Genomic DNA, 55,837 nt, shown 5'->3' with positions numbered 1-55,837 from the left:
ATCGCCGTCCAGATGCGGTTGGTGATCAGCGCGTCCACCGCCACGCCCTCGTCCACCTCGTTGAAGTGCGGCAGCGCGACGCCCGCGTACAGCTCACGGGAACCGTCCCGGTCGAGCACCGGCGGGCGCTCGACGTTGTTCAGGAGGCCCTCGGCCAGGTCGGACGCCGGCACGGTGTCCTTGAGCCCCTGCTGGTACTGGATGCCGACAGCGTCGAGGCCGAAGTCGTCGCTGATCCGCACCGCGGCGATGTACATCCTGAACTGGCTGAGCACCTGCGCCTCGGTCAACTCGGTCGCCTCGTCCTCGCCGAAGTGGAACGTGAAGCCGCGGGCGTCGAGCCAGCTGCGGACCTCCTGCGCCTCCTCGTCGGTGACGCGGTTCATCTCGGCGACCAGGGCGCTCTGCGACAGGCGCTCCTTGTAGATGCCGAGCGGATTCAGCAGCTCGTCGTCGATGATCGCGTTGTACATTCCCATGCAGCCCTCGTCGAAGACACCGATGATGGCCTTCTCGTCCTGGAGCTGGCGGGCGAGCGCAGAGCCCAGGACGACCTCGGGGTCGGCGGCGTCGAGCGCGGGCAGGTCGCGGACGTGCGAGAGGTCGTGCTCGACCGTCCCGGTCTCCAGCCAGGTGCGCAGGCCGTCGCGGGCCCAGTCGTCGGCGAAGTCCGGGCTCCACAACGCGGAGTAGGCGACGCCGGCCTTGGTCATACTGCCGGTCAGGTTGAGGAGGCCGACCAGGCCGGGGAACTGGCCGGACCAGTTCGCCACGACGAGGATCGGGCCCTTGTGCGTGCGAAGGCCGGCGAGGACGTGGTGGCTGTACTGCCAGACCGCGTCAACGACCACGAGCGGGGCGTCGGCCGGGATGTTCTTGAAGACCTCGATGCCGACCCGCTGGCTGTCGATGAAGCCGTGGCCCTTCTCGGCGTCGAACCCGTGACCGCGCTGCACCGACCAGCCGAGCGCCTCGACCGCCGTCGCGAAGTCCTTCTCGAGCTGCTCCTGCGTGGCCCAGCAGCTGAGGTTCGCGCTCGGACGCAGGTCGCCGCTGGCGACGGTGTAGACGGTGCGCGGCCGCGCCTCGGGCCGCGTCAGCGGCTGAGGCAGCGTGTAGTCGGTCATGAATGTTCCTCCATTGGATGTGAAATCGATTGCAAGTATCTCGTCAAACCGATTCGATCGCAAGCCGGAATCCCGCGATTCGACAAGGAAACTTGCTGTGAAATCGATATGGATGCCGGACGCTCAGGCCTCGACAGGGACGCGGGCGCCGCTGCGCTGCCGCTCGGCGAGCGCGTGCGCGATCGGCGCCGTGGCCGGGTACAGCTCGCGGTAGAGCGCGTAGAGCGCGTCGTACTCCCGCGTCGCGTCGGCATCCGGCTCCCGCACATCGACCATCGGGTTCCAGGCGTCGATGTCGGCCGGCCCGACCGAGGACGCGGCCAGGAACGCCGCACCCAGGCTCGCCCCGACCACCAGGCTCGGGATGGCCTGCGGCCGTCCGGTGACGTCCGACACGATCTGCGTCCACAGCGCGGCCTGCGCTCCGCCGCCGACGGCCACGATCCGGTCGATCCTGCCGCCTGCGGCCTCCATCACCTCGATGTTGTGCCGCACGCCGAAGGCCGTCGCTTCCAGAGCCGCCCGGTACAGGTCGCCCTGCGTGTGCGTCACGGTCAAGCCGGCGATCACGCCCCGTGCGTCGGCGTCGGGGATGGGCGTGCGCTCGCCCGCGAAGTACGGCAGCATGAGCAGCCCGTTCGCGCCGAGCGGCGACGCCTCGGCGAGCGCGATCAGCTCGGGATAGCCCGGGCCGCCGAACAGGTCGCGCAGCCAGGCCGTGATCGCGCCGGAGGTCGCCATCCCGCCCGCGAGGTTGTGGGTGCCGGGAAGCGCGCCGACCGTTCCCCACAGGGTCGGGGACGTGACCGGCGACGGCACGGTGTTCACCAGGAACATCGTGGTCCCGTACATGAGCATGAGGTCGCCGTCGTTCTGCGCGCCGACGCTCAGCGCCTCGGACCAGGCGTCGATCGTGCCGGCGATCACCGGGATTCCGGCCGGGAGGCCGGTCTCGGCCGCGGCGGCCGCCGTCACCCCGCCGACGATGTCGCCCGGCCAGACCAGTGGCGGGAGCTCGAGGTCGGGTGCGATGATCCGCGCCCACGGCTCGTACCAGTCCCGCGTCGCCGCATCATGCATCGGCGTGCACTGGCTCGCGGAGTGGTGGTCCAGGTAGTAGGCGCCGGTGAGTCGGTAGCCGAGCCAGGAGCTGGGCATGAACAGGCGCCGGGCCGCGGCGGCGGTCACGGGCTCCTCGTCGGCCAGCCAGGCGAGTTTCGGGCCGACGGCCTGGGTGGACAGCGCGGACCCGCAGCGCTCGCGGATGGCGTCGGCGCCGCCGAGCTGCTCGGTCAGGCGCTCGATCTGCGCGGTGGCGCGCGTGTCGACGCCGTACAGGATCGCGGGGCGCAGCGGCTGGCCGGCGGCGTCGGTCACGAGCACGCACGGCCCCATGCCGCTGACGCCGACCGCGACGACCTCCATTTGTGCGGCAGCCTCAGCCGCGAGGAGCTCGCGCACGATGGCGGCGAACTCGTCCCACCAGATCCGCGCGTCCATCTCCACGAAGCCGGGGGCGGGCCGCTCGACGCGGTGCTCCCTGGTCGCCGAGGCGATCACGCGCCCGTCGGTCGCGACGAGCACTCCCTTGCTGCTGGAGGTTCCGATGTCGACGCCGACGACCGCTGCTGTGCTCATGCGCCCAGGGTTGCAGAAATCGATTTCATCCGCAACGCGACACCCTCCCGGATTCGTGCCGAATGTCGGGAATCCGCGCCCGAAACGCGACATTCGGCACGAATGTCGCGTCAGGATTCGTCGCCGGTGCCGACCTCGTTGCGGAGGACGATGGTGCGCGACGGCTGCGCGTCGCCGTTGATGCGCTCGAGCAGCAGGGTCGCCGCGGTCACGCCGAGGTGCCGGGCCGGCAGGTGGACCACCGTGATCCCCTTCGGCGCGAAGCCCGCGTACGGGAGGTCGCCGAAGACCGCCATCCCGAAGTCCGGCGGCAGCGTTCCGTTGCCCGCGAGCTCCTGCAGGGCGCCGACGCTCATCAGGTTGTTGGTCACGAACACGGCGTCCGGCGGCTCGGGGAGCGCCAGCAGTTCCTGCATGGCGTCGTGGCCTCCGCCGACGCGGTAGTTGGAGTACTTGAGGTACTGGTCGATGTCCGCCATGCCCGCGGCGGCGACCACCTCCCGCCAGCCGTCGGCGCGCTCCTGCGCGGTCTCGACCTCGCGCGGGCCGGTGATACAGGCGATCCGGCGGAAGCCGTGCTCGACGAGCCGGGCCGTGGCGGCGTGGCCTCCGGCACGGTTGTCCACCATGACTGCGTCGATGTCGACGTTGTGCGGTCCGCGGTCGACCGCCACCACCGGGCGGTTGCGCTCGAGGAGCTTGGCGATGTCGCTGTGGTCCCCCGCCGCGGCGATGATGACGCCCGCCATGTTGTCGCTGAGCGCGATGTCCAGGTACTTGGCCTCCTTGGCCGGGTCCTCGTCGGTGTTGCAGAGGACGACCGAGTAGCCGGCCTGCTGCGCCACGTCCTCCACGCCGCGGGCGAGGGAGGTGAAGAACGGGTTCTCGATGTCGGGGATCACCAGCGCGATCACCTCGGAGTGCTGACGGCGGAGCGTCCTGGCCACGCGGCTCGGCGTGAAGGCGAGCTCGGCGGCGGCCTCGCGGACGGCGCGCGACTTCTCGGCGGACACGTTGAGTCCGTTGAAAACGCGTGAAACCGTCGCGGGCGACACGCCCGCCAACGCGGCCACTTCGTAAATGGTCGACATCGGCTCTCCGAATCCCTCAGGCGGCGAATCGCCGGTGTCCGTACTGTAGCGCGTGTGCCGAGCGGGTTGTTGACACTCGCTCTCGCACCAGCCTACAGTTGTGAAATCGATTGCACTATCCAGCGGCGATCCTCCCCAAGAACCAGCACGACGACGTACAGGAGTACCTCTGTGACCAACGCCGATCTCAGCACCGTCTCGCGTCTGCGGGCCGCGGTGCAGACCCGGTCCATCAGCCCCGAGAACTTCGACGGCTCCGTCGGCGGCGGCGGCCGTGCGACCGAGGGCACCGGGGCCGCGTGCGCCCGCGACCTCGGCCCAGGCTGGAAGATCTCGCCGAGCGTCGACATCAAGCCGGGCGAGACCTTCGACCTCGCGAGCATCGAGGGCGCAGGGAAGATCACGCACATCTGGATCACCACGCACAAGGACAACTGGCGCACGCTGCTGTTCCGCGCGTACTGGGACGGCGCGGCCGAGCCGGCCATCGAGGTCCCCTACGGCGACTTCTTCTGCAACGGCTGGGGCGAGTTCGCGCAGGTCAACTCGCAGGTCATCGCGGCGAACCCGCACGGCGGCTTCAACTCGTACTGGCCCATGCCGTTCCAGGACGGCGCCCGCCTGACCATCGAGAACCTGTCGGTCGTGGACGTCCGCATCTACTACCAGGTCACCTACGAGATCGGCGGCGACTACAGCGGCGACGGCTACCTCCACGCGCAGTGGCGCCGCAGCAACCCGACCGAGCACCTCACCCCGCACACCCTGATCGAAGGCGTGGAGGGCACCGGCCAGTACGTCGGCACCTACCTCGCCTGGGGTGTCAACAGCAACGGCTGGTGGGGCGAGGGCGAGATCAAGTTCTACCTCGACGGCGACGACGAGTACCCGACGATCTGCGGCACCGGCACCGAGGACTACTTCGGCGGCGCCTGGAACTTCGACATCCCCGGCCGCGGCTACACCGAGTTCTCGACGCCGTACCTCGGGATGCCGCAGGTGATCAAGCCGGACGGCCTCTATGTGAGCCAGCAGCGGTTCGGGATGTACCGCTGGCACCTGCTCGACCCGATCCACTTCACCGAGAAGCTGCGCGTCGACATCCAGGCCCTCGGCTGGCGCTCGGGCTGGCGCTATCTACCGCTGCGCGACGACGTGGCCTCGACCGCCCTGTTCTACCTGGACCGCCCGACCGCGAAGCGCCCGCAGGCGCCGACCGCCGACGAGCTGGAGGTGCACCTCGGTTCCGAGCCGGTGCCGGACCTGGGCAGCACGCCGCCGCGGGAGCCGATCGCGTAACGCGGATCAACGCCGGAAGGGGCCTCGTCACGGGTGACGGGGCCCCTTCCGCGTCTCCCGCGGCGATTCGCTGCCGCTCGCCGCGCATGTGGTGGGTATGACCCACAGACTCCTGGCGGCCGCCCTGCACACGACGGCCTTGGTACTCGGCCTGATCGGGATGATCCGTGACGTCGGGGTGCTCAACGCCGACCTCCCGGTCCAGGTCGCCGTTCTGGCGGCCGACCAGGCGCGCGGGACGATCGACCTCGCCGGCGGTTGCGATCGGGGGGCTCAGCTCGCGACGAGGCCCTTGCGCAGGATCGCGTTGCCGAACGGCCGCAGCTCTCCGGTGCGGACGATCAGGAAGGCGCGCTCCGCCTCGGCGTAGAAGTCGGCGCGTGGAAGCACGCGCACCTCGTCACCTGAAGCACTCGCCGCGGCGGTCAGCTCGGCATGCACGGCGCCGGCCGAGCCGTCCTCCGCCTCCATGACGTCGACCGCCGGCGCGGTGTCGAGCGGGAGCACCGTGCGCAGCGCGCGGATGACATCCGTCGCGCTCAGCGCCGGCAACGTCACCAGGCGGCGGGCGATGCGCTCCGCCGGGAAGTGCGCGTCCGCCACGACAACGCCGTCGGCGTGGCCCATCGCGTCGAGGTGGGCGAGCAGCTCACCGGTCAGAATCGGGTCGATCCCCTGCAGCATGTGTCTCCTTCGGGATGTGGGCCGGGACGGGGGCGAGGAGCGGCTCCAGCGACGGCGGCGGCCCGAATGCCTCCAGCCGAGCGGCGACCTCCTCCTCCGTCTCCACCCGCACAGGCGGCTCGAGCAGCGCGTCGCGGATGATCCGCCGCGGGTCGTACTGGCGCGGGTCGAGCGTGCGCCACTCCACCTCGGCGAACTCCGGGCCGAGCTCCTCGGCCGCGCGTTCGCGGGCGACTCCGCCGAGCTCTCGCAGCCGGCTCGCGAACCGCGCGAGCTGCGCGGCGAGCACCGGCAGGCGCTTCGGTCCGATGAGGAACGCGGCGATCAGGAGGAGCACCAGGATCTTGTCGAACGAGAGATCGAGCACGGGAGGGACCTCAGATCAAGAACTGCGCCGCGAGCCGGCGCGCGGCACGACGGTCGTGGATCCACGCGACGCCCGCCGCGAGGAAGAACAGCGCGACCAGTGGGATCGCCAGCAGCAGCATCGACATCACATCCGCCGCCGGGGTCGCGATCGCGGTGAACAGCACGATGAGCATCGCGGCGATCCGCCAGGATCGGATGATCCCGGCGGCCGTGATGACCCCCACGAAATCGAGGAGGACCAGGAACACCGGGAGGACGAACGCGACGCCGACCACGAGCACCAGCTTGAGGACGAACGAGAAGTAGGCCGGCGCGTCCAGCAGCGACGACGAGCCGGCCGGCGCGAAGCCGGTCATCAGCACGACGATGCGGGGCACCACGAACGCGCCGGCCGCGCAGCCGACGAGGAAGAGCGGCACCGCGCTCGCGAAGAAGCCGAAGGTGTATCTGAACTCACGCCTGGTCATCGCCGGGACGAAGAAGGCCCAGACCTGGTAGAGCCAGATCGGGCTGGAAAGCACGGCGCCGAGCATGAGGGCGATCTGCAGGCGCAGGTCGAAGGCGGCCGTGATGCCCGAGAAGTTGAGTTGGGCCATCCGGTGCTGCGTCTGCGCCACCGCGAGGATCGGCTCCCGGATCGCGTCCAGCACCGCCGCGCTGAGGAACCACCCGGCCACGCTGCCGAGGAGGAACCCGCCGGCGGCACGCGCAAGCCGCCGGCGGAGTTCGCCGAGATGTGCGCCGAGGCTCATCACCCCGCGTCGAGCTGCCGGCGCCGTTGCCGTCGACATGGCTAGTGGGCCGCGGTGGTGTGCGCTGCGTCGCCCTCGACGCCCTCCGCCGCGGAGTCCGCCTTGTCGCCCGGGCGCAGCTCCGTCTTGAGGATGCGCGCCGACTGGCCCAGGGCCTTGGCGAGGGCGGGGAGCTTCGCGGCGCCGAACAGCAGCACGACGACGGCCAGGATGATGACGAGGTGCCACCCCGTGAGGTTTCCGAGCATGATCAGTCCTTACTTGATTCCACTTGTCTTGAAGGAGTCGACGAGCCAGCGCTGGCCGACGACGAAGGCGACGACGGTGGGGATCGCGGCGAGCAGCGAGCCGGCCAGGATGTAGTTCCACGACGACGAGTACTGGCCCTGGAGGGCCGAGATCCCGAGCTGGATGACGTCCAGGCTCGGCGAGCTCGTGATGGTGAGCGGCCAGAGGAACGAGTTCCAGTTGGCCAGGAAGAACAGCACGGCCAGCGACGCCAGGATCGGCTTGCTGAGCGGCAGGATGACGTTCCAGTAGATGCGCCAGTAGCCGCAGCCGTCGAGCTCGGCGGCCTCCTCCAGCTCCGCGGGGATGTTCAGGTAGTACTGCCGCAGCAGGAAGATGCCGAACGCGTTGAAGATCGCCGGGACGATCAGGCCACCGAACGTGTCGGCGAGCCCCATCGTCTTGATGATGAGGAACAGCGGCACCAGGATGACCGGCATCGAGACGAGCATCGTGGACAGCATCAGCGTGAAGACCACGTCGCGGCCGCGGAAGCGCAGCCGGGCGAGCGCGTACGCCGCCATCGAGTGGAACAGCAGCGCGGCGACGGTGACGCCGATCGACACGATCGCGCTGTTGAGCAGGTAGCGCGGGAACGGCACCTGCGTGAGCACGTACGTGAGGTTGTCGAGCGTCAGGCTCGTCGGCCAGCCGGATGCGAAGGTCTCCCCCGCGGGACGGAAGGCGGACAGGATCAGCCAGAGCACCGGGAACAGCGTGATGAGGCCGAGCACCCAGCCCACGATCGTGCGGGTGACGACGGAGCGGCGCTTCTCGGAGAGCGCACGCCGGCGCCGCGGGCGCGGCGTCCGCTGGGCGTGGGAGTCGCGCGACGCGGTGGCCTCCGGGGCATCGACGGACTCAGCGAGCGTCGGCATTGAACCGGCCTCCTCGGGTGACAAGCAGGAGCACGACGCTCACGACGACCAGGAACACGACGGTGAGCGACGTGATCGCCGCGGCGTAGCCGTAGTTCCCGAACTGGAACGCCTGCTGGTAGATGTAGAAGACGACCGTGGAGGTCGAGTTCGCGGGACCGCCCTTCGTGAGGACGTAGATCAGGTCGAACGCCTGCACGCCCGTGACGGACGCGACGATCGAGGTGATCAGCACGAAGAAGCTGGTCGGCGCGAGCAGCGGCCAGATGACGTTGCGGAACCGGCCCCAGGCGTTCGCCCCGTCGACCTTCGCCGCGTCCAGGTACTCCTGCGGGATGTCGGAGAGACCGCCGAGGAACAGGAACATCTGGTAGCCGATGGTGTACCAGACGCTCGCCGCGATGACGGTGCCGAGCGCGAGGGAAGGCGTGCCGAGCCACGAGACGTTGCCGAGCCCGAACGTGCCGAGGAACTGGGTGAGCACGCCGCGCTTCTCCACGAGCATGAACTGCCAGAGCACGCCGATGACGACGAGGCTCAGCACGTTCGGCACGAAGAACATCGAGCGCACGGCGCCGACGCCGGGGAACTTGTCCTTCACGAGGATCGCGACGGCGAGCGAGAGCACGAACGTGATCGGCACGAACGTCACCATGATGGTCAGGGTGACGCCGACGCTCTTCCAGAGCAGCGGGTCGGAGCCCATCTGGATGAAGTTCTGCAGGCCGACGAACGTGTAGTTGCCGAAGCCGTCCACGTTGAAGAGCGACACGAGCAGGGCGAGCGCCATCGGCAGCCCGACGAAGAGCAGCAGGCCGACGCCGTCAGGAAGCAGGAAGAGCCACGCGGCCCTCGCCTCCCGACGGCGGCGGAGCCGGCCCATCGTGGGCTTGCCACCGCTACGCGGCAGCAAGCCCGACGACGGGACCAGGGTGGTGCGGTCGGTCATAGAATCGGCGCACCGTTATACGTGGAGATGAACTGCGAGATCGTCGCCTGGGCCGTCGCCGCAGCGGCGCTGGCCGGCTGGCCGCCGAGCTGGACGGCCTGGATGGCGTCCTCGATGGCCTTGATGATCTGCGGTGGGTAGCGGGGCTCACCGCGGCCGGTCGGCGCGACGACGTCGGCGAAGAACTTCATGTTGGGGTCGTCGAACGCGCCCTTGGCCTTGGCCGCGTCGAGGACGCTCTGCCGGACGGGGATGTCGGACTTCGCGACGGTGTCCCAGACCCGGCCGCGCTCGATGCTGTCCTTCGACGACGAGGCGAGGGCCCAGGCGATGAACTCGGCCGCGGCCTCCGGGTTGGCGCCCTTGGCGTTCGCGGTGAACGCCCAGCCGCCCATGATGGACGTCGGCTTTCCGCCGGGAGGGGTCGGCAGCGGCATGATGCCGTACTGGAAGTTCGGAGCCTGCTGACGCAGGTCCGCGACCGACCAGATGCCCGTCTGCTGCATGGCGACGTAGCCGCTGGCGAGGTTCGAGGGGGCGTCGCCGCCGCCGTTGCCCAGCGGCTTGCGCGGGGAGACGCCGGAGGAGATGCTGTCGCCCCAGAACTTGAGCGCGGCGTGCACCGGGTCGGAGTCGAAGGTGGCCTTCTTGCCGTTGACCGGGGCGCCGTGGCCCTGCCACATGAAGGGGTACCAGGTGAAGTTCTGGTAGAAGCCCGGGGTGGTCTCGAAGAGCAGGCCGAAACGCTTGCCGTTCGTGAGCTGCTTCGCGACCGTGAGGACCTCGTCCCACGTCTTCGGGAGGTTGGCGTCGGTGATGCCGACCTCGGCGAACGCGGACTTCGAGTAGTAGAGGGCCAGCGGCTCGGACTCCATCGGGACGGCGTAGATCTTGTCGCCGACCTTGCGGGTGTCGAGGGTGCCGGGGAGGAAGTCGGCGACGACATCCTTCTTGATGTGCGGGGTGAGGTCCTGGAGCACGCCGCCGTTGTAGTAGCGGAGGAAGTCGCCGGGGCTCAGCAGGAAGATGTCAGGGCCTTTGCCGCTGGCGAACGCGGACTGCAGGACGTTGCCCGAGATGTAGTCGGCGTTCGCGATGTAGCGGAGCTTGACCTTCACGTCGTGGCTGGAGTTCCACTCGTCGACGATCTTGACGAACCACTCGCTCTGCGGGTTGGCCTTGGGGGACGGGCCGTAGAAGTTCCAGAACTCGATCTCCTTGGCGCCGCCGGCGCCGGTGATCGGCTTGCTCTGCGCACCGCAGGCGGTGAGCAGGGCGGACGACGCGCCGAGCGCGAGACCGGCGGCCCCGAGCTTCAGGACGCTGCGCCGGCTGACGCTGGACGTGGCGGACGACGGGCTGTTCAGGACGCCGTCGCCCGTGGGCGTTGCATTCACTCATACCTCCATTGGTACGTGGATCTCGTGGTGTGGGGGTCACTGCTGGTGCGGCGCAAACGACCGGCGATTTCATCTCGAAGTCGGGTCGGTGACGCTTGCGATAGAGCAAGTCAACCCGATGAAATCGATTTCGTCAAGCTTTCGCGCCAGAACTGTTAGAAACCAGCATTTTGCAGGCAGAGCGCGGGAGAAACCGATTGCAGGATGCGCCCTCAATGAGAGGGTCTTCAGGAGAATTGGGGGCACGCGCCCGGCGCGCCAGGGAAACCTTACCCCGGCGTGCCGGACGCACGCGACACCGGCTCAGACGGGCGAGCCGTTGTTGTAGTAGGCGGTGGCGACACCCGTGGACGCGTTGAAGATGATGTAGCCGTATTGGAAGTTGCTTCGCTTGCCCACGGGGTCGTTGAGCTCGTCCGAGATGGGGTAGCCGAGCACGCTCCGCTCATAGCCGAGGGAGGCCCACTTCGCTTTGATCACTCCGAGCACATCGTGCGCACCGGTGGACGGCGTCCAATAGATGGAACCCGCCTGGAACACGTTGTATCGCCCGATCCCATCCGGTGTCGTGGTCTCATCCGTGGTGGGGAAACCCATCGTCTGCTCCCAGCCGATCCGCGCGAACTCGTCGTGGATCGCGCCGTGCACCTCATGAGCTCCCGTTGTGGACGTCCAGTAGATCGACCCGTCCTTCTGGAAGTGGTTGTATCGTCCGACACCCCACGGCGAGTTCGGCGTCGAGGTCTCGTCCGTGACAGCAGCTCCGAGGAGGCCGCCCGATCCGCCGACGTTGTTGTACTCGGTGAGGATGGCCCCGCCGACGGAGTAGTTGCCGGCGTAGTGCACCGTCAGCTCTCCGATCGAGGTGAACGTCGATGCACCGCCGGGAGTGCCGACGATCCGAATGCCGTCGCCCGCGACCGGGTCGAAGGTGAAGATGTAGCTCGCGTTGTTTCCGACGGCGCCGCTGAACGGGTACCCGGGCGTCGTCCACGTACCCGTGACGTCGCTCCACGAGTTCCCGTGCCTGATCTGAACCCGCAGCCCGGAGGCGAACCAGCCGCCGTCGGAGAACATCGTCCCCGTCGTGTACATCAGCTGGTTCATCGTGTACTGCGTCGGCCAGGTGTAGCCCCACCAGCTCGCGTCGGTCCCCTTGACCTCGTTGTTCCAGTCGTCCTCGGAGTTCCCGTAGTTCCCGTCGTTGTAGAAGGTGTTGTTCCCGAAGTGCGCGACCCGCTCGATCGGCACGGTGCCCGCCGCTTGCGCCAGGTTCGTCGTGTTGCTGATCCCGTTCGTCGGACCCGCCGTCGGCCCCAGCGCCAGGGTCAGCTTCCGCAGCGCGAAGTCGTACACGCTCGTCCCACCGCCTCCGCACGGACAGACGTTCGACTGCAGATACATCGACAGACCGTCAGCGCTCAGGAACTTGGACGGAATCGTGGTCGCGTATCCGCCGTTCTTGGATTGCGTCCACGGATAGCCGCCGAAGTCCTTGGTCTTGAAGTGCGACCACGGACCATACGGCGTCGGAGACTCGTAGAACTCGTGCGTGTATTCGGTCCAGGACGAGTAGATGTACCTGTTGATCGGCTTGTCGTAGAGGACGCCACCCTGCGCGAGCTTGGTGAGGTTGTTCACTCCGCTGCCGAGCATCGTCTGGTAGATCCTGGCGTCGTCGTGGAGGACCGCCTGCTTCGCGTTGATGTCCGACGACCACGTCGCGGCGCCGCCGCTCAGCCCCGAGTAGAACTGCCACGTCGACCTGTTCTGGACGCTCGTATTCGGCACGCGAGCGAGGTAGAGGTCCACCGGGTCGGGGACGGTGTGGTCGAAGGAGGTCCGCCAATTGCCGTCGAGACCGTAGACGTACACGTAGCCGTCGGGCGCGTTGGCGTTGTTCTGCCCGAAGTCGGCGAAGAACATCGTGGTGAAGACGTGGTTGTTGAACATCGGGCCGCTGTGGTCCCAGGTCCACGTCGCGCCGTGATCCGTCGACTTGACGATCGTCGCGGCCGGGGCGTCATTGAAGGAGAAGTTGAGGTCCTGCACCGCCAGGTAGAGCGTGCCGTTCACGCACACCATGCCGGTCGGCTTGCGGTTGTAGTTTCCGGCGGTCCACACCTGCGAGACCGCGTTGCCCTGCGAGACAGTGGTTCCGGTCAGAGTGGTCGGGCCACCCGCGATGCGCGAGACCGACACGTCGGAGGACACGCCGTTCAGGCTGAAGCCTTTGCCGTCGCCGTTGGCGGCGTACAGGTTGCCGTCGTCCGCCCAGCAGGACGCCCAGAGGTCGCCGTCGCTCTGGGTCTGGATCGTGGAACTCTCCTCTTCGGCCTTCGTGGAGAAGAAGCTGCTCTCCGGCGGACTCGAGCTCGCCCGCGCCGGCTGCGTCATCATCACCGGGGACACGATCCCGCCGAACAGTGCCGTGGCGGCCAGAACAGCCAACCAGGCTTTTCGTTTCTGCATGCCTACTCACCCAATCCTCGATCACACCGATGTAATCGATTTCGTCGCATTGTAGCTATGCAAATCCTGGAGAGTCAACGATAGGATGCGACGGGATCGCCAGCACTGAAGATATCGGTTTCGAGCGCTTCGACACCGAGAACACGGTGATCCGCGAGCTCGCGACCGCCTATCGAGCCGTCCCCGGGGATGCGATCTGAAGACCTTCGCCCTCCGGAGGCGTCGCGACGGCCGGCGCGATCGACGCCGCCCGCAGGCTCGCCGCGAGGTCGCTCAGCGCAGCGACAAGATCCGTTACCTGCGTGTGGGCGAGCCCACTGACTGTCGCCTCCGCCAGTCGCACCCACGCGGAATCCAGCTCCGCCAACAGCGCCGTTCCCTCGTCGGTCAGGTCGACGATCGTCGCGCGCTTATCCGCCGACGACGGAGCTCGGCTGACGAGTCCCAACGCCTCCAGACGCTGCACGGCCGACGTGATCGTCGGCGGCTCGCATCCGGCCGCCGCGGCAAGCTGTGCCTGGGTGCGGGGACCGTGCTCGGCCAGCTCCATGATCAGCGCCTCCTGCCCGACCGACAGGCCCACCTGGGAGAGCGCGACCCCGGCGAGGGTGCGATGGCGCATTCCGATCGTCCTGATCGCTCGGTTCAGTGCGTGGGCCTGCTCGAATTCCATGACGTCCTTGCGCTCCATTAGTTAGACGGCTAACGTTCTCTCATTGGTTAGACGACTAACTATATCCTCGACAACGCCGTAGGAGGCCCCCGAAATGAACGCCCGAATGCTCCGCTCCACGAGGGCCCGGTCCGTGGTGTGGGTGCTCGCCGCCGTTGTCGCCAGCCTGGCCGTCTGGCTGGTCGCCGCGATGCTCGACATCGCACTCACCGTCTCATTCGGGCCAGGACTGGATCAGACCGTGACCCCCGTCGCGATCGCGATCGTCGCCCTCGTCGCCGGACTCGCCGCCTGGGGAACGCTCACGCTCGTCACGCGCTTCGGTGTGGCCGGGCGGCGGTGGTGGATCGCCGTCGCCCTCGCCGTCCTCGCACTCTCACTGTCGGGACCCCTCGCTTTCGGAGTGGGAGGGGACGTCAAAGCCGCGCTTCTGGCGATGCATCTGGTCGCCGGAGGTACGCTCATCGCCGGCCTCACTGCCGCACGCTCCAACCGGGCACGGTGAGCGCCATGTATGCAGTTCTCAGACTCAACACCTTCGACCCGGCCGGCCTGGACGCACATCAGGACGCCCTGGCCGAATTCGACCGCATCCACTCGGCGCAGCCCGGTTACGTCGGCACCATGAGCGTCGACATCGACGGGGGCAAGCGCTTCGTGCTGAACCTCTGGAACAGCCCAGAGGACGCGGCGGCGGCACTCGAAGTCGTCGGGCCGGCGGTCGGGCGCCTCCTCGTCCCGCTCATGGCAGAACCGTCCGAGTTCATCGGAGCAGGCGAGGTGACATCAACCGATCTTGCGCTCGACCCGTCTCCGGGGTCCCCGCACCCGCACGCACTAAAGTGAGCCTTCCCACGACCGAAGGGGCGGACATGACGGACGAAATCGACCCGAGCGTGCCGCCGAGCGGCACCGGCTGCGTCGAATGCGAGGCGGACGGCGGCTGGTGGGTGCACCTGCGCCGCTGCGCCGCGTGCGGGCACATCGGCTGCTGCGACGACTCGCTCTCGCGGCACGCCCGCGCCCACGCCGCGGCGACCGGGCACCCCTACATCCAGAGCTTCGAGCCGGGCGAGGACTGGTACTGGGACTTCCGCACCGACCAGTACGCGGAAGGCCCGGCCCTCGCTCCCGCGACGAGCCACCCGGAGGATCAGGGCGTTCCCGGACCGGCGAGCAGGCTCCCCGCCGACTGGCGCGCCCGCCTCCAGCAGCGGGCGGACACCGAATGACCGCCTACCTGGACAAGGCGGCGCCCGAGGCCTGGCAGGCCGCACGAGCGTGGTCCGTCATCGTGGCGGAGACCGCGCTCGCCAAGGGGCTGACCGCGCAGGAGGTCGAGCTCCTCAAGGTGCGGGCCTCCCAGCTCAACGCGTGCGCCTACTGCCTCGACCTGCACTCCCGGGAGGCCAGGACGGCGGGCGTCCCCCAGCAGAAACTGGACATGCTGCCGGCCTGGCGGGACGCGGAACTCTACGACGAGCGCGACCGGGCGGTGCTGGCTGTCGCGGAGGCGGCGACGGTGTTGCCGCTCACCGAGGATGCGCGCGCGGACCTCGCCGGCGCGCGTGCGGTGCTCGGGGAGGACGCGTACGTCGCCGCCGAGTGGATCGCTGTGGCGATCAACGCGTTCAACCGGATCTCGATCCTCAGCGGGCACCGGGTGAACCCGCGCGACGGGGAGGGGCGGCTGGTCCGCTGACGGCTCGGCGAACGCCGACCCTTCCGAAGGAGTCTTGCCGCGACACGCGTGGGAGTCTCCTTCGGAGCGGCGTTCGGCAGGAGTTTTCAGGGGAAACTCCTGCCCAACCGACGCCGACGACAGCCGGTCCCCCTCGTCAATGCACCGAAAACCCTCCGTCGACGGCGATCGACTGCCCCGTCACATACGCGGACGCGGGACTCGCGAGGAAGACCGCGGGGCCGGCGAAATCCTCCGGCACGCCGTTCCGCCCGACGAGCGTGCGGGCCGCGAGCGCCTCGACCATCGCGGGGTCGGAGCTGAGGCGCGCGTTCAGCGGGGTCTGCACGAAACCGGGCACGAGCACATTCGAGGTGACCCCGCTCATCGACCACGCCTCCGCCTGGGATCGGGCGAGCGCCTCCAGGGCGGCCTTGGACACCCCGTAGGCGCCGCTCGACGCGAACGGCCGGTGGGCCTGCTGCGAGCTGATGTGGATGAACCTGCCGTAGCCGCGGGCGACCATGCCGGGAGCCAATCGTTGCCCGAGCACGAACGGGGCGTCCAGGTTCACCCGCATCGTCGCGTCCCAGGTGGCCTCGTCGAGCTCCGCCATTGGGGGACGCAGGTTGATGCCCGCGGAGTTCACGAGGATGTCGACATCGCCGACAGCGTCGGCCAGTGCGTGAGCCCCGGCCCGCGTCGACAGGTCCGCCGGCCGGCCCTCCGCCAAGCCGCCGCGCGTCCTGATCTCGGCAACGGTCTCGGCGATCGTGGACGGTGTGCGCGCCGCGATCAGCACGCGGGCACCCGCATCGGCGAGAGCCACTGCGATCGCCCTGCCGATGCCGGAACTCCCTCCGGTCACCAGCGCCGTCCGTCCATCGAGCCCGAAAAGCTGCCTCAGCTGCATCGGGCCAGATTATCGGCCTGTGGACGAACTCCCGCAGGCGGGCTCTGCGGTGACCCACGCGGGGTCGTCGAGGAGTGCCTGGAGTTCGTTCACGAGCCGTGCGGTGTGGAACCCGTCGGCGGCCGCGTGATGGAGCTGCAGCGCGAGCGGGAGCAGCAGGCGCCCCTCGCGTTCGACGTACCGGCCGAGGGTGACGATCGGCGCCAGATGCCGCCACGCGTCGCGGATGTTCAGCGCGAAGCCGGTGAACGACGCCCACGGAACGCTCGACACGTCGAAGGTGTTCGCCGGCGGCTGCCCCTGAGGGAGCATCCCGGTGGCCGGCGTGTTCTCGGCGACCACGGCCGCGGCGGCCTCATGGAACGTCGCGAAGTCGGCGTCGTACGGCGCCCAGACGGACAAGAAGGTCTCCCGCTCCGCGTCGAAGACGGAGAAAGCGGGATGAACGACCGGCCAGACGCCGGGCGCTCCCGCCCCGGTCAGCCCCATCCGGAACTCCGGGTGCGCGTTGACGACGGTCGCGATCGCCCAGATCTGGGCCAGGTAGGTCTTGCGCTCGGACGCCCGCAGCGCGGCGGCGAACGCGGTCGCGTCGAGCTCCACCGTGAGCGAGTACGTGCACGGCGACGCGTCCAGATAGTGCTCGAAGTGCTGCCGGCGCGGCCAGGTCTCGAGGTCGATCGGGGCGAGGGTCACGGGATGAGCGGCGTCGGCTCGTCGCGGCCCCACAGGATGGCTTGAGCGACGATGACACTCGTTCCATTGAAGGTGGCTGCGGGCGGGCCGTACAGCTCATAACCGAGCTCGAGGGCGTCACTGACTCGGTGACAGAAGGCGGAGTCGTCCGGCCCCGTCAGCAACCGGTATCGCGGGTAACGTTCGGTATCCACATTCGGAGCCTACCGGGAGTCTGCCGACCGGCCGGCTGCGGCCCGTCAACTGGCCGACCTGCAGAAGGAGTGTTGCCGCGACACGCGCGCAAGACGCCTTCTGAACGGCGTTGGGCAGGAGATTCCAGGGGAATCTCCTGCCCAACGACTCACCGCACCTCGAACGCCACCCCCAGCAGGTCGGCGTCCCGCGACGACGACCCGACCAGCAGCTCGAACTCGCCCGCCTCGACCTTCCGGTCCCCCGCCGCGTCCACGATCGTGCACTCGGCGACGGGGAGGCTGAGCCGCACCCGCGCCGACTCCCCCGGCGCCAGCTCCACCTGCCGGTACCCCTTCAGCTCCTTGTCGGCCCAACTCACGCTGGTGACCTGGTCGCGCACGTACACCTGCACGGTCTCGCGCACCGGGCGGGAGCCCGTGTTGGTGACCGTCACGGAGGCCTCGATGGAGTCGGTCGCAGCGAGCGAGGTGGCGGCGAGCGTCAGGTCCGCGTAGCTCACCGTCGTGTACGACAGGCCCTGGCCGAACGCCCACGCCGGCGCCTGGGTCAGGTCGGCGTAGCGGTCGCCGTGCTGGCCGCGGAGCTGGTTGTAGTAGGTCGGCTGCTGGCCGACGTGGCGGGCGAACGAGATCGGGAGGCGCCCCGACGGCTCGACCTGGCCGGCGATGAGCTCCGCGAGGGCCTGGCCGCCCGTCATGCCCGGGTTCGCCGCCCACAGCACCGCGGCGGCCCGCGAGACCGACGGCGGCAGCACCAGCGGCTTCGAGGCCAGCAACACCACGACGACGGGCTTACCGGTCGCGATCACGGCGTCGAGCAGCGCGATCTGGCCGCCGATCAGCTCGAGCGTCGCGGTGGAGCGGCCCTCCCCGACCAGCTCGATGCGGTCGCCCACGACGGCCACGACGACATCCGACGACGCAGCGGCGGCCACCGCCTCGGCGATCAGGTCGGCGTCCGGCGCGCACGGCACGACCACGGGAGGCCGCGGCTGCCCGTCCTGGAACGTCGCGCCGCGCGGGTCGTCCTCCAGCGTGAGGATGTCGGCGCCGCGCGCGTGCGTCACGGTCCACCCGTCGATCGCGGTCAGGCCGTCGAGCACGGTCGTGATCATCTCGCGCGGCTGCCCGTCGAGCCAGCCGGCCTGCCCCGAGCCCCCGGCCCAGTCGCCGAGCTGGGTCTGCGCGTCGTCGGCCAGCGGGCCGACGAGGGCGACGCGCAGCGGCGAGGACGACGCGAGCGGCAGCGTCCCGTCGTTCTCCAGCAGCACGATCGAGCGGCGCGCGATCTCCAGGTTCAGCTCCGCGTGCGCCGCGCTGCCGACCACCTCGTCCAGCGTGGGCGACGGAAGGCGCGGGTCCTCGAACAGGCCGAGGTCGAACTTCAGCGTCAGGATGCGGGCGACGGCGGCGTCGAAGGCGTCCTCCGCGAGCAGCCCCTGCGCCACGGCCTCCAGCGCGCCCTCGTAGAAGTGCGGGGTGGTCATGACCATGTCGTTGCCGGCCTTCACCGCGGCGGCCGCTGCGTGGGCGTAGTCGGGCTGGACCTTCTGCTCCCAGACCATCCGGCCGACGTTGTCCCAGTCCGTGATGAGCGTGCCCGTGTAGCCCCACTCGCCGCGCAGCACCTCGCTGAGCAGCCAGTCGTTCACCGTGATCGGCACGCCGTCGGTGCTCTGGTAGCCGAGCATGAACGTGCGGCAGCCCTCGCGGGCGACGCGCTCGAACGGCGGCAGGAACCAGCTCCGCAGCTTGCGCCGCGAGATGTCGGCCTCGCTCGCGTCCCGGCCGCCCTGCGTCTCCGAGTAGCCGGCGAAGTGCTTCGCGGTCGCGAGGATGGCGGTCGGGTCGTCGAGACCGTCGCCCTGGTAGCCGCGGACCATCGCGCTGGCGAGCTCGCCGATGAGGAACGGGTCCTCACCGAACGTCTCGCTGATGCGTCCCCAGCGGAGGTCGCGGGCGATGCACAGCACCGGGGAGAAGGTCCAGTGCACACCGGTGACGGCGACCTCCTCCGCGCTGGCGCGGGCGACGCGCTCGATCAGCTCCGCATCCCACGACGCGGCCATCCCGAGCTGCGTCGGGTAGATCGTGGCGCCCGGCCAGAACGAGTGGCCGTGGATGCAGTCCTCGCCGACGAGCAGCGGGATCCGCAGCCGGGTCTGCGCGGTGAGCCGGTTGGCCTCCAGGATGCGCTCCGGGGAGGTGTGCAGGATCGAGCCGACGTGACGGCGCAGGACGTGGTCCTGGAGGTCGTCGCGCGCGTCGAGCTGCAGCATCTGGCCGACCTTCTCCTCCACCGTCATGCGGTCGAGGAGGTCGCGCACACGCGCAGCGGTCGTCCGTGACGGGTCCTGGTACGGGAGGTTCGCCTCTGCGAGCTCGATAGTGGTGGACGGGAGGGTCGAAGTCATGCGGTGGTGCTTTCCGGGGTCGCTGCGGCCGGGGCCGTCGTGGAGTCGGACGTCGTGGAGGTCGTGCGCACCTGGGTGACGGCGGCGTTGAGGTTCATGCCCTTGCGCTTCATGGCGCGGGCACGCTCGCCTGCCGAACGCAGGCGCGGGTTGACGTACTCGTCGATGCCGAAGTTGATGAGGGCGAGGGAGACGCCGAGCAGCGCGATGCACAGGCCGGCGGGGACGTACCACCACCAGTAGTCCGGGAACGCGTTGTTCTGCTGCGCCCAGAACAGGATGGTGCCCCAGTTCAGGTTCGACACCGGGATGACGCCGATGAACGCGAGGGTGGTCAGGCCCAGCACCGCGGCCGTCATGGTGCCGACGAAGCTGGACGCGATGATCGCCAGGAGGTTCGGCAGCATCTCCACCAGGATCACCCGGTGCAGCGGCTCGCCGTTCGCCCGTGCGGCCTGGATGAAGTCCCGGTTGCGCAGCGACATCGTCTGCGCGCGCAGCACGCGGGCGCCCCACGCCCAGCCGGTCAGGCCGAGCACGGCCGCGATGAGCGGCAGCGGCGGGTCCTGGAACTGGGAGGCGACGATGATCATCAGCGGCAGGCCCGGGATGACGAGGAACACGTTCGACAGCGCGGACAGCGACTCGCTCTTCCAGCCGCGCAGGTAGCCGGCGGTCACGCCGACGACGATCGCCACGACCGTGGCCATGATCGTCGCCAGGAAGCCGACGACGAGCACGCCGCGGGTCCCGTAGACGAGCTGGCTGAAGACGTCCTGGCCGATGTGCGTCGTTCCCAGGAGGTGCTCGAACGACGGCGGCTGCAGCGTCTCCTTCAGGTTCTGCGCGTTCGGGTCGTACGGGGCGAGCAGCGGGGCGAAGATCGCGACGAGCACGAACACGCCCAGGATGATCAGTCCGGTGGCCGACTTCGGGTTGCTGAACATGGCCAGGGAGGCCTTGAGCTGCGACCAGAAGGTGGTCTTCTTCGGCGCAGGGGGCTCGGGGGTGGCCGCCTGGATGAAGGCAGTCTGCGGCATGGTCATGTTCAGGCCTCCGTCTGGCGGGTGCGCGGGTCGAGGATGGCGTACGCGATATCGGCGATGATGTTCGCGATCAGGACGGCGAGCACGAGCACGAGGAAGATGCCCTGCATGAGCGCGTAGTCCTTCGCGTTGGTCGCGTTGAGCAGCAGCAGGCCGATGCCGGGATAGGAGAACACCATCTCCATCACGATCGTGCCGCTGACGATGAAGCCGAGCGCGAGCGCGAAGCTCTGGATCTGCGGCAGCACGGCGTTGCGGGCGGCGTAGCGCCACAGCACGCGCCGGTCGGGCATGCCCTTCGCCTGCGCGACGGTGATGTAGTCCTCGTCGAGCACGGTCAGCATCATGTTGCGCATCCCGAGCACCCAGCCGCCGATCGAGACGACCACGATGGTGGCCATCGGGAGGGCGCCGTGCGAGAGCACCTGGCCGATGAAGTCCGCGTTCCAGCCCGGGTCGACGCCCAGCTCGTAGGCGTGCCCGGCGGGGAACCAGCCGAGCGTCGTGGAGAAGATCGCGATGAAGATCAGGCCGAGCCAGAAGTACGGGATCGTGCCGAGGAACGTCGTGATCGGGATGAAGACGTCCAGCTTGCCGCCGCGCCGCCAGCCGATCACCGCGCCGAGGCCGGTGCCGATCAGGAAGGAGACCACCGTGGCGAAGCCGACCAGGCCGAGCGTCCACGGCAGGGCGGAGGCGATCGCGTCGCCCACCGGCGCCATGCCCGTCGAGATGGAGACGCCGAGGTTGCCGTGCAGCAGCATGTTCCAGTAGTCGAGGTACTGCTGCCAGAGCGGCACCGACTTGTCGACGCCGAACAGGAGACGCAGCGCCTTCTCCGCGTCGGGGGTGAGCTGTCCCTGGCTGCGCGCCATATAGGAGGAGACGGCGTCGCCCTTCATCAGGCGCGGGATGAAGAAGTTGATCGTGATGGCCGCCCACAGGGTGAACACGTAGAAGGCGACGCGGCCGCCGATGAACCGCCACGGGACGCGGACGCCGCGGCGCTCCGCCCGGGTGGCGGTCGTGCCGACGAGGGCCGGGTCGAGGGAAGAGTCGGCTCTGACTGTCTCTGCGCTCACAGCGCACCTCCTGTGGTCTGCGCGATCGGTGCCTTCAGGGCGGTCAGGGCACCGAAGTGCTTCTCCGGGTCGGGGGACGCGGCGCGGAGCTCGCGGGTGTACGGGTCCTGCGGGCGGAGGATGACGTCGTCGGCCGGGCCGTGCTCGACGATCCTGCCCTGGTTGAGGACGATGATCTCGTCGCTGAAGTGCCGCGCGGTGGCCAGGTCGTGGGTGATGTAGAGCACCCCGAGGCCTTCCTCGCGCTGCAGGTCGGCGAGCAGGTTCAGGACGCCGACGCGCAGCGACACGTCGAGCATCGACACCGGCTCGTCGGCGACCAGCAGGGTCGGCCGGGAGGCCAGCGCGCGGGCGATGGCCACACGCTGCCGCTGGCCGCCGGAGAGCTCGTGCGGACGGCGGTCGATCACCGCGTTCGCGTCGAGCTGGACGCGGCGCAGCAGGCGCCGCACCTCGTCGTCCACCTCGCCCTTCGGGACGACGTGGTCCAGCCGGAGCGGGCGCTCGATGTGGTGGCGGATCGTGTGCGAGGGGTTCAGCGAGGCGAACGGGTCCTGGAAGACCATCCGGAGCTGCTGGCGGTACTGCCGCAGCCGCTTGCCCGACGTCGGGATCGGGGCGCCGTCCAGCAGCACCTCGCCGCGGGTCGGCGTCTCGAGCTGGGTGAGGATCTTCGCGATCGTGGACTTGCCGCTGCCGGACTGGCCGACAAGGCCGATCGTCTGGCGCTGGCCCAGCGTGAAGCTGACGTCGTCCAGGGCCTTGAGCTGCCCGGAGCCGCGGACGTTGTAGATCTTGGTGACGTTCTTGAACTCGAGCGTCGTCATCGGACGACCACTCCTCTCTCGCCGGTGAGGCGCGGGAACGACTGCAGCAGCTTCTGCGTGTACTCGTGCTGCGGGTTCGCCCAGATCTGCTCGGCGGTGGCGAGCTCCACGATCTCGCCGTCGCGCATGATGGCGATCCGGTCGCTGATCTCCAGCAGCAGCGGGAGGTCGTGCGTGATGAAGACGACGGAGAAGCCGAAGTCGTGGCGGAGCTGCGAGATCTGCTTGAGGATCTCGCGCTGCACGAGCACGTCCAGCGCGGTCGTCGGCTCGTCCATGACCATGAGCTGCGGACGGAGGGCGAGGGCCATCGCGATCATGACGCGCTGGCGCATCCCTCCGGAGAGCTCGTGCGGGTAGGAGCGCACTCGCTGGCCGCCCACCTTGACGATCTCCAGGAGCTCTACGACCGCCGCGCGGCGCTCGGCCTTGCTCATCCCGGGACGGTGCACCTGGAACACGTCGTCGAGCTGCGATCCGATGGTGGCCACCGGGTTGAGGGCGTTCATCGCCCCCTGGAAGACCATCGAGGTCTTGTCCCAGCGGAAGCGGCGCATCTGCTCCGCGTCGAGGGCGTTGATGTCGATGTCCTCGCCGCCCTGGTCGTGGAAGACGACGCTGCCGCTGGTGATCACGGCCGGCGGCTTGAGCAGGCGCTGCACGCCGTAGGCGAGGGTGGTCTTGCCGCAGCCGCTCTCGCCGGCGAGACCGACGATCTCGCCGCGCTTGATGTCGAGGGAGACGTTCTTGACCGCCGCGACCGGCGGGTCGACGTCGTACACGACCGAGAAGTCGCGCACGGAGAGAAGGGAGTCTGTCATGGCGTCGCTTTCATGCTGTCCGCGGGTCGCCCGGGGCGGACGGCGGCACGAGGCCGCCGCCCGCCCCGGACGGGTTGGGTGAGGTCGCTCGGGGCGACTACTTGCCCGCGGGCTTCAGGTTCATCAGCACCTGGACGGCCGACGGCTGGGTCGGGTCGGCGGTGGCGAACTGGTCCTTCTCGCTCGGCCAGCCCACGAACTTCCGGGTGTTGTACTCGGCGAGCTGCGGGTGGGTGCCGATCGGGATCGCCGGGACGTCGTCCACGAAGATCTTCTGCAGCTTGTCGAGAGCGGCGGTGCGGGCGGTGTCGTCGGACGCCTGCGCGTACTCCTTCAGCAGGGCGGTCGCCTCCGGGTTGCTGTAGCGCCCGAAGTTGTCCGAGACCTTGCCGTCTGCGGCCTGGTCGAGGTAGCTGGAGTTCATCACGTCGTCGTAGATGTGCCACGGGTTCGAGCCGGAGCCGGTCCAGTGCAGCACGGCGTCGAAGTTGCCGGAGGCGACGTTGGCGAACCAGGTGTCGGCGTCCGGAGTCGCGACCTTCGCGTCGATGCCGAGCGTGGTCTTGAGCTGCGTGGCGACGAGCTGGATGCCCGTGACGTAGTCGTTCCAGCCCTGCGGGTCCTGCAGGGTGAAGGAGACCGCCTTGCCGGACGGGTCGGTCAGCGCGCCGGACTTCCAGGTGTAGCCGGCGTCCGTCAGGACCTTCTTGGCGCCGTCGACGTCGATCTTGAAGGTCTGGTCCTTGTAGTCGGACGCGATGTACTGGTCACCGGTCGGCTGCGGGATGCCCGACACGTTGGTCAGCTCGGGGCCGGCGTTGCCGCGCGCCGTCACGGCGTGCGCCTTGCGGTCGATGACCATGTTGACGGCCTTGCGGAGCGCCACGTTGTTGAACGGGGCCTTCGCCGTGTTGACCACGATCATGTCGGGGCTCAGGACGTTGGCGCCCCAGAACACGTTGTGCTTCGGGTCCTTGTCCACGTAGTTCTTCTGGTAGTCCGTGATGAAGATCTGCGCCCAGTCGGTCTCGCCGCTCTGCAGCGCGCGGAGGAGGCCGGTGTTGTCGTTGTACTCGAGGTACTTGAGCTGGGCCACCGGGACGGTGCCGCCCCAGTAGTCCTTGCGCGCCTGGAGGACGACGCCCTGCGACGAGAAGGTCTTGATCGTGTACGGACCGGTGCCGACGGCGCTGGTCACGGGGTCCTTCGTCGCGTCGGCGACGGACTTCCACTGGTGCTCGGGGACGATCGGGACCTGCAGCACGTCGCCCTGCTTGACGAACTTGGACTCGCTGAAGTGCAGGACGACGTTGTTCCCGTCCTTCTTGACGTCGGTCAGCTTGAGGCCGCCCAGGTCGAGAGCCGGAGTGTTCTTGATCAGGTTGTAGGTGAAGACGATGTCGTCGGCGGTGAACGCCTTGCCGTCGCTCCACTTGACGTTCGTGCGCGGGGTGACGGTGAGCTGCGTGTAGTCCGCGTTCCACTGCACCTTCGAGGCGAGCCACGGGGTGGTCTCGTTCTTGCCGACCGGGTTGACGATCGCGAGGGGCTCGTAGATCATCCGGTCGTAGCCGAGCGACATGCCCGAGCCGGTGGTGATGAACGGGTTGTTGATCTGGGTCGCCAGGATGGCGGCGCCATCCGGCTTGGCGACGGTGAGCGAGCCGGTGCTGGCGGTGGCGGCGCCGGACTTGCCGTCGGACGAGCAGCCGGTGAGCGCGAGTGCGCCGACGGCGGCGATGGCCGATGCCGTGATCAGGTACTTCCTAAGCCTCATTGCTTCTCCTTCGTGGCGGGCACATCCGTTGTGCCCTTGGTGCTGCGGAATGTCGGCTGACGATAACTTGCTTACTGGTCAGAAAGCAAGTTGGTTGAGGTGAGGTTACTGGCTGGTAAGCTCGGCCGCAACCAGCACGGCAGGAGCGACGGAAATGGCCATCGGCAGCAGCACCGGCACGCGTCCGGAGACCGAGCAGAAGCGCATCGACATCCTGCGCGCGGCGATCGAGACGTTCGGCGCCAAGGGCTCCACCAACGGCACGCTTTCCGACATCGCCGAGCAGGTCGGGATGACCCACGCCGGCGTCCTCCACCACTTCGGGTCGAAGCACAACCTGCTCCTGGAGGTGCTGGAGTTCCGCGATCACGACGACGTCGCCCACCTCGCCGACCAGCACATCCCCGGTGGCCCAGCGCTGTTCGCGCACCTCGTCGGCACCGCCCAGCGCAACGCGCTGCGGCCGGGGATCGTCCAGGTCTTCACCGTGCTCTCCGCGGAGTCGGTGACCGAGGGCCATCCGGCGAAGGACTACTTCCAGGAGCGGTACCGCAACCTCCGGGCCGAGATCGACACCGCGTTCCGGGCGCTCTGCGCACAGGAGGGCGTGACCGATCCGGACACGATCGACCGGGCCGCGGCGTCCATCCTCGCCGTGATGGACGGCCTCCAGCTGCAGTGGCTGCTCGATCCGGCGTCGGTGGACCTCGCGGGGGCCAGCGAGTTCGCCATCGAGGCGATCGTGAACGGGGTGCTGCGGCCGGGCCGGGAGCTCACGTCGTACGTCCACGACGCGTGAGCGCTCGGCGGCGCTGCGCCCGTGCAACGTTGTAAGGTCGTGCCGACCGGCAACAGACGGGAGTGCGCGTGGCCGTGACCCTGCACGACGTCGCCCGGCTGGCCGGGGTGTCGATCAAGACCGTGTCGAACGTCGTCAACGACCATCCCTACGTGCGGGATGAGACCCGGCGGCGGGTGCTCGACGCGATCGCCGCGCTCGGCTACACGCCGAACCTGTCGGCGCGGAGCCTGCGGTCGGGACGCACCAACGTCATCGCCCTGATGATCCCGGATCTCCGCAACGCCTACTTCGCCGAGCTTGCCGACGCCGTCATGCGGGCCGCCGCCGAGCGCGGGTACTCGGTGCTCATCGAGCAGTTCGGCGACGACCGGGAGCACGAGATCGCCGCCCTGCGCCGGCCCCGGCCCCAGCTCGTGGACGGCGTGCTCTACAGCGTCCTCGCCCTCGACCAGGACGACGAGGACGTCATCGCCGCGATGCCCGTCCCGGTCGTCCTGCTCGGCGAGCGCATCTTCACCGGGCCGCGCGACCACGTCACGATGCGCAACACCGAAGGCGCCCGCGCCGCGACCGAGCACGTCCTCGGGCTCGGCCGGCGCCGCGTGGTGGCCCTCGGCGCGCATCCCGGGGAGGTCATCGGGTCCGCCGCGCTGCGTCTCGACGGCTACCGGGCGGCCCTGGAGGCGGCGGGCCTCCCCTCCGACGAGGAGCTGATCGTGCCCGTCGGCTCCTGGCTCCGGCGCAACGGGGCGGAGGCCATGCGCGACCTCCTGGCGAACGGCGTCGGGTTCGACGCGGTCGTGGCGTTCAACGACGCGATCGCCCTCGGCGCGCTGCGCGCACTGCAGGAGGCCGGCCTCCGCGTGCCGGAGGACGTGGCCATCATCGGCTTCGACGACATCGACGAGACGCAGTACTCGATGCCGACGCTCTCCACGATCGACCCCGGCCGCGCCGAGATCGCCCGCACCGCGGTCGACCTGCTGGTGCGCCGCATCGAGGGCGGCACTGCGCCGTTCACGCCCGAGCGCGTCCTCGTCCCGTACCGCCTCGTCCCCCGCGAGTCCACCGCCCTTTGACCCGTCGAGGGGCACGTAAACGCCCCTAAGACCGCGATTTAGGGGCGTTTACGTGCCCCTCGGCGAACTCCGTTTGACACGGTCACATTCGGCCGCGATCATGTCTGTACAACGTTGTAATACGGCTAGAAGAGGAAGCAGCATGCCCGAGACCACCATCACCCTCGACCGGTCCGCCCGCGTCGCCACCATCGACCGGCGCATCTTCGGGTCGTTCGTGGAGCACCTCGGCCGCTGCGTCTACGACGGCATCTACGAGCCGGGACACCCGACCGCGAACGAGGACGGCTTCCGCCTCGACGTGGTCGAGCTGGTGAAAGAGCTCGGCGCGACCACCATCCGCTACCCCGGCGGCAACTTCGTCTCCGGGTTCCGCTGGGAGGACAGCGTCGGGCCGCGCGAGCAGCGTCCCGTGCGCCGTGACCTCGCCTGGCACTCACTGGAGACCAACCAGGTCGGCCTGGACGAGTTCTCGCGCTGGCTGACGCTGACCGGGTCCGAGCTGATGCTCGCCGTGAATCTGGGCACCCGCGGGATCGACGAGGCGCTCGACCTCCTGGAGTACGCCAACCACCCGTCCGGCACCGCCCTCAGCGACCAGCGGATCGCGAACGGCACGATCGAGCCGCACGGCATCCGGATGTGGTGCCTCGGCAACGAGATGGACGGCCCCTGGCAAACCGGGTACATGACCGCCGACGACTACGGCAAGCTCGCCGCCCGCACCGCCCAGGCGATGAAGGCGGCCGACCGGCACCTCGAACTCGTCGCGTGCGGTTCGTCCGGCTCCGGGATGCCGACCTTCGGCGACTGGGAGCGCACCGTTCTGGAGCACGCCTACGACAACGTGGACTTCATCTCGGCGCACGCCTACTACCAGGAGCGCGGCGGCGACCTCGGGTCGTTCCTGGCCTCCTCGGTGGACATGCAGTACTTCATCGACACGGTCGTCGCGGCGGCGGACCACGTCGGCAGCAAGCGCAAGAGCGCCAAGAAGATCGCCATCTCGTTCGACGAGTGGAACGTCTGGTACCTCGACGAGCACCAGGCGTCCCAGGAGGTCAACGACGAGTGGCGCGTCGCCCCGCGGCAGCTGGAGGACGTCTACTCGGTCGCGGACGCGGTGGTCGTGGGCAACCTCCTGATCACGCTGCTGAAGAACCACGACCGGGTGCGCAGCGCCTCCCTCGCCCAGCTCGTCAACGTGATCGCGCCGATCATGACCGAGCCGGGCGGCGCGGCCTGGCGGCAGACCACGTTCTTCCCGTTCTCGGTGACGAGCCGGCTCGCGCGCGGCGAGGTGCTGCGCCCGGCCGTGCGCACGGGCAGGTACGAGACCGTGGTGCACGGGACGGCGGACGTCGTGGACGCGGTCGCGACGCACGACGAGGCGACCGGCGCGTCGGCGGTGTTCCTGGTCAACCGCAGCCTCACCGAGACGGAGACGGTCACGATCGACGTCCATGACCTGGGCGCGACCGCGGTGCGGGAGTCGCTGAGCCTGTTCGACGACGACGTGTACGCGAAGAACACGCTCGCCGAGCCCGAGCGCGTCGGGCTGCGCACGAACGCCACGGCCGCGCTCGCGGACGGCGTCCTGACGGTGGAGCTGCCCCCGGTCTCCTGGACCGCAGTCGCGCTCGGCTGACCGCGCTCCCCCTCCCCCATAGCCGTCGAAGGGCACGTTAACGCCCCTAAAACCGCGTTTTAGGGGCGTTTACGTGCCCCTCGGCGTTTCGGCGGGCGGGCGAGTGGCGCGGGGGCACGGGTGCATGTTAGATATATACGATGACCGGCTCGATGTTCTCGCAGCTCTGCGCCACCGTGGCGCTCGCTGCGGTGACCCTGCTGCTCGGCCGGTCGATGCACGATCTCGCCACGGTGATCCTGTTCGCCGTGGGTGTGCTGGCGACCATCCTGTCGGCGTTCCGGGTGCGTTCGCTGCGCGTCAGACACCTCGCGGAGAAAGCACGCCGTGTCCCCCAAAATGCCGCTATGAACGACCCCGGGAATCCGTCAGACTCGACCTGATGAGCAACCATCAGGGGGTCGACACGGACGTGTCGAGGGGGACCGTACTTCGCCCGCATCGCGACCTGTTCGCGCGCGGGCTCACCGCCGTGCTCGCATTGACGACGCCGGTGTTCGCCGTGCTGTACTGGCTCACGATCCCGGACGGCGACTGGAAATACGTCCTGTTCGCCCATGTGCTGGTCGTGCTGGCGACGATCCTCGGTGTGTACGCGTTCCTCAGCGCGACCATCGCGATCCGGCCGGACGGCGTCCGGGAGCGCGGCTTCTTCGGCCGGACCCGGTTCGTCCGCTCCGCCGACGTCGGTTCCATCCTGCTGGTGCGCCTCTACGACGGCAGCACGCTGGACACGCTCCCCCAGCTCTTCATCACCGGGCACGACGGCCGGATGCTCATCCGGATGCGCGGGCAGTTCTGGTCGGTGGACGACATGGAGCTGGTGGCCGAGTACTTCGACGTGCCGGTGACGCGGCCGGAGGACTTCCTGACCATGACGCAGCTCCGCCGCCGGTCGCCCGAGCTGCTGTACTGGTTCGAGCGGATGCCGCGGCTCCGTTAGGGCCTTCTCAGACCACCGCGTCCGTGGCGATCGCCAGCGCAGGCGCGTCCGAGCGGCTGGAGGGCAGCTCCTCGAAGCCGAGCCGGCGGTAGAACGCCATCGCGCCGGTGTTGGTCGGCGACATCCGGAGGAACACGCCGGGCACGCCGCGATCGTTCAGCGCAGCGAGGAGCTCCCGGATGAGCCGGCGCCCGAAGCCCTGACCCTGCAGCTCGGGCAGCAGGTCGATGTGCAGGTGCGCGGGGTACCGGTCGGCCTCCGGGACGATCGCCTCGTGCTGGTCGAGCCCGAACCCGATCGCCTCCCGCTCCTTCGCGGAGGGCGCCGCCGCCACCGGGTAGCGCTCGCGGAAACCGGGCAGCCAGTTCTCGTCGTACCAGTCGGCGAACGCGTGGCTGTCCGCCACCGCGATCACGTAGCCCGCGACCCGGTCGCCGGTGTCGACCACGAACGCCAGGTCGGGCTGGTACTCCACGTAGGGCCCGGCGAAGACATCGGGCAGCAGGTCGTCGCTGGAGTACAGGCCGCGCGCGTCCGCGCCGCTGGCCCCCGTCCGGACGCAGATGTCGTAGACGTCGGCGCGGTCGGCAGGACGGTACGGTCGGATCGAAGTCACCGTGAAAGTATGGCAGCGTGACCTCGTCCACCGTCGCAGGGCCGCTGAGCAAGGGCCGGCTCACCCCTGGAGCCGACGCACCCGGAGCCGACGCCCCCGCTGCGCCCGTCCGGATCGAGCGACGCGCGCCGGGCGAGGCGGCGGCCGCGTTCGTGCGGCACTTCTGGCTGCCGCGGTGGTCGCTCCCCAGCGGCGCGAGCCTGCGCGAGACGGTGCTGGAGTACCCGACCGCGAACCTGGTGATCGAGGCGGACACTGCTGCCCTGCACCGGGCGAACCGCGGGCTGTCCGGGAGGACGCTGACCGGCGACGGCTGGGCGTTCGGCGCGCTGCTGCGACCGGGCGTGGCGCGGCAGTGGGTCGGCGTGTCGCTGCGCGGGGCTCCCCTCGTGATCCCGTTGGAGGCACTGGAACCGCTCGCAGCCCGGGCGCTGACCGCCGCGGTCGGCGCGGTGCGCGAATGCCTCGCCGACGACGACGCGGAGGGCGCGATCGCCGTCGTCGAGGCCGCCCTGGGCGACCTCCCGGCCCCCGACGCCGACGCGCGACTGGTCGACGCGATCGTCGCCGCTGTCGAGGCGGACCGAGACCTGCGCCGGGTGGAGCAGCTCGCCGACCGATTCGGGATCGGCGTGCGCCACCTCCAGCGGCTCGTCGCCGGGCACGTCGGTTTCGGGCCGAAGTGGCTGATCCAGCGGTACCGGCTGCAGGAGGCCGCGGCGGCTCTGCGCGAGCCCGGGCCTCCCGCGCTCGCCCGGCTCGCGGCCGACCTGGGCTACGCGGATCAGGCGCACTTCAGCCGGGAGTTCAAAGCCGTGGTCGGCGTGACGCCCGAGGCGTACGCGGCCGAGAGCCGGCGGAGCTGATGCAGCGCGATCCAGACGCCCCGCTCGCGCCGTGGCGCGCACGCTGGGCGCTGACACCGGACGGCGCCGCCTTCGCCACGCCGTCGAGCGTGCTCCAGCCCGTGCTGCTGGACGGCCGGGCGGCGTTCCTCAAGCTGGCGACGCACCCCGAGGAGGCCGCGGGCGGCCGCGTGCTCCGCTGGTGGGACGGCCGCGGTGCGGCGCCGGTGCTCGCCGCGGAGGGCGACGCTCTCGTGCTCGCGCGCGCCACCGGAGGCCGCTCACTGGAGTCGCTTGCGGCCTCCGGCCCGGACGGCGACGACGAGGCGACGCGCATCCTCTGCCGCGCGGCGCTGCGCCTGCACGCGGTGACCGACCGGCCGCGCCCGGACGGCCTGGTCGGCCTCCCGCGCTGGTTCGCCGAGCTCTTCGAGCACGCCGCCGACCGGCCGCATGCCCATGACGGAATGTTCGCCCGCGCCGCGGCCGAGGCCCGGGCGCTGCTCGCCGCGCCTCAGGGCGACGTGGTGCTGCACGGCGACATCCACCACGGCAACGTGCTCGACTTCGCGGGCGACGGGTGGCTCGCGATCGACCCCAAGCACGTCCACGGTGATCCGGGCTTCGACTTCGCGAACATCCTCTGCAACCCGTCGGCGGGCGTGGCGCTCGCGCCCGGACGGCTCGAACGCACCGTGGCGGTGATCGCGGCGGAGACCGGGATCGCCCGGCGGCGGATGCTGCGCTGGGCGCTCGCCTGGGCCGGGCTCTCGGCCGCGTGGTCGGAGCGCTCCACCGGAGATGCGGCCATCGCTGTGGGGATGGGGATCGCGGCGATGCGGGCGCTGGACGCGCCTCCGGCTACCTTTTCGCCCGGCCCGCTGCGCTGAGGAAGAACGGGTGCGGCCGGGCGCTCTCCTCCGCCAGCTTGTACGCCAGCGGCGCCCACACGATGACCGCGACGCCGGCGCCGAGCAGGAGGCCGCCGATCGTGTCGCTCAGCCAGTGCGCGCCGAGGTAGGTGCGGCTGATCGCCATCAGGATCGCCCACGCGCCGCCGACGCACCACACCCAGACCCGCGGGAACAGGATGCCGAACACGACCGCCATCGTCGCCGCGTTCGCCGTATGCCCGGACGGGAATGAACCGGGATCGGCGACCACCAGGATCTCCGACGGGCGCGCCCGGCCGACCGTGTGCTTGAGAACCTGCACGCAGATCACCGACACGACGCTCGCGATCGCGAAGAAGCCGGCGCCCCACGGCCTCCGGAACGCCAGCAGCACCAGGAAGATCACGACAGGGATCACCACCGAGCCGACGATCCCACCGCCGACCCAGTTGAAGAACAGGGCGGGGACGGTCCACACCGGCGACCGGTGCTCGACCACCTCGGCCATCCACTTCAGGTCGAGAACGAACGGCTCGTTCTGCCGGAACGCGATGATCGCGCCCAGTACCAGCACGAGGCCGATGGCCACCGACGCCGTGATCAGTGGCCACCGACGCTGGATGCGCGCGGCGGTGTGGAGCGGCGGCGACGCGGTCATGGACTCACGGTACCGCGCGGCCGCGTCAGTGCCCGAGCGCCGGCACCGTCCTCGGCCGCACGACCAGCCACAGCGACCCGATGGACACGGCAGCGCAGATCGCCATCATCGCGCCCATCGGCCCCGCGCTCCCGGTGCCGAGCAGGCCGACGATCGGCGAGAACACGCCCGCCGCGCCGAAGTTGAGCGCGCCGAGCAGGCTGGCCGCCGTCCCGGCTTCGTGACCGTGGTTGTTCAGCGCGAGCACCTGCACGCACGGGAAGCCGAACCCGCAGGCCGCGATGAAGAACCACAGCGGGATCGCCACCCCCCACAGCCCGGCATGGGCATGGTCGAGCACGACGATCGCGACGGAGGCCAGGAACATCACGGCCGTCGAGACCGCGAGGATCCACTGCGGCCCGACGTACTTGGTCAGGCGGGCCGCCGACTGCACGCCGATGATGATGCCGATCGAGTTGACCGCGAACAGGAGGCCGTACTCCTGCGGTGTGAACGCGTAGAGGCCCTGGAAGATGAAGGGGCTCGCCGACAGGTACGAGAACAGGCCGGTGAAGTTCGCGGCTCCCACGATCGCGATGCCGACGAAGACCCGGTCGCTCAGTACGGAGCGGTAGCGCTGGCCGACGGTCGAGTGGCCGGCGTCGTGGCGGCGCGCCTTGGGAAGGGTTTCGGCAATCCACAGCGACACGCACCCGAGCACGAACACGCCGTAGCACGCGAGCACGACGAAGATGCCCCGCCACGGCATGACCAGCAGCAGCCACGACCCGATCACCGGGGCCAGGACGGGCGCGAGGCCGTTGACCAGCGCGAGCCGGCTCAGCATCCGCACGAGCGGACGCCCGCCGAACAGGTCGCGGACCATCGCCATCGCGACCACACCGCCGGCCGCGGCGCCGATGCCCATCAGCGCCCGGGCGATGCCGAGCAGCTCGACGTTCGGCGCGATCGCCGCGGCGAGACACGCGAAGATGTGGACGCCGGTCGCGGCGATCAGCGGAATGCGGCGGCCGATCTTGTCCGACCACGGCCCGACCAGGAGCTGGCCGAGGCCGAAGCCGATGGTGGTCGCCGTGAGCGTCAGCTGGATCATCGCGGTGGAGACGTGGAAGTCGGACTCCAGCGTCGGCAGCGCGGGGAGGTACATGTCGATCGTGAACGGCCCGAGAGCGGTGAGCGCGCCGAGGATCAGGATGTACGACAAGCGCTGGCGACCGGTGAGCGAGTCGCCGGGATGCACGACGGTGGTCACGAAAGAGTCCTTCTGCTGGAGGGCGTGTGGGGAGGGGCACGCGCCCGGCACTGGACGCAAAACGACAGCACCGCGACGGGTTCGCGGTGCTGGAAGCCGCCCGTTCGAATCGATTCGACCGCGGGCGCGAGTCCCAGCATACAGCCTCCCACCCCCAAATGTGAACGTGCGCATCCCCCTCCATCAATTCCGGAGTTGTGCACGCGACACGCCGGGCGCGGGCGTACACAACTCCGGAATCGATGGAGGGGCTACGCGGCGGAAGGGGACGAGAGGAGGGGCGTGAAGGCGAGTTCGGCGGCGCCGATGAGGAGGATGTCGCTGCCGAGGGCGGCGCGGGCGATGGTGAGGGTCTCGGCGGAGGCGGCGAGCGCCTGCGCGGCGACGAGCTCGGGCAGGCGCTCCGGCGCGAGCTCGTGCAGCGCGCCGAGGAACCCGCCGAGCACGATCCGGTCCGGGTCGAAGACATTGGTCGCGTTGCGCAGCGCGGTGGCGAGGAAGCCGAGCTGACGCTCCACCTCGGCGAGCACGGCCGGGTCACCGGCCGCGACGGCCGCACCCAGGGCACGCGAGAGCTCGTCCGGGTCGGCGGAGGCCAGCCCGAGCACCCGCAGCAGCGCGCGCTGGCTGACCTCGGTCTCCAGACAGCCGATCGCGCCGCAGTGGCAGCGCACGCCCGCCGAGTTCACGAGCGTGTGGCCGAGCTCGCCGGCATAACCGCTGATGCCGGTCAGCGGCCTCCCGCCGACGATGACGCCGGCGCCGATACCGGACGCGCCGCCGTTGACGTAGACGAGGTCGGCTGCGCCCTGACCCGCACCGAACAGCCGTTCGGCGTTGGCGCCCAGGCTCGCGTCGTTCGCCGCGGCGACGGGATAGCCGGTCGCCGCGGCGAGCTCGGCCGCGAACGGCTCCTCCGCCCACTCCAGGTGCGGGGCGAGCCGGACGACGCCGTCCTCCTCCCGCACGAGTCCCGGCACGGCGACGCCGACGCCGACGACCCGGGAGGCCGCGGCCAGCTCGGGCCGCAGCCCGTCGATCACCGCGGCTGCGATGGCGGCCGCCTCCGCGGCGGTCGGCACATGCCCGGTGGGATAGCGCACCCGGCGGTGCACCTGCGCGTCCAGCCCGACGACGCCGACCGTGACCGCGTCGACCTCGGGGTTCACGGCGAGCGCGACGACCCGGCCGTCGGCGGCGATGACCGGGGACGGCCTGCCGACCCGGTTGCTGGTCTCCGGCTCGCGTTCGCGCACCAGCCCGAACTCGGCCAGTTCGGCGACGAGCGCGCCGATGGTCGAGCGGTTGAGGCCGGTCGCCTGGGTGAGCGCCGAGCGCGCCAGCGGGCCCTCGCGGTGCACCATCCCGAGCACGGCGGAGAGGTTGTGCCGCCGCACCGTGTCGAGGTTCGTCCCCGCCGTCGTCCTGCCGTTCATGGTCCCGGTCACTGTATTACAGGTCTCGGGGTGCGGCGGACCTCACCACGTCTCGGGCCGTACCTCCGCCGGCACCGCCTGGGGCCGCTCGACCGTGGAGGTCAGCGTCACGACCTCGTGCCTGGCGCCCGCGGCGAGCACGGCCTCCATGATCTCCAGCACATGGAAGGCCAGCTCGCCCGAGGCGCGGTGCGGCCGGCCGGTCTCGATCGCGCGGGCCAGGTCGGCGAGGCCGTAGCCCCGGCCGGCATCGGCATAGCCGCCCGCGACCCCGACCTCCCGGAACTCACGGTCGTCCGCCGTCGCGACCGACACCGGGTCGGAGAAGTGGTTCGGGTCGGGCACAGCGAGGGTCCCCGCGGTGCCGTACACCTCGAACAGCGGGACGCGGGAGGCCCACACCTCGAACGAGACGGTCACGGTCGAGACCACTCCGGAGGCGTGCTCCAGGATCGCCGTGACGTGCGTGTCGACGTCCACCGGCAGCGCAGCACCCGCGTTCGGCCCCGTGGCGACCGTGCGCGAGCGGTCCGACCGCCGTGTCGCTCCCGACACCCGGACGACGGGCCCGAAGAACGTCACCAGCGACGTCAGGTAGTACGGCCCCATGTCGAACAGCGGCCCGCCGCCGGGCTGGTAGTAGAACGCGGGCGCCGGATGCCACAGCTCGTGGCCGGGCGCCGTCCACGCCACAGCGGCGCCGAGCGGCACGCCGATCCTGCCGTCGTCGAGCACGGCGCGCGCGGTCTGGACGCCGGTGCCGAGCACCGTGTCCGGCGCGCAGCCCACCCGCAGTCCGCGGGCGGCCGCGTCAGCGAGCACCGGCGCCGCCTCCGCCGTCGTGAGCGCGAGTGGCTTCTCGCCGTAGACGTGCTTGCCCGCGGCGAGCGCGCGCAACGCGATGTCCGCGTGGGCGAGCGGGATGGTCAGGTTGAGCACGACATCCACCTCGGGATGCGCGAGCAGCTCGTCCACGGTCATCGCCTCGACGCCCTGCTCGGCGGCGACGGCACGCGCGCGCTCGAGGTCGAGGTCGGCGACCGCGCGCAAACGCAGGTTCGGCAGTTTCGGGAACTCCGCGAAGTACTGCGCCGAGATGACGCCGACGCCGACGACCCCGACGTTCAGCGCGCGGCCCACAGCAGCCCCCGCTCGATGATCGTGCGCACCGGCACGGACTCCACGATCTCCAGCCGATGGCCGGGGGCGGAGACGAAGATGCGGCCTTTGCCCCACTGCCGTGTCCAGATCGCGGGCGCGGTGACAGGACGGTTCCAGGCGTCCCACGGCCGGACAGTCTGCGTCGTCGTGGCCAGGACGTCGTTGTACTCGTCGCTCAGCACCCAGTACTGCTCGGTCTCCAGGTCGAAGTCCGCGATGCCCTCGGTGATCGGGTGCGAAGCGCCGTACTCGGTGATGTTCACCGTGTACGGGATGTAGTTGTCGGACTGCTCGCCCGTACGCTCGGCCGGGTCCTTGCCCGCGTGGTGCGCGAACTGGCCGCCGATCATGTGCAGGTAGTCGGCGTTGTCCCGGTAGGAGTCGGCGATGCCGCCGTGCCAGCCGGCCATCCCGGCGCCGTTCAGGATCGCGCGCTGCAGGCCCGCGAACTCCTCCCGCTCGATGGTGCTCATCGTGTTGATCTGGAGGACGAGGTCGACCGTGTCCATGAACGCCTCGTCGGTGTAGACGGCGGGGCTCCCCTCCACACGCACCGCGAAGCCGTTCTGCTCCAGGAACGGGATGAAGAGGTTCGTGGTCTCGACGGGCATGTGCCCGTCCCAGCCGCCGCGGACGACGAGGGCTTGTCTGGTCATGGGTTCCTTCCGGGTGGTACGTGTGTTCGCGGGGCCGGCCGTCACGCTACTCCGCGGCCGTCCACGCACTGCCGGCGGCGGCGCTGTGCTCGACAGCCGCGAGCACGCGCTGGATGTGGAGGCCGTCCGCGAAGGACGGCTCGGGGTCGGCGCCGCTCGTGATGGCGTCGACGAAGTCCGTGATCTGGTGGCTGAAGGCGTGCTCGTAGCCGATCGCGTGCCCGGTGGGCCACCAGTTCGCCATGTAGGGATGCTCCGGCTCGGTCACGATGATCCGGGTGAAGCCCTGCTCCCCCGCCGGAGCGGTGGCGTCGTAGAACTGGAGCTCGTTCATCGCCTCCAGGTCGAAGGCGATCGCGCCGCGGGAGCCGCTCAGCTCGATCCGCAGGGCGTTCTTGCGGCCGGTCGCGTAGCGGGTCGCCTCGAACGCGCCGATCGCGCCGGCCGCCGCACCGCCGCTGAGGCGCGCGGTGAACCAGGCGGCGTCGTCCACGGTCACCCGGCCGCGCTCGCTGGAGGCCGTGCCGCTGAGCCCGACCGTCTCGCCGAGCAGTGGTCGCTCCTCGACGAAGGTGGCGAGCGTGCCGGAGACCGACGACAGCCGGGAGCCGGTCAGGTGCTCGACCAGGTCGATCGCGTGCGCGCCGATGTCGCCGAGCGAGCCGGAGCCGGCGGCCTCCTTGTCGAGCCGCCAGGTCATCGGGCCGTTCTCGTCGCTCAGCCAGTCCTGCAGGTAGAGGGCGCGCACCTGGCGGATGGTGCCGAGGCGGCCCTCCTGCACCAGACGGCGCGCGTAGCCGATCGCGGGGACGCGGCGGTAGCTGAAGCCCACCATCGAGCGGACGCCGCGCCCGGCCGCGCGCTCGGCGGCGGCGACCATCGCCTCCGCCTCGGCGACCGTGTTGGCGAGCGGCTTCTCGCACAGGACGTGCTTGCCCGCGTCGAGTGCGGCGATGGCGATCTCGGCGTGCGAGGCGCCGGGCGAGCAGATGTCGATCACGTCGATGTCCGGGTCCTCGACCGCGCGCCGCCAGTCGGTCTCGGCGCGCTGCCAGCCGAACTTCACTCGTGCGGCCTCGACGCGCTCGCGGTCGCGGCCGACGATCGTGGCCATGACCGGCTCGGCGGCGAGGTCGAAGAACCGAGGTGCCACACGCCAGCCCTGGGAGTGGGCCGCGCCCATGAATCCGTAGCCGACCATCGCCACCCGCAGCTCGCGTGCCGCTGAAGTCATCCGTGCCGCTCCTTCGCGTGTTGTCCTGGTGGACGCTAACCAACGGGGTTTTCCACCCGCAAGTTTCTCGCCGAGCTTGGAAAACTTTCGTTGCGTCAGCGTGCGGCGAGCGCCGCCGTGGAGTCGCGCACGACGAGGGAGGTCGCCAGTTCCAGCCGGGTGTTCTCGACATCCCCGGCGCGCAGGCGCAGCGCGGTGCGGGTCGCCTCCTCCGCCATCTCCTGCAGCGGCTGGCGGATCGTCGTCAGCGCCGGCCGCGCCCAGGAGGCCGGCGGCACGTCGTCGAAGCCGACGATCGACACGTCCCGCGGCACGTCCAGGCCGAGTGCGAACGCCGCATCCATCGCCCCGAGCGCCTGCAGGTCGTTGCCGCAGACGATCGCGGTGGGGCGGTCGGCCTTCTCGAGCAGCCGCCGCGCCTCGCGCTCCCCGTCGGCGCGGCTGAAGTCGCCGACGCCGGCCAGCCGCGGGTCGAACGGGAGGCCGGCCTCCGCCAGCGCCGACTGGTACCCGGCGACGCGGGCGCGCGAGCACATCAGGTCGGGCGGCCCGGAGACGACCGCGATCCTGGTGTGGCCGAGCCCGAGGAGGTGTCGGGTCGCCGCGACCCCGCCCGCCCAGTTGGTGGCGCCGATCGCCGGGACGTCCGGCGGCGGGTCGCCCGCGGGATCCACGACCACGAACGGGATGTTGCGGGTGCGCAGCTGCTGCCGGTGCTCGGCCGTCAGGTTCGAGAACTGCAGGATCACCGCGATCGGCTTCCTGCTGAGCACGCCGGTGATCCAGTCGCGCCCCGGCTCGAGATGGTCGCCGAGGGCGGAGAGCGCGAGCACGAAGCCGGCCTCGCGCGTGATCCGCTCGACGCCGCGGATGATCTCCACCGACCACTCGCTCACCAGGTCGGTCACCACCAGTTCGACCAGGCCGCCGCGCTCCGGCTCCGGGCCGCGGCGCGCGTAGCCGGAGTCGTGCAGCAGCTCCTCGACGCGCGCCCGGGTGGGCGCGGAAACGCCCGGCCGGCCGTTCAGGACCTTCGACACCGTGGACAGCGACACCGCCGCCCGCTGCGCGATCGCCTCCAGCGTCGGACGGCTCGCGCTCGGTTCGGGCATGGAGACACTGTGCCACAATGTCGGCCAGGCTTTCGCGCCGTCGCCCGAAACATTCCCGCCCTCCCGAGGAGACCCATGCCGCTCACCGACCTCACCCTCGCCGAACTGGCCGACTTCCGCCCGGAGGTCGAGGAGCCCGCCGACTTCGACGCCTTCTGGGAGTCGACGCTCGCGGAGTCCCGCACGGCCGGCGGCGATGCGGTGCTGGTGCCCGCGACGACGCCCGTCACGCAGCTCATCGTGGAGGACCTGACCTTCCCCGGCTTCGGCGGCGAGCCGGTGCGAGCCTGGGTCTCGCGTCCGCTGCACGCGGACGGCCCCCTCCCGGCGGTCGTGCAGTACCAGGGCTACGGCGGCGGCCGCGGCCTCGCCGGCGAGAACGTCGACTGGGCGCTCGCGGGCTACGTGCAGGTGTTCATGGACACCCGCGGCCAGGGCAGCGGCTGGGGCACGGGAGGCGGTACCGCGGACCCGCACGGCTCGGGACCGGCGACCCCCGGCTTCATGACGCGCGGCATCCACGATCCGCACGAGCACTACTACCGCCGCGTGTTCACCGACGCGGTGCGCGCGGTCGACGCGGCCCGCGCGCTGTCGTTCGTCGACCCGGCGCGGATCGCGGTGACCGGCGGCAGCCAGGGTGGCGGGATCGCCCTCGCGGCCGGCGCGCTGGCGGACGTCCAGGCGGTGCTGCCGGACGTCGCGTTCCTGTGCGCGTACCGCCGCGGCGCCGAGGTGGCGGCCGACGGGCCGTTCCGCGAGCTGGCCACCTATCTGTCGGTGCACCGCGACGAGGTCGACGCGGCCTTCCGCACGCTCTCGTACCTCGACGGCGTGAACTTCGCCCGCCGCATCCACGCGCCGTCGCTGTTCTCGGTGGCGCTGATGGACACGGTCGTGCCTCCGTCCACGACGTTCGCCGCGTACAACCATCTGGCGGCGGCGGACCGCGCGATCGAGGTCTACCCCTTCAACGACCACGAGGGCGGCCAGGCCGCGCACTGGCACAAGCAGGCCGCCTGGCTGTCCTCCCGCCTCTAACGCCCCGCCCACGCCCGCTCCCGGGCGCAACCCCATCCCCATCCCCATCCCTCGAGGGGCACGTTGTTGTCACTTTTGAGCTCCAAAAGTGACAACAACGTGCCCCTCGTCGGTTTGCGGAGTGGCGCGCGGGCGCTCCGGCTGGTATAAGTTTAGTGAAACAACAAATCACCGACGACGTTGAAGGAACCTCCATGAGCCTCACCCCCACCCGCGCCGACAAGTTCTCGTTCGGTCTGTGGACCATCGGCTACAACGGCACCGACCCGTTCGGCGGCCCGACCCGGCCCCAGCTCGACGTGGTGGAGGCGGTGACCAAGCTCAGCGAGCTCGGCGCCTACGGCCTCACCTTCCACGACGACGACCTCTTCGCCTTCGGCTCGACCGACGCCGAACGCCAGAAGCAGATCGACCGCCTCAAGCAGGTGCTCGCCGACACCGGCGTCATCGTGCCGATGGTCACCACCAACCTGTTCAGCGCCCCCGTCTTCAAGGACGGCGGCTTCACCTCCAACGACCGCGCCGTGCGCCGCTTCGCGCTGCGCAAGGTCCTCCGCAACCTCGACCTGGCCGCCGAGCTCGGCGCCAAGACGTTCGTGATGTGGGGCGGCCGCGAGGGCGCCGAGTACGACTCGGCCAAGAACATCCAGGCCGCGCTCGAGCGCTACCGGGAGGCCGTCAACCTGCTCGGCGACTACGTCACCGACAAGGGCTACGACATCCGTTTCGCGATCGAGCCGAAGCCGAACGAGCCGCGCGGCGACATCCTGCTGCCGACCGTGGGCCACGCCCTCGCGTTCATCAACTCGCTGGAGCGCCCGGAGCTCGTCGGCCTGAACCCCGAGGTCGGCCACGAGCAGATGGCGGGCCTGAACTTCGCCGCCGGCATCGCCCAGGCGCTGTACCACGGCAAGCTCTACCACATCGACCTCAACGGCCAGCGCGGCATCAAGTACGACCAGGACCTCGTGTTCGGCCACGGCGACCTCCAGAACGCCTTCGCCCTCGTCGACCTGCTCGAGAACGGCGGCCCCAACGGCGGCCAGGCCTACGACGGCCCGCGCCACTTCGACTACAAGCCGTCGCGCACCGAGGACATCACCGGCGTGTGGGACTCGGCCGCGGCGAACATGCGCACCTACCTGCTGCTGAAGGAGCGGGCGGCCGCGTTCCGCGCCGACCCCGAGGTGCAGGCCGCACTGGAGGCCTCCCGCGTGACCGAGCTGTCCCAGTCGACGCTCGGCGCGGGCGAGAGCTACGACGACCTGCTCGCCGACCGCAGCGCGTACGAGGACTTCGACCCGAGCGCCTACTTCGGCGGCAAGGGCTTCGGCTTCGTCCGCCTGCAGCAGCTCGCCCTCGAGCACCTCATCGGCGCCCGCGGCTGACCTGCCCGTCCTGTTGCCGAGGGGCACGTCGTTGTCGCTTTTCCGCGTGGAAAGTGACAACGACGTGCCCCTCGGTGGCTGAATCTTGAGAAGTGAGGTGAGTTCGTGACGTTGGTCGCGGGCGTCGACTCGTCGACGCAGAGCTGCAAGGTGGTCGTGCGCGACCTGGAGACCGGCGCGCTGGTGCGCACCGGCCGGGCCGCGCACCCGGACGGCACGGAGGTCGACCCGGCCGCGTGGTGGAGCGCGCTGCGCTCGGCGCTGGAGGCCGCGGGCGGCCTCGCCGACGTGGCCGCGATCTCCATCGCCGGCCAGCAGCACGGCATGGTGGTGCTGGACGCGGACGGCCGCGTCATCCGCGACGCCCTGCTCTGGAACGACACCCGCAGTGCGCAGGCCGCCCGCGAGCTGATCGCCGAGGTCGGCGCGGAGGCGTACGCGGAGCGGGTCGGCGTTGTGCCGGTGGCCTCCTTCACGGCGACCAAGCTGCGCTGGCTGCGGGATGCGGAGCCGGCGAACGCCGCGCGCGTGGCGGCCGTCGCGCTCCCCCACGACTGGCTGACCTGGCGGCTGCTCGGCTACGGGCCGGCGGACGAGAGCCCGCTCGGGCCGGACCTGGAGGCGCTGACGACGGATCGGTCGGACGCGAGCGGGACGGCGTACTGGAGCGCGGGGACGGGCGCGTACGACTTCGAGCTGTTCGAGCGGGCGCTCGGGCGTGCGGGGCGGGAGGCCGAGGGTGCGGGGACCACGGGCGCGAGCACTGCGGGCACCGACGCGGCGGGCACCAGCGCGGCAGGCACCAGCGCGGGCGCTGCCGCGCCCGTCATCCTCCCCCGCGTGCTCGGCCCGGCGGACTCCGCCGGCCGCACCCCTGACGGCGTCCTCGTCGGCCCCGGCGCCGGCGACAACGCGGGCGCCGCGCTCGGCCTCGGCGCCGCGGACGGCGACGTGGTCGTGTCCATCGGCACCAGCGGCACCGTCTTCGCCGTAACCGACGCCCCCATCGCGGACGCGACCGGGACCGTCGCGGGATTCGCCGATGCGAGCGGCCTCAGGCTCCCCCTCATCGCGACGCTCAACGCGGCCCGCGTCCTGAGCTCGATCGCCGACCTCCTCTCGGTGGACTTCGACGCCCTCGCCGAGCTCGCCCTGTCGGTGGAGCCCGGCGCCGAGGGTGTCGTGCTCGTCCCGTACTTCGAGGGCGAGCGCACGCCGAACCTCCCCGACGCGAAGGCGAGCCTCCACGGGCTCACCATCGCGAGCACCCGTCCGGCGACGTTCGCGCGCGCGGCCATTGAGGGGATGCTGTGCGGCCTCGCCGACGGACTCGACGCCGTGCGGGCGGTCGGGGTGAGCGAGAAGCGCATCCTGCTGATCGGTGGGGCGGCGCAGAACCGCGCCGTCGCGACCATCGCGGCGCAGGTGTTCGACGCGCCGGTCGTCGTGCCGGCGCCGGGCGAGTACGTCGCGGACGGCGGAGCCGTGCAGGCGGCGTGGGCGCTGACGGGCCGGCGGCCGTCGTGGACCGTGGAGGCGGCGCCAGCCCTGCCGGTCGATACCCGCCCGGCGATCCGGGAGCAGCGGGGTCAGTACCTGCCGGAGAGCGCGGGCGTCTCCATGGCGTAACACAACGGATGACTCGCCTGTCCTTGCACTAACCTGTTAATATTTATTAGGCTCTGCTGTATTCGTGTGGAATGCGCGATGTTTCTACGGACAACGGAGTGAGTATGAAGAAAAGGACGATCGTCGGCGCCATCCTGGCGTCCGTTTTCATCGGGGCCTTCGGCCTGGCCGCGCCGGCAAACGCGGCAGGGACTGTGCACGGCTGCCCGTCAGGGTACTTCTGTATCTATCCGGATTCCGGCTGGAACGGCGACAAGCCGTCTCACAAGTACTTCAAGTACGGCTCATACAACCTATCCGGCCAGTTGGGAAATCACAGGGTGCTTAACAACCAAACCGATGGAGCGAAGGTAGGTTTCTACACCGGATACGACGGGACCGGTGAACTCCGGACCGTTGTTTTCACCTTCGAATGGTGGTGGGATACCAATGTTAACCTTACTCCGATAAATTCTATTAAGCTCGTGAAGTAACCCTCGACAGGACAGATTTCACTAACGGAGCAGCGGGGGCAGTACCTGCCCTAGGTGCCACCGGAGGACTTCCGTCCCCGACCCGGTCGCAAAGCAGCTAACGGAGGAGACCGGCGCGCGGCGCGGGCCGGGCTCCTCCGTTGCGTTCGGCCCGACCGTCGGGTTGCGAGCGGAGGAGTTCCGGGCGGCGCCGGGGCCACCCTCCTCCGCTAACTGTCGCGGGACGGGTGACCGGCCCAATCTCCTCCGCTATTGTCCCTCAGACCCAGGCGCGGGCGAGCTGGGCGCCCGCGGCCGTGGCCCAGCGGAGCGGGTCCTCTATGGCCGCCGCGGCACCGCCCGCAAGTCCCGCGAGCGACACCGCACCCGCGAACCCGCACGGCTCCGCCGCGATCGACCCGGCCGCCAGCAGCGCGGGCACCCCGGCCGCCGACGCCAGCCCCGCTACATACCCCGTCACCTTGCCCGCGGCCGACTGCTCGTCGTACCGGCCCTCGCCCGTCACCACGGCATCCGCACCGGCCACCGCCGCAGGCAGCCCGAGCGCCTCCCCGACCGCCGCCGCCCCCGGTGCGATCGTCGCGCCCCAGGCGAGCAGGCCGAAGCCGGTCCCACCTGCCGCGCCGGCCCCGGGCGTTGCGGGATCGACGGTGACGCCGGCCTCCCGCAGCGCGTCCGCGAACCGGGCGAGGCCGGCCTCCAGCACGGGCACGTCGGCCGGACCCGCGCCCTTCTGCGGCCCGAACACCGCCGCCGCGCCGTCCTGTCCGAGCAGCGGGCTCGTCACGTCGCTCAGGATGCGCGCCCCTCCCGTGGGAAGTGCGCGCAGGCTTGCGAGGTCACTATGGTCGAGGCCGGCGAGGCCGCGATTCCCCGGACCGACAGCGTCCCCGCCCGCATCGAGCAGCCGCGCACCGAGCGCCGTCAGCAGCCCGGCGCCCCCGTCCGTGGAGGCGCTGCCGCCGATCGCGAGCAGCAGCCCCGTCGCGCCGGCATCCAGCGCGGCCGCGATCGCCTGGCCGAACCCGGTCGTCCGGGCGTCGAAAGGGGCGAGCGCCGGCATCAGCCCGATCCCGCTGGTCTCGGCCAGCTCGACGACCGCGATCCCGTCCGGCAGGAGGAGCCAGCTCGCGTCCCGCGGGGCGCCGTCCGGTCCGGTCACGCGCACCGGCCGGCGAACGGACCCGGGCACGGCCACCTCGAACGCGTCGAGCGTGCCTTCGCCGCCGTCCGCCATCGGCGCCAGGACGATGCGGTCGCCCGGACGCACCGACGACCACCCCGCGGCCAGCGCCGACGCCACCTCCGCCGCGGTCGCGGAGCCCTTGAAGGAGTCGGGGGCGAAGACGACGGTGCTCATCAGCACCACCCTGGCACAGTTCGGTCGACCCCCTCTGGCATCCCGGCGCCGAGAGGACGATGATTCTGGGCATGAACGCACCATCCGGTCCCCGGCCATGACCCCGTCACCCCGCCGGGTCCAGGCCGTGTACCTCACGCTCCTCCTCGGCAACACGCTGGCCGCATCGTTCATCTGGGGCATCAACACCCTGTTCCTGCTCGACGCCGGCCTGACCAACTTCGAGGCGTTCGCGGCGAACGCGTTCTTCACGGCCGGGATGGTCATCTTCGAGATCCCCACTGGGGTCGTCGCCGACACCATCGGGCGCCGCGCCTCCTACCTGCTCGGCACCATCACCCTGTCACTGTCGACCGTGCTGTACTGGCTGCTCTGGGTGTGGCACGCGCCGTTCTTCTGGTGGGCGGTGGCCTCCGTGCTGCTCGGGCTGGGGTTCACCTTCTTCTCCGGGGCGACGGACGCCTGGCTGGTCGACGCGCTCGCGTTCACCGGGTACACCGGGAGCCTGGAGTCGGTCTTCGGTCGCGCGCTCGTCGTCACCGGCGTGGCGATGTTCACCGGTTCCGTGCTGGGCGGGGTGATCGCGCAGGCGACGAACCTCGGGGTGCCGTTCCTGTTGCGCGCCGGCGTGCTGGTGCTGATGTTCGTGTTCGCGTTCGTCACGATGCGCGACGTCGGGTTCACCCCCGACAAATCGATGGGACCGCTCCGGGCGACCAGGAACGTCCTCTCCCAGTCGATCGAGCACGGGATGCGGAAGCGCTCGGTGCGCTACGTCATCCTGTCGGCGCCGTTCGCGTCGGGCGTCGGGATCTACGCCTTCTACGCCCTCCAGCCGTACCTGCTCGAACTGTACGGCGACCCGAAGGCGTACTCCATCGCCGGACTCGCGGCGGCCATCCTCTCGCTCGCGCAGGTCGCGGGCGGCATCCTGGCGCCGAGGCTCCGCCGCCTGTTCGCCAAGCGGACGACGACGATCATCGGCGCCTCGCTGTGCAGCATCGTCATCCTGGTGGCGATGGGGCTCACGGCGTTCTTCTGGTTCGCGGTGGTGCTGCTGGTGATCTGGGGCTTCGTCTTCGCGGTGGCGGGCCCGGTGCGGCAGGCGTACCTGAACGACATGATCCCGTCGAAGCAGCGCGCGACCGTGCTGTCGTTCGACTCGCTGTTCGGGAGCCTCGGCGGCGTCGTCTTCCAGCCGGCGCTCGGGCGCGCTGCCGACCTGTGGGGGTACGGGACGTCCCTCGTCATCGGCGGGGCGATCGAGCTGATCGGGATCCCGTTCCTGCTGGCGAGCCGGCGGCAGGGCGACCCGTCGGACTCGGCGGGGGTGCGTGGGGAGGCCGGGGCCGGTGAGACCGGGGATGCCGGGGAGGCAGCGCCGAGCGTTCCGTGAGGTGCGGTTTCGGGGGCTGTCGGTAACGGAGGACATCGGGGCTCGGACGGGTCGGAAGAGCAGTCAGCGGAGGAGATCGGGGCGCTGGGTGGTTGGATCTCCTCCGTTGGGTTCTGCTTGTGAAGGGGTCGCGTTGCGGGGAACGGAGGACATCCGGAGCCCTGCAGGTCGAATAAGCAGTCAGCGGAGGAGATCAGGCCGCCGGGTCGGGGAATGTCCTCCGTTGGGGCCGGGGCAGCCGCGGGGTCAGTCGCGCACGATGCGGCCGCCGCAGAGCCAGGCGGCCAGGCACAGCACGCCGTTCACGGCGAACACGCCCGCGAACGCGGCCGGTGACGCCGCGCCGCCGAGCGCCGAGAACGCGATCGCCGTCGTGGCCAGGGCGATGGCCGAGCCGGTGGAGTCCGCGATCGACAGGGCCGAGCTGTTGAAGCCCTGGTCGGCGGGGGTCGAGTACTCCAGGGTGAGGACGCCGAGGCGCGGGTAGAGGATCCCCATCCCGGCGCCGGCGAACGCCCAGCCGACGACCACGAGCACCGGGGAGGCGCCGGTCACCACGGTCACCAGCAGCGAGGCGATCGCGATGGTCAGGCCGAGGGCGCCGAGGCGGGCGGCGAGGCGATGGCCGATGGACGGGAACCGGCCCTGCGCCCAGGAGGCGGCGGCCCAGCTCAGTCCCGCGGCGGTGAGCGCGAGGCCCGCGACGGCCGGGGATGCGCCGTACTGCGTCACCATCAGCAGCGGGACGTAGACCTCCGCCGAGAAGAACGTCCCGGCGACGATCGCCCGCAGCAGGACGACGCTCGGGAGGCCGCGACGCGCGAGCAGCGTGCCCGCGGGGATCAGCGGCCGCAGTGCGGCGATCGCACCCGCCGCCGCGAACACCGGGACCAGCCACTGGACGGGTCCGTGCGCCTCCGCGGCGAGCGTGAGCGCGAGGACGGCGACCGCCACGAGCGTGGCCAGCCCGGCGCGCGCCAGCTCGCGCCGGCCTCCCTCCGGTCGCCGGTCGGGCGCGTGCAGGCCGCGCATCGCGGGCACGACCATGAGCATCGCGAGAACGACAAGGGCCACAACTCCGAGGAACACCCACCGCCAGCCGACCGTCTCGGCGACGGCGCCCGCGATCACCGGTCCGATCAGCGACGGGATGACCCACGCGGCGGCGAACCCGGCGAAGATACGGGCGTGCAGGCGCGGCGGGTAGACGCGCGCGACGATTACGTAGAGCGCCACGGTGAGCGCGCCGCCGCCGAGCCCGTGCACGAGGCGTCCGGTGACGAACAGTCCCATCGTCGGCGCGAGGCCGGCCAGGATGAGGCCGGTCGCGAACAGCCCGACCGACGCGAACAGCACGGTGCGCGGGTTGCCGCGGTCGCACCAGGTCCCGGCCACCACCATGCCGAGGACGCCGACGGCGAGCGGTCCGGCGAACGCGAAGGCGTACAGCCCGGCGCCGTGGAGCTGGTGGCTGACGGTCGGCATGATCGTCGTCACCGCCAGCGCCTCGAAAGCCGCCAGCGTGACGAGCAGGCACATGCCGATGCTCACCCAGCGGTAGCGCGGCGCGAGCACGCCCTCCGGCTTGGCGAGGCGTCCGGCCGTGTCCCTGTGGCGCTCGTCGGTGCTCATCCGCCCGGCCTCTCGGCACGCCCGCCCACGGCGCGGTGGCGCTCGTCCGCGCTCATCCGCCCGGCCGTGGCCCTGCGCCCCTGATCCGCGCTCATCCGCCCGGCCTCCTCGCGCTCCGGGGAGCCGCCGTCGACTCCCGGACGACCAGCTCCGGCAGCAGGCTCGCGGGCCCCGGCACGTCGCCGCCCTCGATCTCGGCGACCAGGCGCTCCACGCTGCGGCGGCCGAGCTCGGTGAAGTCCTGCAGGACGGTGGTCAGCGGCGGCCAGAAGTGCGCCGCCTCCGGGATGTCGTCGAAGCCGACGACGCTCAGGTCCTCCGGAATGCGCCGGCCGGCCTCGCGGGCGGCGTGGTAGACCCCGAGCGCCATCTGGTCGTTCGACGCGAACACAGCGGTGGTCTCAGGGTCGCGCACGAACGACTGCGCTGCCCGGTACCCCGACTCGGCCGACCAGTCGCCCTCCAGCAGCGCCGGCACCGGCAGGCCCGCCGCCTCCAGTTCGTGGGTGTAGCCGGCGACGCGCGCCTGCGCCTCGAACCAGGCGAGCGGTCCGGTGAGGTGGAGGATGCGCCGGTGACCGAGCCCGATCAGGTGAGCGGTCGCCGCGCGGGCCCCGGCCTCCTGGTCGACCGTCAGCTCGCGCTCGACGTACTCCGAGCCGCCCTGGAGGGTGACGTACGGGACGCCGATGCGAGCGCTTGAGATGTGCTCCAGCACCGGATCCTGGGGCGCGATGACGATGATGCCCTCCACCGCCTGCGCGAGCAGGTGGTCGAGCGCCGCGGCGATCCCCGCGTCGGTCAGCTCGGGGATCTGCGCGACCGCGAGGTAGTACCCGGCGTCGCGGGCGGCGCCCTGGACGGCGTTGATGCTCGACACCGGCCCGTAGAGGGCGGCAGCGGTGGTGGAGAGCACGCCGAGGGTGCGCGACCGCGCGGTGACGAGTGCCCGCGCCGCCCGGTTGGGGCGGTACTGGAGCTGACCCATCGCGTCGAGGACGCGTTGCCGGGTGGAGTCCCGGATGCTCGGGTGGTCGTTGATGACCCGGGACACCGTCTGGTGCGAGACGCCGGCGAGCAGCGCGACGTCTCGGATGCTCGCGGCGCGGACCGCAGGATCGTGGGGCACCGCCCCATTATCCGCGACGGCGCGATGCTCCGGGGCGCCCGCCCGACCCGCCGTCGCGCCGGCGGCCCGGACGGCCGCCTTCGACCCCGCTGGGTCGAGCGTCACCACCACGGCCGGCTCACGCGCCGCGGCGCGTCCTCCCGCGCGCGACGACCCCGACGAGCACCGCGATCACCGCGATCCCGGCCGGGAACACCAGGTGCCAACCGGCCAGCACCAGCAGCCCTGCCGCGAACACGACCGACAGCACCGCCATCCACCACCCGAGCGAGCGGGTCGGCAGCAGGACGATCGCGCTCGCGACGCCCAGGCCGTAGACGGCCGCTGCGATGCTGGTGTGCACGAGGATGAACGGCTGGAGGTCGCCGCTGGCCAGCACCACCACCGAGTACAGCGCCATGACCACCGCCGACAGCAGGAGCCCGCGCCGCGCGACGGCGCCGTTCTCGGCGCCGCGGCCGAACCAGGCGGGGAGGTCGCCGTCGCGGCCCATCGCGGCGCCCAGCTTGCTGAACGCGGCGAGGTAGGCGTTGAAGACCCCCGTGACGACGATCGCGGCGATCACCGCGACGACGATGCCGCCGCCGGAGCCGGTCGCGACCGAGACGAGGTCGAGCAGCGGGACGGCCGACGTGGCTGCGCGGCCCCCCAGCACGGCGACGGTGACGGTCTGGATCGCGAGGTAGGCGACCGACACGATCACCAGTGCCAGGGCGGTCGCGCGCGGGATGTCGCGCCGCGGGTTGCGGAACTCGCCGCCGATGCCGGCGACGGCCTCCCACCCGGCGAACGCCCAGATGTAGAGGCTCATCGCGAGCCCGACGCCCGACCAGCCGTGCGGGAGCAGGGGCTGGAGGTTCCCGGCGTGCGCGTGTGGCGCGGCGGCGGCGAGGACGAAGACGAGCACGGCGATGAGCGCCCCGGAGAGCACGAGCTGGACGGACGCGGCGAACCGGACGCCGAACGCGGTCACCGCGACAGGGACGACCATCAGGGCGACCGCGATCACGACGGTCTGCACGGCGTCGCCGCCGATCACCGCCACGACGTAGCGCGCGGTCATCAGCGCGGCGATTGGGGCGCCGATCGGGGTGCCGAAGAAGAACCAGTAGCTGACGATCCGCGCGGAGGTCGGGCCGAAGGCGCGGCGGGCGAACGTCGCGACGCCGCCGGCGTCGGGGTGGCGCCGGGCCAGCGCGGCGAACGTCGCGGCCAGCGGAACGGAGATGAGCGCAAGGGCGGCGACCGCGAGGATCGCGCCGGGCCCGGCCGCGGCCGCGGCGAGCGCGGGGAGGACGAGGATGCCCGTGCCGAGGACGGCCGCGACGTAGAGCGCCGTTCCGCCGGCGACGCCGAGGTGCCCGCGGTGCTCGACGGGCTCCGCCGTGGGCACACGCGTGGCGGAGGGAGCGCTATCGGTCACTGCACCATCCTGGCGCGGACCACCGACATCCGCCGCCCATCCCCAGCCAAAGGACGATCATCGCCCGCCAACCGCCCCCACCACGCACGGATTCGGCGCCGAAGGGCACGTAAACGCCCCTAAAACGGCGTTTTAGGGGCGTCTACGTGCCCTTCGGCGGGACCTCGTCACTTCGTGAGGTCGTAGAGGGTGACACCTCCGACTGTCGTCGCGGTGAAGTTCTTCTCGACCCAGGAGGCGATGGCGCTGGAGGCGCTGCTCCCGCCGTTGGCCTGGCCGACCCCGCCGGCGATGAAGTAGTGGATCTTGCCCTCCTTCACGTACTGCTCGAACTGCGCCAGCGTGGGCGACGGGTCGGAGCCGTTGAAGCCGCCGATCGGCATCACGGCCTCCTGCGTCGCGAGCTGGTAGCCCGCAGCGGAGTTGGAGCCGATCGCCGCCGCCACCCAGGTGTACGAGGAGGCGTCCGCCTTCAGGAGGGCGCTGAGCTGGGAGCTGACGGTGCTGGAGCCGAGGAGGCCGCCCATCCCGCCGCCGCCCGCAGCGCCCGGCGCCCCGGTGGCGCCGCCCGTCGTGCCGCCCTGTGTGCCGGTCGCGCCGCCGGTGCCGCCGGTGCCGCCGGCCGTCCCGCCGGTCCCGCCCGCCGTCCCGCCGGTCCCACCGGTCCCACCGGTCCCTGGGAACCCGCCCTGCCCGCCGAAGCCGCCGCCCGGCGCGCCCCCGCCGCCGTTCGGCGCTCCGCCGAACCCGCGGCCGCCGCCCGGCCCGCCCATCGTCCCCGCCACGGTCGGCCCCGCGGTCACGATCGACCCACTGTGCCCCGTGGTCACGGTCTGCAGCGTGTACGCGGTCGGTGCGAGCAGCGCCGCCACCAGCGTCGCGGCGATGGTCGCGCCCGACAGCGCCCGGCTGCGCGGGGGAAGGAGCAGCAGCACGGACGCCGCGAGCGCGACGAGGAGGACGACCACCTTCAGCCACGGGAGCCAGGAGGTCGCGCGGTCGAGCAGCACCCACGCCCACACCGCGGTGCCGAGCAGGGTCACGGCCGACAGGATGCGCACCCACAGCCGGTCGCGGGCCCCCCAGACCGCCGAGGCGCCGATCGCGACGACACCGGCGAGCGCCGGGGCCAGCGCGACCGTGTAGTACGCGTGGAAGATGCCGGCCATGAAGGAGAACGCCACCGCGGTCACGATCAGCCAGCCGCCGAACAGCAGGAGGGTCGCGCGGCGGGCGTCGGTGCGCGCCATCCGGCGGCCGAGCACGAGCGCCACGACGAACAGCACGAGCGCCGCCGGGAGCAGCCAGGCGATCTGGCCGCCGACCTCGTTCTCGAACAGGCGCAGGATGCCGGTCGCTCCCCACATCCCGCCTCCCGTCGCGCCGCCCCGGCCGCCGGTGACGCTGCCGGTCTCGTTGCCGGTGAGGCGGCCGAGCCCGTTGTAACCGAAGGTCAGCTCCAGGAAGCTGTTGGTCTGCGAGCCGCCGATGTAGGGCCGCAGCGAGGCGGGGACGAGCTCGACGATCGCGACCCACCAGCCGGCCGCGACGACCACAGCGCCGAGCGCCGCGAACAGGTGGCCGAAGCGCTTCCCCCAGGAGACCCGTGCCGCCGCCAGGTAGACGCCGGCGAGCACCGGGAGGATGAGGAACGCCTGGAGCTGCTTGGTCAGGAACCCGAAGCCGACGGCGACCCCCGCCCAGATCACCCAGCGGATGCGACCGGACTCGATGCCGCGCAGGGTCAGGTAGGTCGCCAGCGTCAGCAGCAGCACGAGCAGCGCGTCCGGGTTGTTGAACCGGAACATCAGCGCCGCCACCGGGGTAACCGCCAGCACGCCACCCGCGAGCAGCGCCGTCCTGGCGCTGAAGTTGCGGCGCACGATCAGGTACACGAGCCACACGGTGGCGACGCCCATCAGCGCCTCCGGCACGAGGATGCTCCACGAGCTGAGGCCGAAGATCCGCACCGAGAGGGCCATGATCCAGAGGCTCGCCGGAGGCTTGTCGACCGTGATCGAGTTCGCGGCGTCGCTGGAGCCGTAGAAGAAGGCCTCCCAGTTCACCGAGCCCGCCTGCACCGCGGCCGAGTAGAAGGAGTTGGCCCAGCCGCTGGCGGCGAGGTCCCACAGGTAGAGGAGCGCGGTGACGGCCAGGAGGCCGAGCAGCGCCGGACGCTCCCAGGCGGCGGCGCCCTCCCGGCCCCGCACGAGGCGGCGCAGCCAGGCACGGATGCCACGGCGTGGCGAGGCGGAGGGGGTCGCGGCGCCAGGAGGCACAGGTGGGCTGGAGGTGGTCGGGCTGGGTGCGGTCGTGACGGACATGGTCACTTCTCCGTTTCGGTCGGGACGAGGACGAGGTCGGCAGGCGCATGCGTGGGGCGGAGTTCGGTGACGGCCGCCGCTGCGGAGGGAGGCACAGCCGTCGCAGCAGCCGCCTCGACCACCGCCTTCCGCCGCCCCGCCCGGAACACCCACAGCCGCAGCAGCACGAACCGCACGAGCGTCGCGAACAGGTTCGCGGCTGTCAGCACGATCAGCTCGACCCGGGCAGGCGCTCCGGGCGCCGTGGCGTGCAGCACCGCGAGCGACCCGCTGGTCAGCGCCCACGCGATCCCGAACACGACCAGCCCCTGGAACTGGTGCCGCACCATCCCGGGCCGTCCGCGCACACCGAACGTGAAGCGCCGGTTGGCCCAGGTGTTGGCGACCGCCGTCAGCAGCAGGGCCGCGAAGTTCGCCGCCTGGCCGCCGAGCACGCCGGTCAGCAGCAGGTACAGCAGCGCGTACGCCGCGGTCGAGAGCACCCCGACGATCGCGAACCGCACGACCTGGCCGACGAAGCTCGGCGGCGTCGGCGGCGCGAACGGCCGCCTCCCGAGCTCCGCGTAGACGGCCTCGATCGGGATGCGTCCGCGCGCGATGTTCGTGCCGACGCGCAGCATCCCCTTGAGGTCCTCGCGGGCGGTGCGCACGATGTCCACCGAGCTGTGCGGGTCGTCCACCCAGTCGACGGGGATCTCGTGGATGCGCAGCCCTGCGCGCTCGGCGAGGATCAGCAGCTCGGTGTCGAAGAACCAGCCGTCGTCCTCCACGAGCGGGAGGAGGCGCTGGGCGACGTCCCGGCGGATGGCCTTGAAGCCGCACTGCGCGTCGGTGAACCCGACCGACATCGTGCGGCGCAGCAGCAGGTTGTAGCTGCGGGAGATGAACTCGCGCCTGCCGCCGCGGGTGACGCGCGCGCTCCTCCCCAGCCTGGTGCCGATCGCGAGGTCGGAGTGGCCGGAGAGCAGCGGCGCCACCAGCGGCGGCAGGGCGGCGAGGTCGGTGGAGAGGTCCTCGTCCAGGTAGACGAGGACCTCGGCGGGCGAGGAGCCCCACACCGCTTTGAGGGCGCGTCCGCGTCCTTTCAGCGGGAGGTGCACGGCGACGACCCCGCCCAGCTCCGCGGCGAGCGCGTCCGCGAGGGCGGGCGTGGCGTCGGTGCTGGCGTTGTCGGCGATCGTGATCCGCCAGCTCGCCTGCACCGTGTCGGTCAGGTAGGCGTGCAGCCGGCGGAGGGACGTGTCGAGCGTCGCCTGCTCGTTGTACACGGGTACGACGATGTCGAGCGAGAGTGGCGTTGGCTGGGACATGGCAGCAACCCTGCTGCCGTTACCTACCTGTGACCTTTCGCGACCTTATGCCCGGTCGATGGAGGTTCTGAGGGGTTCCTATGCTGCGCCCTTCAGCCTGCCGCGCCGATCAGCCGGCTGCGGCCTCCCAGGCGAAGCCGTCCGGGTCGGTCGCCGCGCTGTCGCCGCCGATGACGAGGCGGTGCGATCCCGAGCCGTCCTCCGGCACGCCCGCGTCCTTGGCGAGCGCGCGCCGCTTGTAGAGGGCGAGCTGCACCGGGCTGTCCTTCAGGTCGAACTGCACGTAGGAGCCGAAGCTCTTACCGACCGGGATGCCGCGGGCCGCGTAGAACTGCTTGCTCGCGCCCACGTCGTCGACGCCGAGCAGCAGCACCACCGACTCGGGCTCGCGCTTGGCGGGGCCGGAGTCCTTCTTCTCGGAGGTCGCGATCTTCCAGATCGCGCCGTCCGGCGCTTGCACGGTGCCGCCGACGCCCCAGAAGGTCTTGGCGACCGGCTTGATGGTGGTCGCGCCCGCGGCGAGCGCGGACTCCACGTAGGCGTTCACGTCGGCCGGCTGCGCGACCGTGATGGACATGGTGTAGCCGCGGAAGCCGGTGGAGGGGGTGTCGGAGGCGCGCACGCGCACCCGGTCGCCGAGCCCGAAGGCGGCGTCGTAGAACTGCTGGGCGGCGGAGGCGTCCGCCACCTCGAGGGTGATGTGGTCGATGGAGGTCATGTCAATCACGGTAGGCGCGGGCGCGGTGGGGCGCTTCTCCATTCCTGCTCGATGGCTGCCGGGGAATGGAAGATGACGGCGGACGGTTGCACTCCTCATGGCTACCGTCGAACTCACCTCTCAGAACATCGAGTCCCAGATCACCGAGAACGACATCGTCTTCGTCGACTTCTGGGCGGAATGGTGCGGCCCGTGTCGCATGTTCGGGCCGGTCTTCGAGAAGGCGTCGCAGGAGCACACCGACGTCGTGTTCGGCAAGGTCGACACCGAGGCCGAGCAGGCGCTCGCCGCCTCGGCGGGGATCACCTCGATCCCGACGCTGATGGCGTTCCGCGACGGCATCCTGGTGTTCTCGCAGCCCGGCGCGCTCCCCGCCCCGACCTTCCAAGACCTGATCACCCAGGTGAAGGCCCTGGACATGGACGCCGTCCGCGCCTCCATCGCGGAGGCCAAGCCCGAGGCCTGACGACCATCGAAACGTGGGAAAACGCGGGGATACGCCCCCGGCTTGCCCCGGTTTGTAACGGTTGGGGGGGGGGGGGGGTAGTATGCCGGCGGCCTCCGGTCCGGGGTTGGGGGGTGGGGGGGCGGGGGCGCGTGCG

Annotated in this window: 54 protein-coding genes (1 of these 54 cut by a window edge); 18 read left to right on the top strand and 36 right to left on the bottom strand. The window is 70.7% G+C overall.

Translation table 11 applies throughout. The features are described 5' to 3' along the window. The 3 genes from ACFRFH_RS13405 to ACFRFH_RS13395 all read right to left on the bottom strand — a co-directional run. Window positions 1–1,127 carry the 5' portion of a fucose isomerase gene (locus tag ACFRFH_RS13405; RefSeq protein ID WP_382463504.1) on the bottom strand. 511 nt of this gene lie to the left of the window's left edge, so only the first 1,127 of its 1,638 coding nucleotides appear in the window; its start codon is at window positions 1,125–1,127; its stop codon lies beyond the left edge, outside the window. 123 nt (window positions 1,128–1,250) lie between these two features. After that, window positions 1,251–2,765, bottom strand: coding sequence for an FGGY-family carbohydrate kinase (locus ACFRFH_RS13400; RefSeq protein ID WP_382463503.1), 1,515 nt, complete (start codon window positions 2,763–2,765; stop codon window positions 1,251–1,253). Window positions 2,766–2,875: 110 nt separating this feature from the next. Then, a complete protein-coding gene (locus ACFRFH_RS13395) occupies window positions 2,876–3,856 on the bottom strand; it encodes a LacI family DNA-binding transcriptional regulator (RefSeq protein WP_382463502.1) in 981 nt (326 codons plus the stop codon). A 171-nt stretch (window positions 3,857–4,027) separates the two neighbouring features. On the opposite strand from ACFRFH_RS13395, the gene ACFRFH_RS13390 reads away from it, so the two are divergent. Further along, complete coding sequence (locus ACFRFH_RS13390; RefSeq protein ID WP_382463501.1) at window positions 4,028–5,155, top strand: glycoside hydrolase family 172 protein; 1,128 nt, start codon at window positions 4,028–4,030, stop codon at window positions 5,153–5,155. 273 nt (window positions 5,156–5,428) lie between these two features. Here ACFRFH_RS13390 and ACFRFH_RS13385 read toward each other — a convergent pair whose 3' ends face one another. The 9 genes from ACFRFH_RS13385 to ACFRFH_RS13345 form a co-directional block, all read right to left on the bottom strand. Further along, window positions 5,429–5,839 (bottom strand): RbsD/FucU family protein, encoded by a 411-nt coding sequence (locus ACFRFH_RS13385; RefSeq protein ID WP_382463500.1) that lies wholly within the window; start codon window positions 5,837–5,839, stop codon window positions 5,429–5,431. Beyond that, window positions 5,805–6,206: a Sec-independent protein translocase TatB gene (locus ACFRFH_RS13380; RefSeq protein WP_382463499.1), complete on the bottom strand. Its 402-nt coding sequence runs from the start codon at window positions 6,204–6,206 to the stop codon at window positions 5,805–5,807. The genes ACFRFH_RS13385 and ACFRFH_RS13380 overlap by 35 nt, the downstream gene beginning before the upstream one ends. Before the next feature lie 10 nt (window positions 6,207–6,216). Beyond that, window positions 6,217–6,960 carry a twin-arginine translocase subunit TatC gene (tatC, locus tag ACFRFH_RS13375; RefSeq protein ID WP_382463498.1) on the bottom strand — a complete coding sequence of 248 codons (744 nt, stop codon included), beginning with the start codon at window positions 6,958–6,960 and terminating at the stop codon, window positions 6,217–6,219. A 41-nt stretch (window positions 6,961–7,001) separates the two neighbouring features. Beyond that, the gene (locus tag ACFRFH_RS13370) at window positions 7,002–7,208 is read right to left on the bottom strand and encodes a twin-arginine translocase TatA/TatE family subunit (RefSeq protein WP_382463497.1); all 207 of its coding nucleotides are present in this window, start codon (window positions 7,206–7,208) and stop codon (window positions 7,002–7,004) included. A gap of 9 nt (window positions 7,209–7,217) precedes the next feature. After that, window positions 7,218–8,126: a carbohydrate ABC transporter permease gene (locus tag ACFRFH_RS13365; protein WP_382463496.1), complete on the bottom strand. Its 909-nt coding sequence runs from the start codon at window positions 8,124–8,126 to the stop codon at window positions 7,218–7,220. Continuing rightward, a complete protein-coding gene (locus ACFRFH_RS13360; RefSeq protein ID WP_382463495.1) occupies window positions 8,110–9,075 on the bottom strand; it encodes a carbohydrate ABC transporter permease in 966 nt (321 codons plus the stop codon). The genes ACFRFH_RS13365 and ACFRFH_RS13360 overlap by 17 nt, the downstream gene beginning before the upstream one ends. Beyond that, a complete protein-coding gene (locus tag ACFRFH_RS13355; RefSeq protein WP_382463494.1) occupies window positions 9,072–10,472 on the bottom strand; it encodes an ABC transporter substrate-binding protein in 1,401 nt (466 codons plus the stop codon). The genes ACFRFH_RS13360 and ACFRFH_RS13355 overlap by 4 nt, the downstream gene beginning before the upstream one ends. A gap of 306 nt (window positions 10,473–10,778) precedes the next feature. Continuing rightward, window positions 10,779–12,947, bottom strand: a complete 2,169-nt coding sequence (locus ACFRFH_RS13350; RefSeq protein WP_382463493.1) for a hypothetical protein — start codon at window positions 12,945–12,947, stop codon at window positions 10,779–10,781. A 169-nt stretch (window positions 12,948–13,116) separates the two neighbouring features. Then, window positions 13,117–13,638, bottom strand: a complete 522-nt coding sequence (locus ACFRFH_RS13345) for a MarR family winged helix-turn-helix transcriptional regulator (RefSeq protein WP_382463492.1) — start codon at window positions 13,636–13,638, stop codon at window positions 13,117–13,119. Window positions 13,639–13,714: 76 nt separating this feature from the next. On the opposite strand from ACFRFH_RS13345, the gene ACFRFH_RS13340 reads away from it, so the two are divergent. From ACFRFH_RS13340 to ACFRFH_RS13325, 4 genes are read left to right on the top strand one after another with little or no spacing between them, the layout of a single operon-like run. Then, a complete protein-coding gene (locus tag ACFRFH_RS13340; RefSeq protein WP_382463491.1) occupies window positions 13,715–14,125 on the top strand; it encodes a DUF6069 family protein in 411 nt (136 codons plus the stop codon). 5 nt (window positions 14,126–14,130) lie between these two features. Then, window positions 14,131–14,466, top strand: a complete 336-nt coding sequence (locus tag ACFRFH_RS13335) for a hypothetical protein (protein ID WP_382463490.1) — start codon at window positions 14,131–14,133, stop codon at window positions 14,464–14,466. Window positions 14,467–14,492: 26 nt separating this feature from the next. Continuing rightward, window positions 14,493–14,852: a UBP-type zinc finger domain-containing protein gene (locus ACFRFH_RS13330; RefSeq protein WP_382463489.1), complete on the top strand. Its 360-nt coding sequence runs from the start codon at window positions 14,493–14,495 to the stop codon at window positions 14,850–14,852. Then, complete coding sequence (locus tag ACFRFH_RS13325) at window positions 14,849–15,322, top strand: carboxymuconolactone decarboxylase family protein (RefSeq protein WP_382463488.1); 474 nt, start codon at window positions 14,849–14,851, stop codon at window positions 15,320–15,322. Before ACFRFH_RS13330 ends, ACFRFH_RS13325 begins: the two co-directional genes overlap by 4 nt. A 136-nt stretch (window positions 15,323–15,458) precedes the next feature. Here ACFRFH_RS13325 and ACFRFH_RS13320 read toward each other — a convergent pair whose 3' ends face one another. The 9 genes from ACFRFH_RS13320 to ACFRFH_RS13280 all read right to left on the bottom strand — a co-directional run bounded on the left by ACFRFH_RS13320 (window position 15,459) and on the right by ACFRFH_RS13280 (window position 25,074). Then, window positions 15,459–16,214 carry an SDR family NAD(P)-dependent oxidoreductase gene (locus tag ACFRFH_RS13320; RefSeq protein WP_382463487.1) on the bottom strand — a complete coding sequence of 252 codons (756 nt, stop codon included), beginning with the start codon at window positions 16,212–16,214 and terminating at the stop codon, window positions 15,459–15,461. A gap of 9 nt (window positions 16,215–16,223) precedes the next feature. Beyond that, on the bottom strand, window positions 16,224–16,910 hold the full coding sequence (locus ACFRFH_RS13315; RefSeq protein ID WP_382463486.1) for a CatA-like O-acetyltransferase: 687 nt from the start codon (window positions 16,908–16,910) through the stop codon (window positions 16,224–16,226). Beyond that, window positions 16,907–17,104: a DUF1737 domain-containing protein gene (locus ACFRFH_RS13310; protein ID WP_382463485.1), complete on the bottom strand. Its 198-nt coding sequence runs from the start codon at window positions 17,102–17,104 to the stop codon at window positions 16,907–16,909. Before ACFRFH_RS13310 ends, ACFRFH_RS13315 begins: the two co-directional genes overlap by 4 nt. A 149-nt stretch (window positions 17,105–17,253) precedes the next feature. After that, window positions 17,254–19,521 (bottom strand): glycoside hydrolase family 3 N-terminal domain-containing protein, encoded by a 2,268-nt coding sequence (locus tag ACFRFH_RS13305; protein ID WP_382463484.1) that lies wholly within the window; start codon window positions 19,519–19,521, stop codon window positions 17,254–17,256. Continuing rightward, the gene (locus ACFRFH_RS13300; protein WP_382463840.1) at window positions 19,518–20,561 is read right to left on the bottom strand and encodes an ABC transporter permease; all 1,044 of its coding nucleotides are present in this window, start codon (window positions 20,559–20,561) and stop codon (window positions 19,518–19,520) included. The genes ACFRFH_RS13305 and ACFRFH_RS13300 overlap by 4 nt, the downstream gene beginning before the upstream one ends. A gap of 8 nt (window positions 20,562–20,569) precedes the next feature. After that, window positions 20,570–21,649, bottom strand: a complete 1,080-nt coding sequence (locus ACFRFH_RS13295) for an ABC transporter permease (protein WP_382463483.1) — start codon at window positions 21,647–21,649, stop codon at window positions 20,570–20,572. After that, window positions 21,646–22,476, bottom strand: coding sequence for an ABC transporter ATP-binding protein (locus ACFRFH_RS13290; protein ID WP_382463482.1), 831 nt, complete (start codon window positions 22,474–22,476; stop codon window positions 21,646–21,648). Before ACFRFH_RS13290 ends, ACFRFH_RS13295 begins: the two co-directional genes overlap by 4 nt. After that, window positions 22,473–23,297 (bottom strand): ABC transporter ATP-binding protein, encoded by an 825-nt coding sequence (locus ACFRFH_RS13285; RefSeq protein ID WP_382463481.1) that lies wholly within the window; start codon window positions 23,295–23,297, stop codon window positions 22,473–22,475. Before ACFRFH_RS13285 ends, ACFRFH_RS13290 begins: the two co-directional genes overlap by 4 nt. 97 nt (window positions 23,298–23,394) lie before the next feature. Beyond that, window positions 23,395–25,074, bottom strand: coding sequence for an ABC transporter substrate-binding protein (locus tag ACFRFH_RS13280; protein WP_382463480.1), 1,680 nt, complete (start codon window positions 25,072–25,074; stop codon window positions 23,395–23,397). A gap of 154 nt (window positions 25,075–25,228) precedes the next feature. Here ACFRFH_RS13280 and ACFRFH_RS13275 point away from each other — a divergent pair, with 154 nt between their 5' ends. The 5 genes from ACFRFH_RS13275 to ACFRFH_RS13255 all read left to right on the top strand — a co-directional run bounded on the left by ACFRFH_RS13275 (window position 25,229) and on the right by ACFRFH_RS13255 (window position 29,546). After that, window positions 25,229–25,873 (top strand): TetR/AcrR family transcriptional regulator, encoded by a 645-nt coding sequence (locus ACFRFH_RS13275; RefSeq protein WP_382463479.1) that lies wholly within the window; start codon window positions 25,229–25,231, stop codon window positions 25,871–25,873. Between the two features lie 68 nt (window positions 25,874–25,941). Then, window positions 25,942–26,955, top strand: coding sequence for a LacI family DNA-binding transcriptional regulator (locus ACFRFH_RS13270; protein WP_382463478.1), 1,014 nt, complete (start codon window positions 25,942–25,944; stop codon window positions 26,953–26,955). A 142-nt stretch (window positions 26,956–27,097) separates the two neighbouring features. After that, entirely contained in the window at window positions 27,098–28,603 is a 1,506-nt protein-coding gene (locus tag ACFRFH_RS13265) for an alpha-N-arabinofuranosidase (RefSeq protein ID WP_382463477.1), read from the top strand. Between the two features lie 140 nt (window positions 28,604–28,743). Further along, complete coding sequence (locus ACFRFH_RS13260) at window positions 28,744–28,986, top strand: hypothetical protein (RefSeq protein WP_382463476.1); 243 nt, start codon at window positions 28,744–28,746, stop codon at window positions 28,984–28,986. Next, the gene (locus ACFRFH_RS13255) at window positions 28,986–29,546 is read left to right on the top strand and encodes a hypothetical protein (RefSeq protein WP_382463475.1); all 561 of its coding nucleotides are present in this window, start codon (window positions 28,986–28,988) and stop codon (window positions 29,544–29,546) included. Before ACFRFH_RS13260 ends, ACFRFH_RS13255 begins: the two co-directional genes overlap by 1 nt. Window positions 29,547–29,553: 7 nt before the next feature. Here the strand turns inward: ACFRFH_RS13255 and ACFRFH_RS13250 are convergent, their stop codons facing one another. Beyond that, window positions 29,554–30,162, bottom strand: coding sequence for a GNAT family N-acetyltransferase (locus tag ACFRFH_RS13250; RefSeq protein ID WP_382463474.1), 609 nt, complete (start codon window positions 30,160–30,162; stop codon window positions 29,554–29,556). Window positions 30,163–30,179: 17 nt separating this feature from the next. Between ACFRFH_RS13250 and ACFRFH_RS13245 the strand changes: the two genes are divergently transcribed. Together ACFRFH_RS13245 and ACFRFH_RS13240 are read left to right on the top strand one after the other, a co-directional pair. After that, on the top strand, window positions 30,180–31,028 hold the full coding sequence (locus tag ACFRFH_RS13245) for a helix-turn-helix domain-containing protein (protein WP_382463473.1): 849 nt from the start codon (window positions 30,180–30,182) through the stop codon (window positions 31,026–31,028). Next, complete coding sequence (locus ACFRFH_RS13240; protein ID WP_382463472.1) at window positions 31,028–31,897, top strand: aminoglycoside phosphotransferase family protein; 870 nt, start codon at window positions 31,028–31,030, stop codon at window positions 31,895–31,897. The genes ACFRFH_RS13245 and ACFRFH_RS13240 overlap by 1 nt, the downstream gene beginning before the upstream one ends. Here ACFRFH_RS13240 and ACFRFH_RS13235 read toward each other — a convergent pair. The 7 genes from ACFRFH_RS13235 to ACFRFH_RS13205 all read right to left on the bottom strand — a co-directional run bounded on the left by ACFRFH_RS13235 (window position 31,869) and on the right by ACFRFH_RS13205 (window position 39,412). Continuing rightward, a complete protein-coding gene (locus tag ACFRFH_RS13235; RefSeq protein WP_382463471.1) occupies window positions 31,869–32,558 on the bottom strand; it encodes a phosphatase PAP2 family protein in 690 nt (229 codons plus the stop codon). The two genes, ACFRFH_RS13240 and ACFRFH_RS13235, sit on opposite strands and share 29 nt — an antisense overlap. A gap of 25 nt (window positions 32,559–32,583) precedes the next feature. Then, window positions 32,584–33,813 (bottom strand): multidrug effflux MFS transporter, encoded by a 1,230-nt coding sequence (locus ACFRFH_RS13230; RefSeq protein ID WP_382463470.1) that lies wholly within the window; start codon window positions 33,811–33,813, stop codon window positions 32,584–32,586. A 251-nt stretch (window positions 33,814–34,064) separates the two neighbouring features. Next, window positions 34,065–35,249 (bottom strand): ROK family protein, encoded by a 1,185-nt coding sequence (locus ACFRFH_RS13225; protein ID WP_382463469.1) that lies wholly within the window; start codon window positions 35,247–35,249, stop codon window positions 34,065–34,067. A gap of 42 nt (window positions 35,250–35,291) precedes the next feature. Beyond that, window positions 35,292–36,389: a Gfo/Idh/MocA family protein gene (locus ACFRFH_RS13220; protein WP_382463468.1), complete on the bottom strand. Its 1,098-nt coding sequence runs from the start codon at window positions 36,387–36,389 to the stop codon at window positions 35,292–35,294. Continuing rightward, a complete protein-coding gene (locus tag ACFRFH_RS13215) occupies window positions 36,374–37,066 on the bottom strand; it encodes a ThuA domain-containing protein (protein ID WP_382463467.1) in 693 nt (230 codons plus the stop codon). Before ACFRFH_RS13215 ends, ACFRFH_RS13220 begins: the two co-directional genes overlap by 16 nt. Window positions 37,067–37,112: 46 nt before the next feature. Beyond that, window positions 37,113–38,300, bottom strand: a complete 1,188-nt coding sequence (locus tag ACFRFH_RS13210) for a Gfo/Idh/MocA family protein (protein WP_382463466.1) — start codon at window positions 38,298–38,300, stop codon at window positions 37,113–37,115. A gap of 95 nt (window positions 38,301–38,395) precedes the next feature. Continuing rightward, window positions 38,396–39,412 (bottom strand): LacI family DNA-binding transcriptional regulator, encoded by a 1,017-nt coding sequence (locus ACFRFH_RS13205; RefSeq protein WP_382463465.1) that lies wholly within the window; start codon window positions 39,410–39,412, stop codon window positions 38,396–38,398. Between the two features lie 75 nt (window positions 39,413–39,487). Here ACFRFH_RS13205 and ACFRFH_RS13200 point away from each other — a divergent pair, with 75 nt between their 5' ends. From ACFRFH_RS13200 to ACFRFH_RS13185, 4 genes are all read left to right on the top strand, one after another. Next, a complete protein-coding gene (locus ACFRFH_RS13200; RefSeq protein WP_382463464.1) occupies window positions 39,488–40,453 on the top strand; it encodes an acetylxylan esterase in 966 nt (321 codons plus the stop codon). Window positions 40,454–40,647: 194 nt separating this feature from the next. Next, the gene (xylA, locus tag ACFRFH_RS13195; protein ID WP_382463463.1) at window positions 40,648–41,841 is read left to right on the top strand and encodes a xylose isomerase; all 1,194 of its coding nucleotides are present in this window, start codon (window positions 40,648–40,650) and stop codon (window positions 41,839–41,841) included. Between the two features lie 105 nt (window positions 41,842–41,946). Continuing rightward, entirely contained in the window at window positions 41,947–43,470 is a 1,524-nt protein-coding gene (locus tag ACFRFH_RS13190) for a xylulokinase (RefSeq protein WP_382463462.1), read from the top strand. A 104-nt stretch (window positions 43,471–43,574) separates the two neighbouring features. Further along, entirely contained in the window at window positions 43,575–43,943 is a 369-nt protein-coding gene (locus ACFRFH_RS13185; protein ID WP_382463461.1) for a hypothetical protein, read from the top strand. A gap of 259 nt (window positions 43,944–44,202) precedes the next feature. Here the strand turns inward: ACFRFH_RS13185 and ACFRFH_RS13180 are convergent, their stop codons facing one another. Further along, complete coding sequence (locus ACFRFH_RS13180; RefSeq protein WP_382463460.1) at window positions 44,203–45,303, bottom strand: glycerate kinase; 1,101 nt, start codon at window positions 45,301–45,303, stop codon at window positions 44,203–44,205. A gap of 97 nt (window positions 45,304–45,400) precedes the next feature. On the opposite strand from ACFRFH_RS13180, the gene ACFRFH_RS13175 reads away from it, so the two are divergent. After that, window positions 45,401–46,699 (top strand): MFS transporter, encoded by a 1,299-nt coding sequence (locus ACFRFH_RS13175; RefSeq protein ID WP_382463459.1) that lies wholly within the window; start codon window positions 45,401–45,403, stop codon window positions 46,697–46,699. Between the two features lie 246 nt (window positions 46,700–46,945). Here the strand turns inward: ACFRFH_RS13175 and ACFRFH_RS13170 are convergent, their stop codons facing one another. From ACFRFH_RS13170 to ACFRFH_RS13145, 6 genes are all read right to left on the bottom strand, one after another. Further along, window positions 46,946–48,331: an MFS transporter gene (locus tag ACFRFH_RS13170; protein WP_382463458.1), complete on the bottom strand. Its 1,386-nt coding sequence runs from the start codon at window positions 48,329–48,331 to the stop codon at window positions 46,946–46,948. Window positions 48,332–48,422: 91 nt separating this feature from the next. Beyond that, the gene (locus tag ACFRFH_RS13165; RefSeq protein ID WP_382463457.1) at window positions 48,423–49,460 is read right to left on the bottom strand and encodes a LacI family DNA-binding transcriptional regulator; all 1,038 of its coding nucleotides are present in this window, start codon (window positions 49,458–49,460) and stop codon (window positions 48,423–48,425) included. Between the two features lie 118 nt (window positions 49,461–49,578). Beyond that, a complete protein-coding gene (locus tag ACFRFH_RS13160; RefSeq protein WP_382463456.1) occupies window positions 49,579–50,883 on the bottom strand; it encodes an APC family permease in 1,305 nt (434 codons plus the stop codon). Window positions 50,884–51,050: 167 nt separating this feature from the next. Continuing rightward, window positions 51,051–53,207: a glycosyltransferase family 39 protein gene (locus tag ACFRFH_RS13155; RefSeq protein WP_382463455.1), complete on the bottom strand. Its 2,157-nt coding sequence runs from the start codon at window positions 53,205–53,207 to the stop codon at window positions 51,051–51,053. A gap of 2 nt (window positions 53,208–53,209) precedes the next feature. Further along, the gene (locus ACFRFH_RS13150; protein ID WP_382463454.1) at window positions 53,210–54,517 is read right to left on the bottom strand and encodes a glycosyltransferase; all 1,308 of its coding nucleotides are present in this window, start codon (window positions 54,515–54,517) and stop codon (window positions 53,210–53,212) included. A gap of 109 nt (window positions 54,518–54,626) precedes the next feature. Continuing rightward, entirely contained in the window at window positions 54,627–55,235 is a 609-nt protein-coding gene (locus ACFRFH_RS13145) for a glyoxalase (protein ID WP_382463453.1), read from the bottom strand. A gap of 97 nt (window positions 55,236–55,332) precedes the next feature. Here ACFRFH_RS13145 and trxA point away from each other — a divergent pair, with 97 nt between their 5' ends. Then, window positions 55,333–55,701 (top strand): thioredoxin, encoded by a 369-nt coding sequence (gene trxA / locus ACFRFH_RS13140; protein WP_382463452.1) that lies wholly within the window; start codon window positions 55,333–55,335, stop codon window positions 55,699–55,701. Window positions 55,702–55,837: the final 136 nt, after the last annotated feature.

Origin of the sequence: Leifsonia sp. NPDC056824, from assembly GCF_042789575.1 — a bacterium.
In the GTDB taxonomy this organism is placed as follows: Bacteria; Actinomycetota; Actinomycetes; order Actinomycetales; family Microbacteriaceae; genus Leifsonia.
This window is presented reverse-complemented; position numbering and strand designations above follow the sequence as displayed.

Excerpts from the sequence above, each read along its gene's own strand:
- ACFRFH_RS13400 (WP_382463503.1), bottom strand. The coding sequence starts at position 2,765 with ATGAGCACAGCAGCGGTCGTCGGCGTCGACATCGGAACCTCCAGCAGC.
- ACFRFH_RS13395 (WP_382463502.1), bottom strand. The coding sequence starts at position 3,856 with ATGTCGACCATTTACGAAGTGGCCGCGTTGGCGGGCGTGTCGCCCGCG.
- ACFRFH_RS13385 (WP_382463500.1), bottom strand. The coding sequence starts at position 5,839 with ATGCTGCAGGGGATCGACCCGATTCTGACCGGTGAGCTGCTCGCCCAC.
- tatC (WP_382463498.1), bottom strand. The coding sequence starts at position 6,960 with ATGAGCCTCGGCGCACATCTCGGCGAACTCCGCCGGCGGCTTGCGCGT.
- ACFRFH_RS13370 (WP_382463497.1), bottom strand. The coding sequence starts at position 7,208 with ATGCTCGGAAACCTCACGGGGTGGCACCTCGTCATCATCCTGGCCGTC.
- ACFRFH_RS13365 (WP_382463496.1), bottom strand. The coding sequence starts at position 8,126 with ATGCCGACGCTCGCTGAGTCCGTCGATGCCCCGGAGGCCACCGCGTCG.
- ACFRFH_RS13360 (WP_382463495.1), bottom strand. The coding sequence starts at position 9,075 with ATGACCGACCGCACCACCCTGGTCCCGTCGTCGGGCTTGCTGCCGCGT.
- ACFRFH_RS13350 (WP_382463493.1), bottom strand. The coding sequence starts at position 12,947 with ATGCAGAAACGAAAAGCCTGGTTGGCTGTTCTGGCCGCCACGGCACTG.
- ACFRFH_RS13345 (WP_382463492.1), bottom strand. The coding sequence starts at position 13,638 with ATGGAGCGCAAGGACGTCATGGAATTCGAGCAGGCCCACGCACTGAAC.
- ACFRFH_RS13340 (WP_382463491.1), top strand. The coding sequence starts at position 13,715 with ATGAACGCCCGAATGCTCCGCTCCACGAGGGCCCGGTCCGTGGTGTGG.
- ACFRFH_RS13335 (WP_382463490.1), top strand. The coding sequence starts at position 14,131 with ATGTATGCAGTTCTCAGACTCAACACCTTCGACCCGGCCGGCCTGGAC.
- ACFRFH_RS13330 (WP_382463489.1), top strand. The coding sequence starts at position 14,493 with ATGACGGACGAAATCGACCCGAGCGTGCCGCCGAGCGGCACCGGCTGC.
- ACFRFH_RS13325 (WP_382463488.1), top strand. The coding sequence starts at position 14,849 with ATGACCGCCTACCTGGACAAGGCGGCGCCCGAGGCCTGGCAGGCCGCA.
- ACFRFH_RS13320 (WP_382463487.1), bottom strand. The coding sequence starts at position 16,214 with ATGCAGCTGAGGCAGCTTTTCGGGCTCGATGGACGGACGGCGCTGGTG.
- ACFRFH_RS13305 (WP_382463484.1), bottom strand. The coding sequence starts at position 19,521 with ATGACTTCGACCCTCCCGTCCACCACTATCGAGCTCGCAGAGGCGAAC.
- ACFRFH_RS13300 (WP_382463840.1), bottom strand. The coding sequence starts at position 20,561 with ATGCCGCAGACTGCCTTCATCCAGGCGGCCACCCCCGAGCCCCCTGCG.
- ACFRFH_RS13290 (WP_382463482.1), bottom strand. The coding sequence starts at position 22,476 with ATGACGACGCTCGAGTTCAAGAACGTCACCAAGATCTACAACGTCCGC.
- ACFRFH_RS13285 (WP_382463481.1), bottom strand. The coding sequence starts at position 23,297 with ATGACAGACTCCCTTCTCTCCGTGCGCGACTTCTCGGTCGTGTACGAC.
- ACFRFH_RS13280 (WP_382463480.1), bottom strand. The coding sequence starts at position 25,074 with ATGAGGCTTAGGAAGTACCTGATCACGGCATCGGCCATCGCCGCCGTC.
- ACFRFH_RS13275 (WP_382463479.1), top strand. The coding sequence starts at position 25,229 with ATGGCCATCGGCAGCAGCACCGGCACGCGTCCGGAGACCGAGCAGAAG.
- ACFRFH_RS13265 (WP_382463477.1), top strand. The coding sequence starts at position 27,098 with ATGCCCGAGACCACCATCACCCTCGACCGGTCCGCCCGCGTCGCCACC.
- ACFRFH_RS13260 (WP_382463476.1), top strand. The coding sequence starts at position 28,744 with ATGACCGGCTCGATGTTCTCGCAGCTCTGCGCCACCGTGGCGCTCGCT.
- ACFRFH_RS13255 (WP_382463475.1), top strand. The coding sequence starts at position 28,986 with ATGAGCAACCATCAGGGGGTCGACACGGACGTGTCGAGGGGGACCGTA.
- ACFRFH_RS13240 (WP_382463472.1), top strand. The coding sequence starts at position 31,028 with ATGCAGCGCGATCCAGACGCCCCGCTCGCGCCGTGGCGCGCACGCTGG.
- ACFRFH_RS13235 (WP_382463471.1), bottom strand. The coding sequence starts at position 32,558 with ATGACCGCGTCGCCGCCGCTCCACACCGCCGCGCGCATCCAGCGTCGG.
- ACFRFH_RS13225 (WP_382463469.1), bottom strand. The coding sequence starts at position 35,249 with ATGAACGGCAGGACGACGGCGGGGACGAACCTCGACACGGTGCGGCGG.
- ACFRFH_RS13215 (WP_382463467.1), bottom strand. The coding sequence starts at position 37,066 with ATGACCAGACAAGCCCTCGTCGTCCGCGGCGGCTGGGACGGGCACATG.
- ACFRFH_RS13210 (WP_382463466.1), bottom strand. The coding sequence starts at position 38,300 with ATGACTTCAGCGGCACGCGAGCTGCGGGTGGCGATGGTCGGCTACGGA.
- ACFRFH_RS13205 (WP_382463465.1), bottom strand. The coding sequence starts at position 39,412 with ATGCCCGAACCGAGCGCGAGCCGTCCGACGCTGGAGGCGATCGCGCAG.
- ACFRFH_RS13200 (WP_382463464.1), top strand. The coding sequence starts at position 39,488 with ATGCCGCTCACCGACCTCACCCTCGCCGAACTGGCCGACTTCCGCCCG.
- xylA (WP_382463463.1), top strand. The coding sequence starts at position 40,648 with ATGAGCCTCACCCCCACCCGCGCCGACAAGTTCTCGTTCGGTCTGTGG.
- ACFRFH_RS13185 (WP_382463461.1), top strand. The coding sequence starts at position 43,575 with ATGAAGAAAAGGACGATCGTCGGCGCCATCCTGGCGTCCGTTTTCATC.
- ACFRFH_RS13180 (WP_382463460.1), bottom strand. The coding sequence starts at position 45,303 with ATGAGCACCGTCGTCTTCGCCCCCGACTCCTTCAAGGGCTCCGCGACC.
- ACFRFH_RS13175 (WP_382463459.1), top strand. The coding sequence starts at position 45,401 with ATGACCCCGTCACCCCGCCGGGTCCAGGCCGTGTACCTCACGCTCCTC.
- ACFRFH_RS13170 (WP_382463458.1), bottom strand. The coding sequence starts at position 48,331 with ATGAGCACCGACGAGCGCCACAGGGACACGGCCGGACGCCTCGCCAAG.
- ACFRFH_RS13155 (WP_382463455.1), bottom strand. The coding sequence starts at position 53,207 with ATGTCCGTCACGACCGCACCCAGCCCGACCACCTCCAGCCCACCTGTG.
- ACFRFH_RS13150 (WP_382463454.1), bottom strand. The coding sequence starts at position 54,517 with ATGTCCCAGCCAACGCCACTCTCGCTCGACATCGTCGTACCCGTGTAC.
- ACFRFH_RS13145 (WP_382463453.1), bottom strand. The coding sequence starts at position 55,235 with ATGACCTCCATCGACCACATCACCCTCGAGGTGGCGGACGCCTCCGCC.
- trxA (WP_382463452.1), top strand. The coding sequence starts at position 55,333 with ATGGCTACCGTCGAACTCACCTCTCAGAACATCGAGTCCCAGATCACC.